The 53,292-nt window shown below is 57.2% G+C and carries 43 protein-coding genes and 2 tRNA genes (1 of these 45 cut by a window edge); 17 read left to right on the forward strand and 28 right to left on the reverse strand.

The window, feature by feature from the left end; all coding sequences use genetic code 11:
* Window positions 1–26 carry the 5' portion of a BLUF domain-containing protein gene (locus ACJ5NV_RS10170; protein WP_411643566.1) on the reverse strand. It extends 301 nt beyond the left edge of the window, so the window shows 26 of its 327 coding nt (coding positions 1–26); the start codon lies at window positions 24–26; its stop codon lies off the left edge, out of view.
* A 156-nt stretch (window positions 27–182) separates the two neighbouring features.
* On the opposite strand from ACJ5NV_RS10170, the gene ACJ5NV_RS10175 reads away from it, so the two are divergent.
* The 3 genes from ACJ5NV_RS10175 (at window position 183) to ACJ5NV_RS10185 (ending at window position 1,830) form a co-directional block, all read left to right on the forward strand.
* Entirely contained in the window at window positions 183–404 is a 222-nt protein-coding gene (locus ACJ5NV_RS10175; RefSeq protein ID WP_411643567.1) for a hypothetical protein, read from the forward strand.
* Between the two features lie 81 nt (window positions 405–485).
* Complete coding sequence (gene gap, locus ACJ5NV_RS10180) at window positions 486–1,487, forward strand: type I glyceraldehyde-3-phosphate dehydrogenase (RefSeq protein WP_411643568.1); 1,002 nt, start codon at window positions 486–488, stop codon at window positions 1,485–1,487.
* A gap of 184 nt (window positions 1,488–1,671) precedes the next feature.
* Window positions 1,672–1,830, forward strand: coding sequence for a hypothetical protein (locus ACJ5NV_RS10185; protein WP_411643569.1), 159 nt, complete (start codon window positions 1,672–1,674; stop codon window positions 1,828–1,830).
* Between the two features lie 54 nt (window positions 1,831–1,884).
* On the opposite strand, the gene coaD is transcribed toward ACJ5NV_RS10185, so the two are convergent.
* The 3 genes from coaD to ACJ5NV_RS10200 form a co-directional block, all read right to left on the reverse strand.
* Window positions 1,885–2,379, reverse strand: a complete 495-nt coding sequence (gene coaD, locus ACJ5NV_RS10190; protein ID WP_411643570.1) for a pantetheine-phosphate adenylyltransferase — start codon at window positions 2,377–2,379, stop codon at window positions 1,885–1,887.
* A 63-nt stretch (window positions 2,380–2,442) separates the two neighbouring features.
* A complete protein-coding gene (locus ACJ5NV_RS10195; protein WP_411643611.1) occupies window positions 2,443–2,877 on the reverse strand; it encodes a CBS domain-containing protein in 435 nt (144 codons plus the stop codon).
* Between the two features lie 39 nt (window positions 2,878–2,916).
* Complete coding sequence (locus ACJ5NV_RS10200) at window positions 2,917–3,819, reverse strand: LysR family transcriptional regulator (RefSeq protein WP_411643571.1); 903 nt, start codon at window positions 3,817–3,819, stop codon at window positions 2,917–2,919.
* A gap of 95 nt (window positions 3,820–3,914) precedes the next feature.
* On the opposite strand from ACJ5NV_RS10200, the gene ACJ5NV_RS10205 reads away from it, so the two are divergent.
* Entirely contained in the window at window positions 3,915–5,414 is a 1,500-nt protein-coding gene (locus ACJ5NV_RS10205; protein WP_411643572.1) for a CoA-acylating methylmalonate-semialdehyde dehydrogenase, read from the forward strand.
* A gap of 126 nt (window positions 5,415–5,540) precedes the next feature.
* Here ACJ5NV_RS10205 and ACJ5NV_RS10210 read toward each other — a convergent pair whose 3' ends face one another.
* Window positions 5,541–6,410, reverse strand: a complete 870-nt coding sequence (locus tag ACJ5NV_RS10210) for a hypothetical protein (protein ID WP_411643573.1) — start codon at window positions 6,408–6,410, stop codon at window positions 5,541–5,543.
* Window positions 6,411–6,472: 62 nt separating this feature from the next.
* Window positions 6,473–7,459: a glycosyltransferase family 2 protein gene (locus tag ACJ5NV_RS10215; RefSeq protein ID WP_411643574.1), complete on the reverse strand. Its 987-nt coding sequence runs from the start codon at window positions 7,457–7,459 to the stop codon at window positions 6,473–6,475.
* Window positions 7,460–7,553: 94 nt separating this feature from the next.
* On the opposite strand from ACJ5NV_RS10215, the gene ACJ5NV_RS10220 reads away from it, so the two are divergent.
* From ACJ5NV_RS10220 to ACJ5NV_RS10235, 4 genes are all read left to right on the forward strand, one after another.
* Window positions 7,554–8,690: an acyl-CoA dehydrogenase family protein gene (locus ACJ5NV_RS10220; protein WP_411643575.1), complete on the forward strand. Its 1,137-nt coding sequence runs from the start codon at window positions 7,554–7,556 to the stop codon at window positions 8,688–8,690.
* Between the two features lie 49 nt (window positions 8,691–8,739).
* A complete protein-coding gene (locus ACJ5NV_RS10225) occupies window positions 8,740–9,783 on the forward strand; it encodes an enoyl-CoA hydratase/isomerase family protein (RefSeq protein WP_411643576.1) in 1,044 nt (347 codons plus the stop codon).
* Window positions 9,780–10,658, forward strand: coding sequence for a 3-hydroxyisobutyrate dehydrogenase (gene mmsB / locus ACJ5NV_RS10230; protein ID WP_411643577.1), 879 nt, complete (start codon window positions 9,780–9,782; stop codon window positions 10,656–10,658). Before ACJ5NV_RS10225 ends, mmsB begins: the two co-directional genes overlap by 4 nt.
* 97 nt (window positions 10,659–10,755) lie before the next feature.
* Window positions 10,756–11,508: a GGDEF domain-containing protein gene (locus ACJ5NV_RS10235; protein WP_411643578.1), complete on the forward strand. Its 753-nt coding sequence runs from the start codon at window positions 10,756–10,758 to the stop codon at window positions 11,506–11,508.
* A 6-nt stretch (window positions 11,509–11,514) separates the two neighbouring features.
* On the opposite strand, the gene uvrA is transcribed toward ACJ5NV_RS10235, so the two are convergent.
* The 9 genes from uvrA to ACJ5NV_RS10280 form a co-directional block, all read right to left on the reverse strand.
* Window positions 11,515–14,373: an excinuclease ABC subunit UvrA gene (uvrA, locus tag ACJ5NV_RS10240; protein WP_411643579.1), complete on the reverse strand. Its 2,859-nt coding sequence runs from the start codon at window positions 14,371–14,373 to the stop codon at window positions 11,515–11,517.
* A gap of 197 nt (window positions 14,374–14,570) precedes the next feature.
* The gene (locus ACJ5NV_RS10245; protein WP_411643580.1) at window positions 14,571–15,623 is read right to left on the reverse strand and encodes a LysM peptidoglycan-binding domain-containing protein; all 1,053 of its coding nucleotides are present in this window, start codon (window positions 15,621–15,623) and stop codon (window positions 14,571–14,573) included.
* A 220-nt stretch (window positions 15,624–15,843) separates the two neighbouring features.
* Window positions 15,844–17,238, reverse strand: coding sequence for a dihydrolipoyl dehydrogenase (gene lpdA, locus ACJ5NV_RS10250; RefSeq protein ID WP_411643581.1), 1,395 nt, complete (start codon window positions 17,236–17,238; stop codon window positions 15,844–15,846).
* 82 nt (window positions 17,239–17,320) lie between these two features.
* On the reverse strand, window positions 17,321–18,850 hold the full coding sequence (locus ACJ5NV_RS10255) for a sensor domain-containing diguanylate cyclase (protein ID WP_411643582.1): 1,530 nt from the start codon (window positions 18,848–18,850) through the stop codon (window positions 17,321–17,323).
* Between the two features lie 52 nt (window positions 18,851–18,902).
* Window positions 18,903–19,508, reverse strand: a complete 606-nt coding sequence (locus ACJ5NV_RS10260) for a DUF924 family protein (RefSeq protein WP_411643583.1) — start codon at window positions 19,506–19,508, stop codon at window positions 18,903–18,905.
* A 133-nt stretch (window positions 19,509–19,641) separates the two neighbouring features.
* Window positions 19,642–20,904, reverse strand: a complete 1,263-nt coding sequence (locus ACJ5NV_RS10265) for an MFS transporter (RefSeq protein WP_411643584.1) — start codon at window positions 20,902–20,904, stop codon at window positions 19,642–19,644.
* A gap of 206 nt (window positions 20,905–21,110) precedes the next feature.
* Window positions 21,111–23,900: an OmpA family protein gene (locus ACJ5NV_RS10270; RefSeq protein WP_411643585.1), complete on the reverse strand. Its 2,790-nt coding sequence runs from the start codon at window positions 23,898–23,900 to the stop codon at window positions 21,111–21,113.
* Window positions 23,901–24,047: 147 nt separating this feature from the next.
* Entirely contained in the window at window positions 24,048–25,109 is a 1,062-nt protein-coding gene (gene queA, locus ACJ5NV_RS10275; RefSeq protein ID WP_411643586.1) for a tRNA preQ1(34) S-adenosylmethionine ribosyltransferase-isomerase QueA, read from the reverse strand.
* Window positions 25,106–28,402, reverse strand: coding sequence for a DUF3971 domain-containing protein (locus tag ACJ5NV_RS10280; protein ID WP_411643587.1), 3,297 nt, complete (start codon window positions 28,400–28,402; stop codon window positions 25,106–25,108). The genes queA and ACJ5NV_RS10280 overlap by 4 nt, the downstream gene beginning before the upstream one ends.
* Window positions 28,403–28,491: 89 nt before the next feature.
* Between ACJ5NV_RS10280 and bcp the strand changes: the two genes are divergently transcribed.
* The 4 genes from bcp (at window position 28,492) to ACJ5NV_RS10300 (ending at window position 31,774) form a co-directional block, all read left to right on the forward strand.
* Window positions 28,492–28,959 (forward strand): thioredoxin-dependent thiol peroxidase, encoded by a 468-nt coding sequence (gene bcp / locus ACJ5NV_RS10285; RefSeq protein WP_411643588.1) that lies wholly within the window; start codon window positions 28,492–28,494, stop codon window positions 28,957–28,959.
* 11 nt (window positions 28,960–28,970) lie between these two features.
* On the forward strand, window positions 28,971–29,768 hold the full coding sequence (locus ACJ5NV_RS10290; RefSeq protein ID WP_411643612.1) for a ferritin-like domain-containing protein: 798 nt from the start codon (window positions 28,971–28,973) through the stop codon (window positions 29,766–29,768).
* Between the two features lie 172 nt (window positions 29,769–29,940).
* Window positions 29,941–31,248: a DUF5930 domain-containing protein gene (locus tag ACJ5NV_RS10295; protein WP_411643589.1), complete on the forward strand. Its 1,308-nt coding sequence runs from the start codon at window positions 29,941–29,943 to the stop codon at window positions 31,246–31,248.
* Window positions 31,238–31,774: a bactofilin family protein gene (locus ACJ5NV_RS10300; protein WP_411643590.1), complete on the forward strand. Its 537-nt coding sequence runs from the start codon at window positions 31,238–31,240 to the stop codon at window positions 31,772–31,774. Before ACJ5NV_RS10295 ends, ACJ5NV_RS10300 begins: the two co-directional genes overlap by 11 nt.
* A gap of 49 nt (window positions 31,775–31,823) precedes the next feature.
* On the opposite strand, the gene ACJ5NV_RS10305 is transcribed toward ACJ5NV_RS10300, so the two are convergent.
* From ACJ5NV_RS10305 to ACJ5NV_RS10320, 4 genes are all read right to left on the reverse strand, one after another.
* Entirely contained in the window at window positions 31,824–32,570 is a 747-nt protein-coding gene (locus ACJ5NV_RS10305; protein WP_411643613.1) for a DUF2189 domain-containing protein, read from the reverse strand.
* A gap of 174 nt (window positions 32,571–32,744) precedes the next feature.
* Window positions 32,745–33,611 carry an aminoglycoside phosphotransferase family protein gene (locus ACJ5NV_RS10310; RefSeq protein WP_411643591.1) on the reverse strand — a complete coding sequence of 289 codons (867 nt, stop codon included), beginning with the start codon at window positions 33,609–33,611 and terminating at the stop codon, window positions 32,745–32,747.
* Between the two features lie 80 nt (window positions 33,612–33,691).
* Entirely contained in the window at window positions 33,692–34,804 is a 1,113-nt protein-coding gene (gene prfB / locus ACJ5NV_RS10315) for a peptide chain release factor 2 (protein ID WP_411643592.1), read from the reverse strand.
* A 74-nt stretch (window positions 34,805–34,878) separates the two neighbouring features.
* Window positions 34,879–37,395 (reverse strand): penicillin-binding protein 1A, encoded by a 2,517-nt coding sequence (locus tag ACJ5NV_RS10320; protein WP_411643593.1) that lies wholly within the window; start codon window positions 37,393–37,395, stop codon window positions 34,879–34,881.
* A gap of 145 nt (window positions 37,396–37,540) precedes the next feature.
* Here ACJ5NV_RS10320 and ACJ5NV_RS10325 point away from each other — a divergent pair, with 145 nt between their 5' ends.
* Complete coding sequence (locus tag ACJ5NV_RS10325; protein WP_411643594.1) at window positions 37,541–38,164, forward strand: class I SAM-dependent methyltransferase; 624 nt, start codon at window positions 37,541–37,543, stop codon at window positions 38,162–38,164.
* A 242-nt stretch (window positions 38,165–38,406) separates the two neighbouring features.
* Here ACJ5NV_RS10325 and ACJ5NV_RS10330 read toward each other — a convergent pair whose 3' ends face one another.
* Window positions 38,407–39,561, reverse strand: coding sequence for an N-acetylmuramoyl-L-alanine amidase (locus tag ACJ5NV_RS10330; RefSeq protein ID WP_411643595.1), 1,155 nt, complete (start codon window positions 39,559–39,561; stop codon window positions 38,407–38,409).
* Window positions 39,558–40,703, reverse strand: coding sequence for a pyridoxal phosphate-dependent aminotransferase (locus ACJ5NV_RS10335; RefSeq protein WP_411643596.1), 1,146 nt, complete (start codon window positions 40,701–40,703; stop codon window positions 39,558–39,560). Before ACJ5NV_RS10335 ends, ACJ5NV_RS10330 begins: the two co-directional genes overlap by 4 nt.
* Before the next feature lie 119 nt (window positions 40,704–40,822).
* Between ACJ5NV_RS10335 and ACJ5NV_RS10340 the strand changes: the two genes are divergently transcribed.
* Window positions 40,823–41,566: a DsbA family protein gene (locus tag ACJ5NV_RS10340; RefSeq protein ID WP_411643597.1), complete on the forward strand. Its 744-nt coding sequence runs from the start codon at window positions 40,823–40,825 to the stop codon at window positions 41,564–41,566.
* An 81-nt stretch (window positions 41,567–41,647) separates the two neighbouring features.
* Here the strand turns inward: ACJ5NV_RS10340 and ispG are convergent, their stop codons facing one another.
* The 3 genes from ispG to hemA all read right to left on the reverse strand — a co-directional run bounded on the left by ispG (window position 41,648) and on the right by hemA (window position 45,391).
* Entirely contained in the window at window positions 41,648–42,772 is a 1,125-nt protein-coding gene (gene ispG, locus ACJ5NV_RS10345; RefSeq protein WP_411643598.1) for a flavodoxin-dependent (E)-4-hydroxy-3-methylbut-2-enyl-diphosphate synthase, read from the reverse strand.
* A gap of 79 nt (window positions 42,773–42,851) precedes the next feature.
* Entirely contained in the window at window positions 42,852–44,051 is a 1,200-nt protein-coding gene (locus ACJ5NV_RS10350; RefSeq protein WP_411643599.1) for a helix-turn-helix domain-containing protein, read from the reverse strand.
* 116 nt (window positions 44,052–44,167) lie between these two features.
* On the reverse strand, window positions 44,168–45,391 hold the full coding sequence (hemA, locus tag ACJ5NV_RS10355) for a 5-aminolevulinate synthase (protein WP_411643600.1): 1,224 nt from the start codon (window positions 45,389–45,391) through the stop codon (window positions 44,168–44,170).
* A gap of 409 nt (window positions 45,392–45,800) precedes the next feature.
* Here hemA and ACJ5NV_RS10360 point away from each other — a divergent pair, with 409 nt between their 5' ends.
* Together ACJ5NV_RS10360 and ACJ5NV_RS10365 are read left to right on the forward strand one after the other, a co-directional pair.
* Window positions 45,801–47,174 carry a M20/M25/M40 family metallo-hydrolase gene (locus tag ACJ5NV_RS10360; RefSeq protein WP_411643601.1) on the forward strand — a complete coding sequence of 458 codons (1,374 nt, stop codon included), beginning with the start codon at window positions 45,801–45,803 and terminating at the stop codon, window positions 47,172–47,174.
* Window positions 47,175–47,354: 180 nt separating this feature from the next.
* Complete coding sequence (locus tag ACJ5NV_RS10365; RefSeq protein WP_411643602.1) at window positions 47,355–50,006, forward strand: S8 family peptidase; 2,652 nt, start codon at window positions 47,355–47,357, stop codon at window positions 50,004–50,006.
* Window positions 50,007–50,066: 60 nt separating this feature from the next.
* Here the strand turns inward: ACJ5NV_RS10365 and ACJ5NV_RS10370 are convergent, their stop codons facing one another.
* The 3 genes from ACJ5NV_RS10370 to ACJ5NV_RS10380 form a co-directional block, all read right to left on the reverse strand.
* On the reverse strand, window positions 50,067–50,876 hold the full coding sequence (locus ACJ5NV_RS10370) for a MauE/DoxX family redox-associated membrane protein (protein ID WP_411643603.1): 810 nt from the start codon (window positions 50,874–50,876) through the stop codon (window positions 50,067–50,069).
* A gap of 226 nt (window positions 50,877–51,102) precedes the next feature.
* Window positions 51,103–51,179, reverse strand: a tRNA-Asp gene (locus tag ACJ5NV_RS10375).
* 230 nt (window positions 51,180–51,409) lie between these two features.
* Window positions 51,410–51,486 (reverse strand) — tRNA-Asp (locus tag ACJ5NV_RS10380).
* A gap of 312 nt (window positions 51,487–51,798) precedes the next feature.
* On the opposite strand from ACJ5NV_RS10380, the gene ACJ5NV_RS10385 reads away from it, so the two are divergent.
* Entirely contained in the window at window positions 51,799–52,602 is an 804-nt protein-coding gene (locus tag ACJ5NV_RS10385) for a LytTR family DNA-binding domain-containing protein (RefSeq protein WP_411643604.1), read from the forward strand.
* 350 nt (window positions 52,603–52,952) lie between these two features.
* Here ACJ5NV_RS10385 and ACJ5NV_RS10390 read toward each other — a convergent pair.
* A partial coding sequence (locus ACJ5NV_RS10390) for an IS3 family transposase (protein WP_411643605.1) occupies window positions 52,953–53,292 on the reverse strand: 340 nt, incomplete at its 5' end.

Genomic DNA, 53,292 nt, shown 5'->3' on the forward strand with positions numbered 1-53,292 from the left:
GTACTGAAATAGAGAACTCTGATCATAATCCAATCCTGTTACAAACCCACAGGTCTGACGTCGGCTGTAACCGTAAACTCATAACCAGATACCCTGGCCACACTATGTCAAATGACATCAACAAACCTTTTTCATCAACCCTTACGCATCGTCAATAGGCCCACTACAACGACGCATTTGACATGCGCCAGCCCCAACGGGCCGCAAATAATAGCGCAATGTCTTTTGCCAATCCGCCGTACCCGCGCTACACCCACGAAATGACCAACACGCTCGCCATCATACTCGGTATTTTTATCATCGGCTTCATCGCGCTCGACATTTTCGTGATCGAAGCGGATGTGCTATTGTTTCTGGCGCGTAAGTTCGTTGCACTCACCGAATATCTCGCATTCTGGCGCTGACGCTGCTAAGTGAACAGGAGTTGACCTTTTGCGATAAATCGCAATGTTGGCGCTAACATTGATCCCATCAGGAGGACGAACATGGCCGTCAAAGTCGCCATCAACGGATTTGGCCGAATTGGCCGCAACGTGTTGCGGGCTATCATCGAAAGCGGGCGCACCGATATCGAAGTGGTCGCCATCAACGATCTGGGTCCGGTTGAAACCAACGCGCATCTGCTGCGCTTCGATTCAGTGCATGGCCGCTTTCCCGCGACCGTCACCACCACTGAAACCACCATTGATGTCGGTCGCGGCCCGATTGAGGTAACCGCAATCCGCAACCCCGCCGACCTGCCTTGGGGGCATGTTGACGTTGTGCTGGAATGCACCGGCATCTTTACCAGCAAAGAAGCCTGCCAAGCGCACCTCGATAACGGCGCATCGCGGGTTCTGATCTCTGCCCCCGGCAAAGATGCTGACAAAACAATCGTCTATGGCGTAAACCACGAAACGCTGACAAGTGACGATACCATCGTTTCCAACGCCTCCTGCACGACCAACTGCCTGTCGCCGGTCGCCAAGGTTCTGAACGACGCCATTGGGATCACCAAAGGCTTCATGACGACAATCCACAGCTACACCGGCGATCAGCCGACGCTGGACACGATGCACAAGGATCTCTACCGGGCGCGCGCTGCGGCCCTGTCAATGATCCCCACATCCACCGGTGCCGCCAAGGCCGTGGGTCTGGTGCTGCCCGAACTCAACGGCAAACTGGACGGCGTCGCGATCCGCGTCCCCACTCCAAATGTCTCCGTCGTGGACCTTACTTTCGAAGCATCGAAAGCCACGACAGTGGAAGAGGTCAACGCAGCAATCATCGCAGCGGCCGACGGCCCGCTCAAAGGCATTCTCGGCTACACAGACCTGCCGCTTGTCAGCTCTGACTTTAACCACGACCCGCATTCGTCGGTCTTTCACCTTGATCAGACAAAGGTGCTGGACGGCAACATGGTCCGCATCCTGACATGGTACGACAACGAATGGGGCTTCTCCAACCGGATGAGCGACACCGCCGTCGCCATGGGCAAGCTGATCTGACCAACATTAAATGCGCAAGAATCAAGCCGACCCCTCGCGGGTCGGCTTTTTTGTGAACAAAATATGTATTTCGCCATGCTGTCTACGCATGCCGGCTTCACGGGTATCGCAGTTGTGCTGCAGCGCAGCATCCCTATCTTCGATATTCAAGACAAGACGCGACGACCTACGAAGGATATATAGAATGACTGCATTCAACACCGTTCGCACCGCCATCCAAAAACGCATGGCTTACCACCGGCTCAAGGGTGAACTGCAAAATATGCCCGCTGATATCGCCATTGATCTGGGAATGTTCCGCGAAGACGCTGCCGAAGTGGCATCAAAAGCGATCTACGGCTAACGGATGCACATCGTGCGGATGCGGCGAACAAGTGGCTGCAAAGCAGCCGCTACATCAGCCTGTGAACTTTTTCTGCAGCGCGTCATTGACCAATGGCGTGACGAATTTCGACACATTGCCATTCAGCCGGGCGATTTCCTTGACCAGTTTTGATGCAATCGCCTGATTCTTCGCATCAGCCATCAGGAATACGGTCTCAATCGAGTTATCCATCGACCTGTTCATCCCCACCATCTGGAACTCATATTCAAAATCAGCCACCGCGCGCAGACCGCGAATAATGACCCCTGCCCCTACATCACGGGCACAGTTAATCAACAGATTCTCGAACGGATGTACGACAACATCACAGCCGCTCGCGGCCCCCAGCGGAACACATTCTGACTGGACCATCGCCACCCGTTCTTCCAATGAAAACAACGGCTTTTTGTCGCGGTTGATCGCAACCCCAATAACCAAGCGATCAACCAAAGAACAGGCGCGACGAATAATGTCGATATGGCCATGCGTCACCGGATCAAAGGTGCCGGGGTAAAGTCCTACGCGCATGGTGCACCTCGTGTCTTGCTTCGCGCCCAAGCAACAATATTACGCTGGAAATTGCAAGCAGGGCTAATGGCCCATAATCATGCCTTCCAGCGCATCCTTTTCCATCGACAGCTCAGACAAACGCGCCTTGACCACATCACCGATTGAAATCAAACCAATCATCGCGCCATCCTGCATCACCGGCAGGTGACGAAAACGGCCATTGGTCATCATTTCCAACACGTTCAGCGCATTGTCAGATGGGCTACATGTCACCAGTTTCGTTGTCATGATGCTGCTAACAGGCTCATCAATACAGGCTGTCCCGCGCTTGCCCATCTCGCGGACAATGTCACGCTCCGACAGGATACCATCCAGCGTATCACCATTAGCAGACACCACCACTGTCCCGATCCGATTGTCGGAAAGCAGCTTGATCGCATCACGTGTATAATCTGTCGGCTTGACAGAAATCACACCGATATCGGCCTTTGACTTAAGGATTTGAGAAACGATCATCATCCGGCTCCTTCAAATTGCGCCATGAATTTCAGCGTCTCAAATCAAGGCACCGCCTGTCAAGCGTGCTATTCGCTCCAGTCGCACAACCTCTGCCTGTAACCCACTGGTCAACGCATCGGCAAAACGGCTCAACCGGTCCGATTGACGGTCAGATGCATGGCGAACCAAATAGAAAGATCGCGTCAGCGAAATCTGATCGGTTAACACCCGGCGCAGCTCCGGCGCGAACGGCAAGGCAAAGTCATGCACAATCCCGACCCCCGCCCGCCGGATCATCTGCAACTGCACGGCAACAGAATTCGACGCCAGATGCACACCTTGCTTCCCCAGCGCGCCCAGATAGTCCAATTCCTTGTCAAAAATCATGTCCGGAATATAGCCGACAATGGCGCGCCCACGCAGATCAGCCAGTGTTTCAATCGCTGGTTCATCAGCACGTGTCGCCAAGTGCAAATGATAATCGGTGATCTTATCGACGCTCAACCGCCCCGCCGCAGGCGGGCTGACCGTAATCGCCATATCCGCCTCGCGCCGCGATAGGTTAACGACACGGGGCAGCGCCAGCACCTGCACCTCAAGCTCCCGATTGTCCGCCTGTATCGCCGCACAGACCTGCGGCAGCAGAAAATTGGCCACGCCATCCGGTGCGCCAATCCTGATCTGCCCGCTCAGCGCCGCCGACGCGCCCTGCCCTTCATCAAAGGCCAGCGACAAATGCGACTCTGCCTCTGCGGCCCGGTCGCGCATCCGCTCACCCAAATCGGTCAGCGCATACCCCTGCGGACTTTTGACAAACAGCACCGCCCCCAAAGCATGTTCCAGCCGGGCGATCCTGCGGCTTAGCGTGGCCGGATCCATCTGTAGAACCGGCGCAGCACCCGTCAGGCTCTCTGCGCGTGCCACAGCCAGAAACACCCGCATGTCGTCCCAATTGTTCATCACATACCTGCATTTTTGCAAAACTGGTTTGGGGAAATTCTTCTTTTCCACCAAAAAACGCAAGCCTATAGTCACCACAACCAATGGAGGACCCGATGCAAGAACTGACCCACTACATCAACGGCGCACATGTCAAAGGCACATCCGGGCGCTTTGCAGATGTGATGAACCCCGCCACAGGAGAGGTGCAGGCAAAGGTCCCGCTGGCCAATGCCGCCGAACTGGCACAGGCTGTTGACATCGCACAAGCAGCGCAGCCCGCATGGGGCGCCGTGAACCCGCAACGCCGGGCGCGGGTCATGATGGCCTTTGTCGGCCTGCTGAACCGCGATATGGACAAACTGGCAGAGGCGCTCAGCCGCGAACACGGCAAGACCCTCCCCGATGCCAAGGGCGACGTGCAGCGCGGGCTGGAAGTCGTAGAATACTGCATTGGTGCGCCGCAACTGCTCAAAGGTGAATTTACCGACAGCGCCGGCCCCGGCATCGACATGTATTCGATGAAGCAGCCACTCGGCGTCACTGCGGGCATCACCCCCTTCAACTTCCCCGCCATGATTCCAATGTGGATGTTCGCGCCCGCCATAGCCTGCGGCAATGCATTCATCCTCAAACCGTCCGAACGCGATCCCTCCGTCCCACTGATGCTGGCCGAATTGCTGGAAGAAGCAGGCCTGCCCAAAGGCATCATCCAGGTCGTCAATGGCGACAAGGAATCCGTCGATGCGATCTTAGATCATGACGTGATCCAGTCCATCGGCTTTGTCGGGTCAACCCCCATCGCCGAATACATCTATGGGCGCGGCTGTTCCAACGGCAAACGGGTGCAGTGTTTCGGCGGCGCCAAAAACCACATGATCATCATGCCCGACGCCGACATGGACCAAGCCGCCGACGCGCTGATCGGGGCCGGATATGGTGCCGCAGGCGAACGTTGCATGGCGATTTCTGTCGCTGTACCCGTAGGCGATGAAACTGCCGACCGCCTAATTGAAAAGCTGGTGCCACGGATCGAAAAACTGAAAGTCGGTCCATATACATCAGGCAATGACGTCGACTACGGCCCCGTTGTCACCGCCGCCGCCAAGGCGAACATCCTTAAATTGATCGAAAGCGGCGTGGCCCAAGGGGCTGACCTTGTCGTGGATGGGCGCGATTTCAAGCTGCAAGGCTACGAAGACGGCTTCTTTGTCGGGCCGCATCTGTTCGACCGGGTCACCAAGGACATGGATATCTACAAACAGGAAATCTTTGGCCCGGTCCTGTCCTGCGTGCGGGCGCAAAGCTATGACGAGGCGCTCAGCCTCGCGATGGACCATGAATATGGCAACGGCACCGCAATCTTTACCCGCGACGGCGACGCCGCGCGCGATTTTGCCAACCGGATCAATATCGGCATGGTCGGCATCAACGTCCCGATCCCGGTGCCACTGGCCTATCACACCTTTGGCGGCTGGAAGAAATCGGTCTTCGGCGACCTGAACCAGCACGGTCCAGACGCGTTTAAATTCTATACGCGGACCAAGACGGTCACGTCACGCTGGCCCTCAGGCATCAAAGAAGGCGGCGAATTTTCCATCCCCGTGATGGAATAACGGCAAAGACGGGGTGGGAAACTGCCCCGTCACCTGCAAATATTCTTCACTGCCTTCCACTGTGCATCAGAAGTCGGCATGTGGCTTCCAACATCGGCCTCCAACGATACCGCCGCAAGGAATCGTTCATCTATCGGGCGATCCATCCATCATCTTGTTAATGTAATGTACAACGGGCGCAATCAATTCAGCATCATCCCAATACGACCCATGCGACAACGGATCCCAGCCTTGCGCAACCGGGCGACCCAGATGGATCGGAACATCCCGCAAGGCGCGCTCTGACACCATCTGGCTATAGCACGGGGCCACAGGCCCCATCGGGTAGGCCAGAATATCCTGCTTGTCATAGAAATTCTGCCACCATGTCATGATCTGCGCGTCTTCTGGCAAATCCGCACCCGGATAGGCAATGGGCATGATTTCTTCCTGCCGGTGAGCAAACAAAAACACCGGTATATTGCAGCCAAAGGTCATCAGCCCCGCCACAGTACGCATGTCCTGCAATGGAGACCCGAAACGACCGGACCCCGTCCGTCCCATAAATCGCTGCAAATCGTAGATATAGTTCGAAACAATATGCGCGCCCAAAGAATGGGCCAGTATCAACACCGGTCCATCGCGGCCGATATCGGCTTCCATATCGCGCATCGTCATTTCAACACGCACATGAATCTGCTCATAAACAGCCGCCGCACCATCGGCCGTCTTACGATATGCAGCCGCATCAGACATAGCCGACATGACAAAGGCGCGCGCAGCGTCGGTGCTTGTCTTATCCCGAATATCCGCAAAAAAAGCCTGCTGACGTTTTTGCAAAATATCCGACCAGACGACCTCTCGCCAAGCAAGATTCGCGGCCTTCGCCCCCAGTTTACGCCGCACGCGACGGGCCATATCACTGGAAAATGTCAGTTCAGAACTGTTTGTCGGGCGCTTCTGGCCCTTAAGCCCCACACCATGAATGACAATCACACCAATTTTTTGCTGCGCCACGAAACAACCCCTTGCTGTTCCGATGGTTATGCACCGATAAAAATAACCAATTCATAAAAAGATCAGCCATTTTTATCCGGGTGGTATAAATCACTATTCCGACCATAGGCCGCTTTGACCCGGCCGACACCCTTGCCCATTGCACGCGCTGCAACAGCACCGGAACGCAGGCGCGTGAATGGTGCCAGTATTGTAAAGACCAACGCGCGCAAGATTCCGTATCCAAGCATGACCAGCGCCGCGATCTTGGATTTCTCCTTCGCTGTCCTGATCCGCCGCGCAGTTTCCTGATCGCGACACCGCCGAAAATAGTACTTAAATGTCAGACGGTGCAGCGGCCAAACCTCGCGCACCCGTGCGTCTGGGGCCCACCCGGTCCGCCCGCCAGCGGCGGAAAAATCAGCATAAAACTTCGTGTCAGAGCCACCCGAATAACGAAGCGCTTCGTCGAACCGAACGCCCAACCGGGTGCAAGCGGCAATGCGTACCATCCAGTTATTCGTATAAATCCCAAATTCCGCCTCGCGCGGATTTCCGATTTCCGCCTCGCGTAGCGCATACGCCTTTGCCGCCCGCCGCCGGAGCTCGTAAAGCACAGCAGCCTGCTGCCACGTCAGATCAATGCCCGCAGGTGGATCATAGATGATTGGCCCACCCACAAGATCAAGTTCCCGTTTCGACATTGCAGTATAAAGGTTGACCAGCCAATCTGGTAAAACTGTCTCATCATCATCGACGAAAGTCAGGAAATCGCAGTCATTTTCGATCGCCATATCCAACACGCAATTGCGCGCAAATGGAATGCCGCGCTCCGTTTCCAAGCGATATTTCACCTCGAAAGGAAGGGTCTCAGCCAGCTCAGAAATAAGCGGTTCAATCGAAAGCGCATCATCATTTTCCGCGATTAATATTTGACATTCCGCATCGTCAGGCAGAGCCATGTCGGCAAGACTCAGCAAAAGGGCTCGTAACATATCGGCCCGCCGGTGCGTGATAACCCCGATGCCGAATTTTGTTTTCTCACGTGCCAATTGCTTTGCCTCCGTCAATCATAGCATCCACTGATGACCTATCCCCTTGCCAAACACAACAAACACCTCAACAATATGAACAAGCGTTCAATTCATGCGTGAGGGAGGCATCATGGATTTTTCTCTGACCGAGGAACAATCAGCAATCTTCGATATGGCGCAGGCCTTCGGGGCCGAGCAAATCGCGCCCTATGCTCGCCAATGGGAAAGGGACGGCACTATCCCCAAAACGCTCTGGCCCAAGCTGGCAGAGCTGGGTTTCGGCGGGCTCTATGTCAGCGAAGATATGGGCGGCGCCAATCTCACCCGCCTCGATGCGACACTGGTTTTCGAAGCGCTATCACAATCCTGCGCCTCAGTCGCGGCCTTCTTGTCGATCCACAACATGTGCGCCAAGATGATCGACGCTTATGGAAGCGACAGCATGAAATCGCGTATTCTGCCCAAGGCGCTCAGCATGGACAGCCTTCTAAGCTATTGCCTGACTGAACCCGGCTCCGGCTCGGACGCGGCTGCGCTCAAAACCAAGGCAATCCACAGCAATGCGGGCTACGCGCTCACCGGAACCAAAGCCTTCATCTCCGGCGGTGGCTACTCCGACGCCTATATCGTCATGGCGCGAACAGGCGCGGACGGGGCAAAAGGGATCAGCGCAATCCTGATTGAAGACGGCGCGCCCGGGCTTAGCTTCGGCGGGCTAGAGGATAAGATGGGCTGGCGGTCCCAGCCCACGCGGCAAGTACAAATGGATGACTGCCAGACCCCTGCGGACAACCTGCTGGGCACCGAAGGTCAGGGCTTTAAATACGCGATGGCCGGGCTTGACGGCGGACGGCTCAACATTGCCGCTTGTTCGCTCGGTGCAGCACAATCCGCACTCGACCAGACGCTGGCCTACATGAAAGACCGCAAAGCTTTCGGCAAACCCATCGACCAGTTTCAGGGGCTCCAGTTCCGGCTGGCCGATATGGAAATAGAACTGCAATCCTCCCGGACGTTCCTACGCCAAGCCGCGTGGAAACTGGATACAGGCGCACCGGACGCAACAAAATTTTGTGCCATGGCCAAAAAACTGGTGACAGAGGTCGGTTGTCGGGTCGCCGACCAATGCCTGCAACTGCATGGGGGCTACGGCTACCTTGCCGATTATGGGATCGAAAAGATCGTGCGCGATCTGCGGGTGCACCAAATCCTCGAAGGGACCAATGAAATCATGCGATTGATCACCGCGCGACATATGATCCATTGACCGTCGCAGTCCCGGACCACGATCCGGGACCTCCACCTCCGGGGGCACCATGAACGATATCATTATCCGTAAAACCGGCAAAGCCGGGCATATCACCCTCAATCGGCCTGCTGCGCTCAATGCGCTGACATGGGACATGTGTCTAGCAATCGAAGCGGCGATTGACGAATGGCGCAGCGATTCCGCGATACAGCTGATCATCATCGACGGGGCTGGCGACAAAGCCTTCTGCGCCGGGGGCGACATTGCCGAAATGTATGCCAGCTCACAGCGTCAGGAATACGACTACGGCCAGCGGTTCTGGCGCGATGAATACCGGCTGAACGCGAAACTGGCCCGCTACCCCAAGCCGATTGTCAGCTTTCTGCACGGGTTCACCATGGGCGGCGGGGTCGGTGTCGGCTGCCATGCCAGCCACCGGATCGTATGTGACAGCAGCCGGATCGCGATGCCGGAATGCTCTATCGGGCTGGTGCCGGATGTGGGCGGTTCCCTTATCCTTGCCAACGCGCCCGGTAGGTTGGGTGAATACTTGGGAACAACGGGCGCCCGAATGGGCCCGGCGGATGCGATATACGCTGGATTCGCCGACTGTTTCATTCCGGAAAGGGAATGGGACACAGTGAAGAATGATCTTATCAACACCGGCGAACTTACGGCAATCGGCGCATTCGATGAGCATCCGGGGGATGGCGCAATATTTGCTAATCAGGTTGAGCTGAACCAACACTTCTCGCGATCATCGATGATCGAAATCGGAGAATCTCTGGCAAACTCAGATTTCGAATTCGCCAAGCAGGCACTTGCCGCACTCAAGCGGAACGCGCCGCTCGCAATGACAGTCACTCTGGACATCATCCGCGCGGTCCGGGAACAGCCGGATATCCGCACCGCACTCGACCATGAATTTCGCTACACCTATCGCTGCGCGGAACAGGGTGATTTCATCGAAGGCATTCGGGCCGCGATCATCGACCGGGATCGGAACCCACGCTGGCGGCATCAAAGCTGGCAAGAGGTGCCTGCTTCGGAAATCGCGGCCATGACCGCGCCGCTGGGGGACGCGGCACTGCAATGGGAGGATGAGACATGAAAATCGGTTTTATCGGGCTTGGGAACATGGGCGCGCCCATGGCGACGAATCTTGCGAAGACTCACGACGTGACCGGCTATGACACGGTTGCGAAACCGGACGGCATCACCATGACAGACAGCGCTGCGGCGGCTGCAAAATATGCGGACGTGGTCATAACCATGCTGCCGAACGGAGACATCCTGCGCAGCGTCGTGGCAGAGATCCACGCGGTGATGAAACCCGGCGCGGTGCATCTCGACTGCTCCACGGTCGATGTGGAAAGCGCACGCGCCGTCGCGGCGCAGGCCGATAGCCACGGGCTGCAAGCCATCGACGCCCCGGTCTCTGGCGGGATCGGCGGGGCGCAGGCGGGCACGCTGACCTTCATGGCAGGCGGGTCGGAGGAGGCCTTTGCCGCCGTCAAACCGCTCTTCGACATCATGGGGCAGAAGGCGGTGCATTGCGGTCCCGCAGGCAATGGTCAGGCCGCCAAGATCTGCAACAACATGATCCTTGGGGTCACCATGATCGCCACCTGCGAGGCTTTCGTGCTGGCCGACAAGCTCGGGCTGGGTCGGCAGGCAATGTTCGACGTGGTCAGCACGTCATCGGGTTCAAGTTGGTCGATGAATGCCTACTGCCCCGCTCCGGGCATCGGGCCGAATTCGCCAGCAGACAACGATTACAAACCCGGCTTTGCGGCAGAATTGATGCTTAAAGATCTGAACCTCAGCCAGATGGCAGCGGAAGCCGTAGATTCAGACACACCAATGGGACAGGCAGCGCGCGATCTCTACGCGCAATTCGTCGAAAAAGAGGATGGCAAGGGCCGCGACTTTTCCGCCATGCTTCCGCGATTCCAAACACGCGGACGGACCGCGAACAAGGGCTGACCGGGCCGCGCCCGCATAGAGACAAACCCAACGCAAGTGTTCGTTAAACTGTTCGGGCTACCCTTGCGACGAGATACTATGCGTAGGGCCCGATCAGATGTTGAAACGACTACCGTACGTCGCGACATATCTGCTCAACCCCTCTTCCGTACTCGATGCACTGTGGAAGCTCCTTTTTCTCAGCATCCTAACAACGCTTTTGACCATGGCAGTCGAATATCTGCTGCTCCTGCAAAACCGGCGCTCGGCAGCAGAGTATTTTGTTGTTGTCACACTCGTCGCATCGCCGCTGTTTGGTTTTGGGATGTATTTGACCAAGCGGATGGTGCATCTGCAACGCCAGCTAAGCCGCTTGGCCCGCACCGATTTACTCACAGGTTTAGCCAACAGGCGGGGTTTCTTTGATCTTGTCAACGCCGAGGATCCCGGACATCTGGCCTTACTCGACATTGATCACTTCAAAAAAATCAACGATTCCTATGGCCACGCGGTCGGTGATCAGGTGCTGGCAAGCGTTGCAAAAGAAATCGCAGCCCGAGTTGGGGAACACGGGCTGGTTGCGCGTATAGGGGGTGAAGAATTCGCCCTTCACGCACCAACTACAAACGAAGAAATCGCCGCGGCGTTGATCAATGGGCTAACCAGCAATTTTATCGTCAAGACGGAGGATACGCCGATCCACGTTACACTCTCCGCCGGTTGGGTGCGCACGCAATCCTGCCTCGATATGACAGAAATCCTACACCGCGCCGACGAAGCACTTTATATGGCCAAACAAAATGGTCGCGCACGCGCAGAGCAATGGAAAGCCGTCACAAACCCCACGCCGAAAATGATGCGGCACGGTTAAAACCGGCTACTCTGCCGCCACTTTACGCGGTGCCAGCATCTCTTTCAGATAACGACCGGTGTGGCTTTCTTCGACCTCTGCCACCTGTTCCGGCGTCCCTTTCGCAACGATGCGGCCCCCGCCATCGCCGCCTTCGGGACCGATATCGATCAGGTAGTCGGCGGTCTTGATCACATCGAGATTGTGCTCGATCACCACCACCGAATTCCCCTGATCTACCAACTCGTGCAGCACTTCCAGTAGCTTGCGCACATCCTCAAAATGCAGACCCGTCGTCGGTTCGTCGAGGATATAGAGCGTCCGGCCCGTGGACCGTTTCGCCAGTTCCTTCGACAGTTTCACCCGCTGCGCCTCGCCGCCTGACAGGGTCGTCGCCTGCTGTCCCACCTTGATATAGCCCAAACCCACGCGCATCAGCGCATCCATCTTTTCACGGATCGACGGCACGGCAGTAAAGAACTGCTGCGCATCTTCCACTGTCATATCAAGCACATCGGCGATGGACTTGCCCTTGAACTTGATCTCCAGCGTCTCGCGGTTATAGCGCGCACCCTTGCAGGTTTCGCAGGTCACATAGACATCCGGCAGAAAGTGCATCTCGATCTTGATGACACCATCGCCCTGACAAGCCTCACACCGGCCACCCTTAACGTTGAACGAAAACCGCCCCGGCTTATACCCGCGCGCCTTGGCCTCTGGCAGGCCGGCAAACCAATCGCGGATCGGGGTAAAGGCACCGGTATAGGTCGCAGGATTCGACCGCGGCGTGCGGCCAATCGGGCGCTGGTCGATATCAATCACCTTGTCCAGATGCTCAAACCCCTTGATCGTCTCACAAGGGGCGGGCGTCTGGCGCGCACCATTCAGCTTTTGCGAAGCGTTCTTGAACAGCGTCTCAATCGTCAGCGTGGATTTCCCGCCGCCCGATACGCCAGTGACACAAGTGAACACACCCAGCGGAAAATCTGCGGTGACATTCTGCAAATTATTGCCCGTGGCCTTCACCACCGTCAGCTTTTTCTTGGTTTTCTTGCGGCGCGTCGCAGGCACGGCGATTTCGCGCGAGCCCACCAGATATTGCCCCGTCACCGACGCCTCATTCGCCATGATCTCTTGCGGGGTGCCCTTGGCCACAACCTGACCACCGTGCACGCCAGCCCCCGGACCAATATCAAAGACATAATCCGCCTCGCGGATCGCCTCTTCATCATGTTCCACCACGATCACCGTATTGCCCTGATCGCGCAGGTTTTTCAGCGTGGTCAGCAAGCGATCATTGTCGCGCTGATGCAAACCAATGGATGGTTCATCCAGCACATAAAGCACACCTTGCAAGCCCGACCCAATCTGACTGGCCAACCGGATACGCTGGCTTTCGCCACCCGACAAAGTGCCGGAATTGCGCGACAGCGTCAGGTAATCCAAACCCACATTATTCAAAAACCCCAGCCGCTCGCGAATTTCCTTCAGAATCGCGCGAGCGATCTCGTTCTTCTGGGCGGTCAGGCTTTCAGGCACCGATTGGCACCACTCATAGGCTTCCCGGATCGACATCTGTACGACCTGCCCCACATGCAGCCCGCCGATCTTGACGGCCAGTGCCTCAGCCCGCAGGCGATACCCGCCGCAGGTGCCGCAGTGACGATTGTTCTGATAGTTCTCAAACTCCTCGCGGATCCAATTGCTGTCCGTCTCGCGATAGCGGCGCTCCATATTCGGGATCACGCCTTCGAACACACGCTCCACCTGATACACGCGACCGCCTTCATCATAGCGGAACTTGATTTCTTCCTTGCCAGAGCCGCGCAAAAACACCTGCTGCACCTTCGGGTCCAGATCTTTCCAGCGGGCGTTCTTGTTAAAGCCATAGTGCTTCGCAATCGCCTCAATCGTCTGCAAGAAATAAGGCGATTTGCCTTTGCGCCAAGGCGCCAATGCACCATCCGCAATCTTCAGCGTCACATCAGGGACAACGAGCTGTTCGTCAAAAAACAGTTCCACCCCCAACCCATCACACGATGGACAGGCCCCAAAAGGCGCGTTGAACGAAAACAAGCGCGGCTCAATCTCGGGGATGGTGAAGCCACTGACGGGACAGGCGAAATTTTCGGAAAAAGTGATCCGCTCCGGATCGCCCTCCTTTGGGGCAGTTTCCAGCACCGCAATCCCATCGGCCAAATCCAGTGCAGTTCGAAAACTATCGGCCAAACGCGTTTCAAGCCCATCGCGAACAATGATCCGGTCCACCACCACATCAATATCGTGACGGAACTTCTTATCCAGCGTCGGCGGCTCATCCAGCTCGTAGAATTCACCGTCAACTTTCACCCGCTGGAACCCCTGCTTGCGCAGCTCCAGAAACTCCTTGCGATACTCGCCCTTGCGGTCACGGATGATCGGGGCGAGCAGATAGCCACGGGTTCCCTCCTCCATCCCCATGACGCGATCCACCATATCCTGCACCTGCTGCGCCTCAATCGGCAGACCGGTGGCCGGGCTGAACGGCGTGCCCGCGCGGGCGAAAAGCAACCGCAGATAGTCGTAAATCTCAGTAATGGTCCCCACCGTCGACCGGGGGTTTTTCGATGTCGTCTTCTGCTCAATAGAAATCGCCGGGGACAGACCGCTGATATGGTCCACATCCGGCTTTTCCATCATATCAAGAAACTGGCGGGCATAGGCTGACAGCGATTCCACATAGCGGCGCTGCCCTTCAGCATAGATCGTATCGAAGGCGAGCGATGATTTGCCCGATCCGGACAATCCGGTAATCACGACAAGCTGATCACGGGGAATATCCACATCGATATTCTTCAGATTATGCTCGCGCGCGCCACGCACTTCGATGTTCTTCAATTCTGACATCAGCCATCCTCACTACGGTTGCCATGCATTTAAGACGCGTCGCCGAAAGTTCCAATGGCAGAATGGAACATTAACAGAACATACACAAGGATTCGCCATTCAAATGCGATTACCGCAAGAAAAATGCCCGGTCGCATCCAAGCAACCGGGCATCTTGTCTTCATACCGCAGGCACAACAGCTGCGCCCAAGCAGCGATTAGTTATTGTAGTAGGCCGAAAAGCCGGCCTGAATGGTGCTGAACCACGACCCGTCATTACGGATATTGGCCATGCCCTGGTTCAAGGTCGCAACAATCTCTTCTGCCTGTGGATTGTCCTTGCGTACAATGATGGTCAACACACTGACAGATGAAATCTGATCATTCACTGTCACGCTGTCTTCCATGTTCAGCTTTCCAAGAATGTCAGAAGCCTGCGACAGTTCCAACTCGACACCATCCACATTGCCCGCTGCCAGTTCGACAAAGCAATCGGCCGGGTCAACCGGGCTCACATAGTTGACGTCTTCATCAGTCAGACCACCGGGGGGCAGCAGAACCGCGCTGTAGCCTTCAGGCAGACAGATATTCTTGCCGCGAAATGCTTCATAGTCGCTGGTTGTGCCCAGCGGGTCGCCAACATTGGTGATAACGCCAGTAACGACTTCATATAGCGGATCTACAAACAGAAAGGTTTCGCAACGTTCTTGGAAAGCTTCTGATAGATTTGCGGAATCGCAATCCGGTGCCACCCAGGGGAACGTGCCGTCAAATGCGCCAGAGGGCAAAAGAACATCCTGATGCGACCCCCAGTCATTCACAAAAGTGACATTGGTCGAGACACTTGGATCAAGCGTGTCCAGTGCAGACTGCACGACTTGCGTCAAGACACCGCCGCCTTCCATACCTTCATCCGTGAACGGGGCATAGTCGCTGCCAGTCACCAGACGAATGCTCAGGGGCTCGTTGCTGACGACAGGTGCTGCAGGACGCACCACGCTCGCGGTCGCTGCGCTACCACTTGCAAGACGTCCGTCCGCACATGGCAGTTCCAGACGCATCCCGACAGAGATCGCATTTGGATTTCCGCCAATCACGTTCCGGTTTGCATTCCAGATCGGCTGGTAATCAATGCTACCATATGCAGTCCGAGCAATTCCGCTCAGTGAGTCACCGCCGCGCACCGTATACGTCGAACAGGCTTCTTGTGCCTGCGCACCAGTTGCAGCTGCGACAAGAATTGCCGCCGCAGAAATTTGAAGTGATTTCATCAGTCTTCCTTATTCATTTTATTGCCATCGTTATAAATGATGACTCATCACACACACAGAGATCTGATGTATTTGGTGAAACACATCAGATCGGCTTCCTCCACAGAGAAGTATAGCGGCAAACATGACCTTAATGCGACTAAATACAGTCGCATTAAGGTCGATTTCGATTGCTGTATTACAAAGGCTCTATGGCCTGATCACTTAACTGTCAGTCGCCTTAAAAGTGGATCGCGCGACCATAGGCATCCAGCACACTTTCATGCATCATTTCTGACAACGTGGGATGCGGGAAGACCGTGTTCATCAGGTCTTCTTCGGTGGTTTCTAACTGACGACCGACAACGTAGCCTTGGATCAGCTCAGTCACTTCTGCCCCGACCATATGGGCGCCCAGCAGTTCCCCGGTTTTGGCATCGAACACGGTTTTGACCATGCCTTCCGGCTCGCCCAAAGCGATGGCCTTGCCATTCCCGATAAAGGGAAAACGGCCAACCTTGATGTCATAGCCCAGCTCTTTCGCCTTGGCCTCAGTATAGCCAACAGACGCGACCTGCGGATGGCAATAGGTACAGCCAGCTATGCTTTCCGGCTTCACCGGATGGGCATGTTTGCCCGTGATCAGTTCCGCCACCATCACACCCTCATGGGAGGCTTTATGCGCCAGCCAGGGGGCACCGGCGATATCGCCAATCGCATAAAGCCCATCGACGCCAGTGCGACAGAATTCATCCGTCACCACATGGGTGCGGTCCACCTTGACGCCAAGCTTATCCAGCCCCAGCCCCTCGACATTGCCGACAATGCCCACGGCACTGATCACCGTGTCAAATTCCATCTTTTCGGTCTTGCCGCCTGTTTCGATATGAGCGGTCACCTTGCCCTTGGCGCGGTCCAGTTTCTTGACCATGGCTTTTTCCATGATCTTCATACCCTGTTTGACGAACTGCTTTTTGGCAAAGGCCGAAATCTCGGCATCCTCGACCGGCAGCACGCGGTCCATCACCTCGACCACTGTCGTGTCAGCGCCCAGCGTGTTGTAAAAGCTGGCAAATTCGATGCCAATCGCGCCAGATCCGATCACCAGCAGTTTTTTGGGCATATGCGGCGGTTGCAGCGCATGCTTATAGGTCCAGACCAAATCACCATCGGCCTCCAAGCCCGGCAATTCGCGCGCCCGCGCGCCTGTTGCCAGAACGATATTTTTCGCACTCAGCTCTTCGGTGCCCTTGTCGGTCTTGACGCTCACCTTGCCCTTGGCAGGAATCGTCGCCGCGCCCATCAGGACAGTGACCTTGTTTTTTTTCAGCAAATGGCCCACGCCACCGGCTAGCTGTCCCGCTACCTTACGGGACCGCTTCACCACCGCGTCCAGATCGTAATCAATGCCTTCGGCCTTCAGACCAAATTCCTTGGCACGATGCATCAGGTGAAAGACTTCGGAGGTGCGCAGCAGCGCCTTAGTGGGGATACAGCCCCAGTTCAGGCAGATACCGCCCAGATGTTCCCGCTCTACCACGGCCACTTTCAAACCCAGTTGGGCACCACGAATGGCGGCCACATATCCGCCGGGTCCCGCACCGATCACAACCAAGTCAAAGCTTTGCGCTGCCATTTATCCGCCCTCCAGAAAGAATTTGTTGAACGTTAAACTAGTTTGGCAGCAAGAACCAGTGATCCACGGTCATAGCGGCTATTCAAAACATGATATTGCTATGGGAATCGGCGACGCGCCAGCAATTGCGGCCAGCGTCCTTCGCCTCATAAAGTGCCACATCCGCCGCCTTTATCAGACCCTGCGGATCGGTGCCGTGGGTTGGGTAGATCGACACACCAGCAGAAATTGTGACCTTGGGCAGCGGTCCGCCAATATATTTGACACGCATATCCTCAACCACCTGCCGTAATTCCTCGATCACCGCCCCGGCGCGTGTGCGATCCGCATTCGGCACAATCAGCGAAAACTCCTCGCCCCCGACACGGCAGGCCGTCAACCCTCCAGCGTCCAGCGCCAGCATCTTTTCTGCAAGCGCCTCCAACACCGCATCACCTGCATCGTGGCCATGATCGTCATTGAAACTTTTGAAACGATCAGCATCCAGCGTAATCAGGGCGAAATTCCCCTGCCGTGACGCCGTTTGGCTCAACTCTTTGCGCAGCTCATCAAGGAAGTAGCGGCGGTTATAAAGCCCTGTCAGCGGATCGCGTGTCGACTGATCCTGCAACTCGTCGCGCAGCTTCACATTAGCAATCGCCATCGAAATATGCTCAGCGCAGCGGGCGGTGAACGCACTGGAATCAATCACTTCCGGGTTGTCACCCTCGGATCGAAACTCGATATGCATCAACCCCACCGTATCGCCATGGGCCATGATCGGCACGCAGGTATAGGTATCGGGGGTGACATCATCGCTCATAACCTCTTGCACATGGTCGCAAACAAAGCTCAGCTCATCAGGATGATAGGTGTAAGAACGGCCGCGCCGCAGCGCCCAACAACTATCAGGGGTGACACGCGTTTCGGACAAGGCCGAATTCCAGGCACACACTTGCTCCAACACATCCCGACCATGAGTATAGATGAACAGCTGCCCTTGGGTGCCGGGCAGCACCTTATACATGAACGCCGTCACGACGCGGTAAAGCTCTTCAAGTGATTTGCACGACTGCAGCCACTCATCCAGCTGCGCCAGCAGTGATGCCTCCCTCTGGCGCGCGCGCTCATGCTGCAGGACCTCCGCCGCGCGGCGCTGCGCCTCTTCCGCATCCGCCTTGGCGGTCGCAAGGGACCGCGAGACGGTCCGCTCTGCCGTGACATCAGTATAAGCAACCACATGCCCCCCGTCGCGTACAGGCCGCACACTTGCCGAAACGGTGCGGCCCGACGGCAGGGTCGCGTCATAACAAAACGTTTTCTGGGCCGCATAAAGCGACAAGTGGGTTTTCATTTGCTCCGGCGTAAACTCACCACGCTCAGCCCCGGCTGTCAGAAATTGAACTAAGGTGGAACCACGCTGCAGGGCATGCTTTTCAAGTTCAAGCACATCAAAGACGGCATCATTGTTCAGGCTGCACCGCCCCCCGTCCGACCAAAAGATGATGCCCTGTTCCAACGCATCCAGAACCTGAACAAGCATTTTACGACCAGTTCGGTCATCCGATGCGCGGGCATCGGAATCACCGAGCTGTATCGTAGTCTCGGGCTTGATCGATTTATCCTGCAACATGCCTGGCCACCAAAACTTTGTGGCAACATGCTGCTTCTGGGCAAAGAAAGTCTTAAGAGGAGGCCGCTAAATCGTGAGAATCCGCCGCACCTTGGACGGCCTGGATCGCCGCACGATATCCGCCCGCATCCAAAAACGCCTGTTCCGGTGGCGTCGTCCGACGACCCAATGCCGCGTTGCGATACGGAAATCGTCCAAAATCGCGGATTACCGCGCGATGGGCGCAGGCGTGGTCCTGATTATGCGCGCCTGTCGCAGGCATACGCGAATGAATCAAGCGCACGGCACGGTCCTGATCGCACAGGTTCTCTGAATGCATCAGCGGCAGATAAAAGAACTGGCGCGCCGGCTCGTCGATCTTCATGTCCCAATCACGGTCAATCGCCATCTTCGCAGCTGCCAGCGCCACTTGGTCTGTGGCAAAGGCCTGGCCCGTGTCGCGGAACATATTACGCGGAAACTGATCGGTCAGAATGATATAGGCCAGCGTGCCGGACGGATAAGTCAGCCACAGGCCTAAAGCCCCCTCATGCGCCAAGCGCCACGCATCAGCAAAGCGGTCAGTAATCATCGCATCAAAATCTGGATCAGACTTATACCAGTCTGCCGGTTGGCACTCATCCAGCCAGAATGAAAGTACGTCATCTGGGGTTACCATGGCTTACTCCTTAATGGACCACCCGTATAACACCAGCGAAACAGGTTAATCCTGACCTGACAAGGGGTTGCAGCCATACAATCTTCACATGATCTTTCGATGTGACACAGTGGGTGACAAAAACCCGGCAAAGTTATGCCGCAGGCGCCTCTTCCTCCTCACCTGCCTCGATATAAACCTCTTGGGCGACCTCAGCAGCCACCGGGGTCGAAGACGCCATAACCGGCGAATAATGCACGGTTTCCATATCCAAATCGTCACGGCTTCGCTGCGTCGAACGATAAAGACCGAACAAGCCGATCCCCAGCATCAGCATGGCGGTGAACAGCCAGAAGCCATTATTGCCGATGATTTCCATCATTGAGCCAACGACAATCGGTCCCATGATCGCGCCGACCCCATTGATAAACAACAACCCGCCCGATGCGGCAGCCATGTCTTCGCGTTCCAGATAGTCATTGGTATAGGCAATCAGCAGGGCATAAAGCGGGTTGGACATACCGCCCACCACGGCACCGCTGAACAGGATCAGGGCAAAATTCCCCGGTAGCAGAAAGGCGACCAGCGACCCGAACCCGCCGATGAGCGAAATCCAGATGATCAGTACGCGGCGGTCCACGCGGTCCGACAGCCATCCGATTGGATATTGCAGCACCAGCGCCGCCACATAAATGGATGACACAAAGAACGAAATCTCGCCCACGGTCAGCCCGACCCGATTGCCATAGACCGCCGACATGCCGAACTGCGCGGCAAAGACACCGCCCAGCATGAACATCCCGAAACAGGCCAAGGGCGAGGTGCTGATCAGCTCGCGTATCTTCATCGGCTTGGTCTGCTCAAAGGCCGGCATCGGCTTGACCGACAACAGGATTGGCGTGAATGCCAGCGAAACAAGGATCGACGGGATGATAAACAGCACATAGCCAGAAACATCACCGCGGCTGACGATGAACTGAGCAAAGACAATCCCCGCCATTTGCACAATCATATAAAGCGACAGGGATTTGCCCCGCGTTTCATTCGTCGAAGCGTCGTTCAGCCAGCTTTCTGCCGTGATATAGACACCGCAGAAACAAAACCCGATCAAAACGCGCCCAACGGTCCAGGCCCAAGGTTCCACCAGCACTGGATACAGGATCAGCACAGCCGAAATCATCGACCCCATCGCAGCAAAGACGCGCACGTGGCCCACCCGCTGGATCAGTTTCGGCGTGTAGAAAGAGCTGAACAAAAAGCCAAGGAAATAGGCGGACATAACAATCGACAAAGCGAAGGTGCTAAACCCTTCCTGATCGCCACGCAGGCCCAGCAGGGTACCCTGCAAACCATTGCCAACCATAAGCATGAACATCCCGAGGAACAGTGCCCACGAGGCGGAAAAAACCTGAAACATAGCATGACCTTCTGCGCCGAACTTGCCCGCCTATCTCATGATTCTATGTGCAGGTCATCATCCGAAACCACATAATGTCGCCTGTTTGCGACCTCGGTGCGCGCGCATCAAGCGTCATCCATAATTTCGCAGCAACACGCGATGCAACACCCGGCCCTGTTTGAAGAGGGCACCAGCAGCGCCCTCTTTCCATTTCATCGCTAGACCTACCAGGCGAAGGTCACGGTTTGCCCGGCCTGAAGCGCACCGGTATCCGTTGCACTGACGGTTGACCGGGTCACGCCACGATTGTCAAAGATGCGGCGCGACCGCGCGGCCCTGACCGAGGCAGACTGACGATCATCGACAGCCTCATAGTCAACACCAAAGCGCCACTGGGCACCATGCGTATCGGCATGCGTTTCATAGGCAAACGCCGCGCCAAAGCCGCAAGGCTCTGCATCCACATCATCATCGGTTTCGCAGAACGCCCGTGGGGCAAAGTCCAGCACGCCGTTCCGTGTGTCTTGCGACAGACCTAATTCAACAAACGCACGCGCGTATGTTGCCGGGTCGATGCTCAGCTCCACGTTAGCCACCGAAATCTCCGAGCCGATCGCCTCTGCGTAAGCGACATCAACACCGACACGCGGTTTGACTGACAGGGTGCCCCAATCGCTCTCACCGCCAACCGATCCACCGGCAAAGACACCTGCATAGGTGTAGTTACCGTCGACATCCGCGCCCACGTCCAGCTCGAAACTATGCTGACCGACAGCGGCACTGCCATAGTAGCTCAGGATCAAACCACCCGCAGTACCGCGCGAAGCATAAAGGCCACCATGGATGCCGAACCCGGTGATGGTACCCGTCGCATTATCGGTTTCCACGTCATTTTTGGAAAGATAGCCCTCGATGAAACGACCGCGCAAGATGCCGTTGGCTTGCCTGTCACGGGACATACCAAAGCTCGCCACGCCCAGCGTTCCGCGATCGGCGTCATGGGTGATATCCAGATCGCCCCATGTTTCCGTATGCGTTCCGGTCGCGCAGCTATCGGCCTGCGATGCAAAGTTACCTGTCAGGCGCGCACCTTGATTGGTGCCGCCGCCTTCCAGATATCCGCGCGGTGCCCCCCCTGCATCACAGCTTTGCGCGACCGGCGCGTCAGAGCCATCAAGCAAGACGAACGCGACGCGGCGGTTCAGCGCTTTGCCTTGTTCCGTGGCGTTCGTCGCAATCGGCCGGCGTTCACCATACCCGCGCGTCTGCAAACGCTGATCTGCGATACCTCTGCGGATCAACGCAGCCCGCACCTGATTAACACGGTTCTGGCTCAGGGTCAGGTTGTAGCTATCGCTCGCGTCAGAGTCCGTGTGTCCCTCAATCAAAAAACGAGAGCTGTCACATTCGTTTAGGATCTGCGTAATACGGTCCAGCAGCGCATCGTTGCGGGCATCAATGAAATAACTGTCCGTGGCAAATTGCACCGGGCGCGCGCGCAGCAATTCATTGATCTCATTGCCGCAGACCTGACCACTGTTCACCCGCAAGCGATCCGCCGCACGGCGCGATATGGTTGACACATGCCCCGACAATATCATCGTGGTCTGGGTCAAATCATCCGTCAGAATGTCCTCGATCACGTCGATATCCACACCAGAGACGGCAATATCATAAGGGCTTTCATCCGCATCATTGCTGGCGACATCAATATCAAAGCCGAATTGTCCCTCTGCCAGCGTCGTGAAAGTGACTGTAAACGTGGTTGTCTGACCGGGCGTTAAGCTCAGTGAACCGGGCGCGGATACAATAACCGGACCATCAATGTTGGTCTCACCAGAGATCGTCGGCGTGCCGCCTATCGTCAATGTATCCTCACCTGTGTTGGAAATCGTATAGGTGATCGTCTGCGGCGTTCCCGGAGTTTGCGACCCCTGCACATCCGTACCACCGTCTGCAATCACAACATCCCCGTTCGATGTTTCAATCTCAATTTCGGGCGATGCGTCAACAATGGTATACGTCGATGTGCTCTGCGCGGGGCCGGCACATTGAATATCACCGACTTTCAGCCGTGTGCTCGGTGCACCGGCACTTGTGATACTCTGAATGCTCACATCAATTGTTTCGTCACCCTCGACCACAGCGTCATTGATGATCGTGATCGGGATCGCAAAACGAGAGGCAGCACTCGACCCATCATAGGTGCCCGGCGGCACCGTGATCGTCGTGTTATCAATCGTGAAGTCAACGCCAGCCGTCGCTGTGTTGCCGGTGATAACAAGCGTAATTGTTGATGTTTCACCCACCACACCCGAAATCAATATCTCTGGCAGGTTTGCCCCGGTAAGCTCAGACCCTTGGCTTGTTGCGGCAGCGAATTCAGCAAGTGGCGCAGGAACAAAGCTGATGTTGTCCAGAAAATTCCCACGGTTGGAACCGGTTAAGGATTCAAATCCCACATCGTAAATGCCAGTGGGTGCGTTAAAAACCGTGCTCCCTGAACGCTGCGCCCAGGTACCATCCTCATTGGTGCGGGGTTCTGGCAGCGATGATGTATCAAAAACCTGCCTATCGGACCCGACAAGTGCCTGCGCATCAAACCTGACCTGCTGCGGCGCGCCGTCAGCACCCGCGCGTGCACGGTGGGAATAGGCCCACGTCAAATCCTCTCCCTCAATCAAACACACTTCCTGAGCAAGCCTGACAGCCGATTCCCCATTAAGTTCGACGAAGTAGTCTCCATCATCACTTGGAACATCGATATTGTCATTGCGCCATAACTCGATAAAGCCGCCTGTCGTACCGACTGGACCAGGTCCGGTTGAATTCCAACCAACGATGTTCTCGTCAGAGGTAAACTCAAAATTCGCTGGCGGGGTATAACCCGGGGCAAATTGCTCAAAACTTGGGTTGATAATTGCGCGCTGTTGCGCATTCACTTGTTCAGAACCAACAAATACTGAAAGTGCACCCAGCAAAGCGACGCCAAGGTTTTGTTGTGAAAACCGCATTATTTCTTCCTGCCTTCATATATATTGCAGGTGAAATATTTGGGAATTTGTTCAGAATTTGGGCTAAAATAAGATTACCAAAGTATTAATAGCCGCCGGGTTGGGTGATCTTAAGTTAGGATTCGAATGCAACGCAGCAAGCCGCATTCAGTCTGGCGCACCCTGTGGCAAAAGCAGTGATGCATCACCGTAAGAGAAAAACCGATACTCTTCGGCAATGGCGTGGTCATAAATCGACTTAATTCGCTCCACGCCCATCAGCGCCGACACCAGCATCATCAGCGTCGATTTCGGCAGATGGAAATTGGTCATCAATCCATCTACAATCTGAAAGTTGAAACCGGGGGTGATGAAAATATCTGTGGGTCCGGTCCAAGGTTCCAGCCGCCCATCCACCGCAGCACTCTCGATCAGACGCAGGGCGGTGGTGCCCACCGGGATCACCCGACCACCCGCAGATTTGGTCGCGTTGACCTCTGCCGCTGCCTCCGGCGTGACTTCGCCCCATTCACTATGCATCTTATGGGCGCTGATATCGTCAACCTTGACCGGCAGGAATGTCCCCGCGCCCACATGCAGGGTCACATGGGTGAATGCCACGCCCCGCGCGCGCAACGCCGCCAAAAGCGGGCCATCGAAATGAAGCGACGCCGTCGGTGCCGCCACAGCCCCCGCCTGACGCGCCCAGTAGGTCTGATAGTCGCTTTTATCCGCCTCATCCGCCGGGCGCTTGGCGGCAATATACGGCGGCAACGGCATCGCGCCCACATCCGCCAGCGCCGCGTCAAAATCATCGCCCGTCAGATTGAACGACAGCAGCGCTTGCCCATCCGCGCGGGATACCACCGTCGCCGACAGCGCATCGGAAAACGCGATCACCTCGCCATCACGCACTTTCTTCAGCGGCTTGACCAGCGCGGACCATCCACCATCCGGGCGGGGCTCCAGCAATGTGACCTCGATCCGGGCCGCCGTATCACCAGCATCACCGGACCTGTGGCGCAAACCGGACAAACGCGCCGGGATCACCTTTGTATCATTCAGGACCAAACGATCACCGGGGCGCAGGATATCCGGCAAATCCGACACACTACGGTCGGCCATCGCATCGGCCTCTGCCAGCAGCAAACGGGCCGACGAACGCGGGCGGGCGGGACGCACGGCGATCAACCGTTCAGGCAGATCAAAGTCAAATGCGCTCAGCTTCATTGGGTCACATCCGGCGGCGGGCGGCGAAAGATTTCGCGGAACATGCCCGGCGTCAGGGCCGAAAGCGGGTTCACACTTACTTGCGGCGCGGACGATGTGCCGAGAATATTAAAGTTGAACCCAATCAGCCCCTCACCCCGGCGGGTCAAAAAGGCACCGATGCCATTCAACAGATAAAAAGGTGACACCACGCCCTGAAACTCCATTTTCTTGCTGGCGAGCGTGTAGACACCATCCAGTGAAATGCCAAGCCCCGGCCCCACGGCGCTGGACTGGGTCACAACCACCCGATCAGGGCTCAGCCGGAACCGCGCATCAACCTCGTCAAAGGCGAGCCCCTGCCCGTCCAACTGCTGCAACAACCCCACGACACTGATCGCATCCAGCAAGGCGGCCATCGCAGGCGCATCACGCACCCGCAGCTGTCGAATGCTTAGGAAACCATCAAACGTCCCGGCCTCTGCGGCGGGCAGCAATGTCAGGTCAAGTGTGCCATCCACCGCATTGCGCATGAACGCCGCAGCACGCAGCACACCGCCCGCATCATCACTGACCAGCCGCACGGCAGAGCGTCCATTACGTGGCGCCACCGTGCCCTGCACAACACTCGCCCCATTCAGCCGCGCCTGAAACTGGCCGGAAAATCCGCCTGCACTGCTGAACGCACCACCAAAGGACGTCAGCGCAATCCCTTCGGTCACCTGCAACCGGTCCAAGCGGATCTGCATCGGCCCGCCTTCGCTACCACCCCCGCCAAATGTGGCGCGGCGCAAATCCAGGGTGCCGCCGTCAATCTCGACGGCAACCGGTTGCCCCGGACCACGCCCGCGCAGTGTGATTGGCACATCCAGCCAGTTCCCCACGCGAAAGCGATCAAACCGGGCCGCCTCCAACCGTTTTTCGTCATTCAGGGTCACCCGGCCCTGCGCAGACAGACCGCCGCCGCTGATCTCGAGATTAGTGACCTCCGGCACATCGCCCAGTGTCCCCTCCACCAGCAACGCACCTTCGGTCGCAGGCGATTTGGACCAGCCCACCGGCGGGATGGCCACGCGCACACCCAACAAATCCGACGTCAGCGAAAAGGCCGGTGGCGCGCCCCGGACCAGGTCAATCGTCAACTGGCCTTGGCCACGGCCCGTGACCCATCCGGCTGGCAAGGCGATCCCGAATTCTTCCAAAAATGCGGGCGACAGTTCCACCTCTGCGGTGACCTGACTGCGGCCCTTGAACGCCGGGCCGATACGCTGTTCCCACTGACCATCCACCAGCACATCGCCCACACGCAGCGGACCACCCACGCGCAACCCGGTGTTATCAACCGAAACACCAATCCGCGCCGCCGCCATACGACGATCAGGGATCAACACATCACTGCGGACAGCACGGACATCGCCCGCGATCTCATATGTCACCTCGTCTGGCGTGATCCCCGGCTTCAGCAGGAACCCGATACGCCCCGTCGCAGCAACGCGACCATCAGCAATCGTCACCGGCAGGTTCGCCTTGTCCATAAAGGTAAAGGGCGGCTGGTTGAGCACGGATAATACGGCAGTGACAGAGCTGTCCGTCGACAGATTGACTTCGGCAGGACCACGGCGAATGCGGGTATCGGGCACCACAAATGATGTCCCTGCCAGCGCAATCGGGCCACCCTCCGGGGCCAACACGCCCCCTTCTTCCAGACTGACAACAAACCGGTGATCGCTGACAGCGGCGACGCCGACACCGCCGGTGATATGCGGCATATGACGCATGAAACGAACCTCTGCCTCTGAAAACGCGAAATTCGCTGCCAGTTCCGGGCGCGCGCCGGGAACAAGCCGAAACCCGGCGTGCAGATCGTGCAACCGGGCGGCAAAGACATTTTCAGCAACCCATTTGCGCGAACCGGGCTTCAGACCCTCCGGCCAGAACCGCAGCAGCTTCTCCGGCGAAAGCGTGTTGATATCCGCATCCAGCGACACCTGCCAACCATCCTCGGTCGCCGCAACAAAGCCATCGGCACGCAGGCGCATATCTTCGTCCGCGACAACCATCTCCCCCAGATCAATGCGGAACGGATCAAAGCGCAAACGCAGGTCAACCCGCGCCTGCGGCACCTCAACAGGGGACGGATACACCTCGGCCGGGTTCAGTGTCAGATCATCAAACCGAAACTGAGCCAGCAGCGACCGGGGCAAACCATCCTGAATGTCACGCAGATAGGCATCAGCCCCGGCGCGCAAACTGCCCCATTCGGTCTCAACCGAGATCTGATCGAACCTTATATGATCGCGGATCGGCTCATAGGTTAGATAGGCCTTTGCCTCTTGAAAATTCACCGGCTCCGTCGCGGCATTCGGGCGCAATGCGCCGTGCCCGATTTCCAGCGCCGCGCTCAACGGCCCCAGCGCGCCGTCCTCATCAAGCGAGGTGCGCAAAGATGCTGAAATCGGCGCATCCACATCGCGCAACCACGTCAGCGCCGGGGATTGCGACGCCACATCGCTGGCCTCTGCATTCTCAATCGTCAGGCCCAATTCGGCGGCACGGCTGCCTCGCGGGCTACGGTAGGACAGATTGACGCTGGTCACCTCTGCACGGCCCGACAACAGCGACACATCGCCCCGCAGCGCAGTCTGATCGCCGCGCACATCCAGCAACATCTGGCCGCCATCAACGATCCAGCTACGGCCCGCGCGGGCATCATCATAATTCACCACCAAACCGTCGATGCGAACCGTTTCCAGCGCCTCCAGCGCGGGGCGCTCAAACAAGTGATCCGCCTCATCAAGGAATTCATCCATGCTCCGGTCCGCCGCCCCGGCAGCGGCCACGCTTTGGCCAAGATCAACCGCCAGCGTGCCATCCGCCGCCCGGCGCAGGTTGATCTGCGCGCCGCTCAGGCGAATATCCTGCATCAGAACCTCTTGGCGAAACAGCAAGCCACGCGGGGAAATCTGACCTTCGACCAGCGGAATGCGGGTGATGGTCAGACCGCTTTCATCATAAAGCTGTGTGTCGATCAGGCGCACAGTCGGATGCAGGTCCTTGCTGATCCGCAGCGATATCTCACCAAAGCGCAGCGTACCGCCATTCAGCACCTCTGCCGCGCGCTCTTCAATACTGGACACAATCCAACTGGGGGCGGCAATATCATGCTCGACAACCAGAACCGCAGCCGCGATGACAAAAAAGACCGGCAGCATGCAGATCAGAAACAGCGCGCGCAGACAGAACACCCAACGGGGCATCCCCCGCTTGCGCGGCCTGACAGGCAGTTCGAATGGGTCCTCTTGGGTGTCGGTCAAGATATCCTCTGGTGACAAGACGCCTTTATCTTTGCCCGCACAGCATTAAAACAAAACCACATATATGGACCACAGCAAAAGGACGCCCAATGCCCAGCCCAGCCGTCGGTGACACAGCCCCCGCAATCAGCCTGCCCCGCGATGGGGGCGACATCATTAGCCTGTCAGACTTTTCAGGCAAGAATGTGGTGCTCTATTTCTATCCGCGCGACGACACGCCGGGCTGCACAAAAGAGGCGATTGGCTTTACCGAAAACCTCGCCGCCTTCGATGCACAAGATACGGTCATTCTTGGGGTCTCAAAGGATCCGGTCAAAAAACACGACAAGTTTATCGCCAAACATGACCTCAAGATCGCGCTGCTTTCGGATGAAACAGGCGATGTCTGCGAACGCTACGGCGTCTGGGTGGAAAAAAACATGTACGGCAAAAAATCCATGGGCATCGAGCGGGCAACCTTTCTGATCGGCAAGGATGGCAAGATCGCCCAGATCTGGCGCAAGGTCCGCGTGCCCGGCCATGTGGACGCCGTGCTTGAAGCGGTCAGCGCACTGTGAAGCTCGCGGAAATGGCCGTCGCGGTGCTGACCACCGCAAATGGACGGGAAAAGGCAACGCTGTCACGTCAATACGCCGCCCAGTGGCAAGCCGCGCGCAAGGAAGGGCAAACGCCTGCCATCGGCAGCGCGACCCCGCCCTTGCGGCCGTCACGCCCTGAAAAGCCCGAACTGCTGGACCCGCGCGATGTCCCGCACCGCAAACCGGGATCAGAGGCAGGGCGGATCGCGCTGCTGCACGCCGTGGCGCATATCGAATTGAACGCCGTGGACCTGCACTGGGACATCATCGCGCGGTTCACCGATACCAAGCTGCCGATGGGGTTTTACGACGACTGGGTTAAAGCTGCGGATGAAGAATCCAAGCATTTCAACCTGATGTGCGACTGCCTTGAATCGCTGGGCAGCCACTATGGCGCGCTGCCCGCCCATGCCGGCATGTGGCGCGCGGCCGAAGATACGGTTGATGACCTGATGGGACGGCTCGCCGTCGTGCCCATGGTGCTCGAAGCACGCGGGCTCGACGTGACCCCCGGCATGATCAAAATCTTCAAACAGGCAAAGCTGAGCCAGGTCATAGAGGCGCTGGAAACAATCTACGCCGAAGAGGTGCACCATGTCGCATATGGCAGCAAATGGTTCCATTTTCTCTGCGGACGACACGATCTTGACCCCACCGGCGTCTTTCACGATCTGGTGCGCAAATACTTCCACGGACAGCTGAAACCACCCTTCAACGAAGAAAAGCGGGCCGAGGCAGGCATCCCCCCGGATTTCTACTGGCCGCTGGCCGCAGAAGCCAAAGTTTAGCCACATCTCCGCCATGAGGATGGGCGAAACGCCGCCCAACTTCCCAAGTGAACCGGCACAATCCCCCGGCCCGCGCGCAAAAATCTTGCAGCCAATGGCTACGCTGTCTAACAGTATGACTGCACGCCGGATCGGGGACCGGCACGACAAATGACACGGGACACCCAAAAACGTGCGATCACGAATAACACACCGCATCCATTTTCTGCTCGAGCGGCTCTTTCCAGAAAAACGACTTTTTCTGCGCTCTGATACCGAAACACGCTTCATCCGCCTGAAACCTGAAACCCAACTCGTGGCGTGGACAGGCAGCGCTGTTGTTGTGGCATGGACGATCATCGCCACGGCCATCCTGCTGATGGACAGTATCGGGGCCGGGAATTTTCGGGCGCAGGCGCAACGCGATCAGATGACCTATGAACAGCGGCTGAACGCCCTGTCATCGGAACGCGATGCACGGGCGATGGAAGCGGTCGCCGCGCAAGAGCGGTTTAACTCCGCACTCGCGCAAATTTCCATCATGCAGTCCGAACTGCTCGCCACCGAAGAAAAACGGCGCGAACTTGAAACCGGGATGGAGGTCGTGCAAGCCACCCTGCGCAACACAATGCGTGCCCGTGAAGAGGCACGCGAACAGCTTGCAGAACTCTCTGCCGAAACCGAATCCCCCACCGTCGGCACGCTCAGCGAAGACGCGGTTGGCACGGTCGACCTGCTGGCAAACGCACTGGCCGAAACCGCGGCAGAGCGGGACATGATCGCCGCCGATGCCGAATTCGCCGTCGACCATGCGCGGGAAATGGAACTGGAGTTGCGGCTCTTGCAGGAACGCAACGACCAGATCTTCCGGCAGCTGGAAGAGGCGATGCTGGTCTCCGTCGAACCGCTTGACGAAATGTTCCGGGCGGCTGGGATGAATCCGCAAAACCTGATCAATCAGGTGCGGCGCGGCTATACCGGCACCGGCGGGCCGCTGACTCCGCTGCAATTCTCGACACGGGGCGGCACACCCGACCCTGACGCCCTGCGCGCCAACAGCATTCTGAATTCGATGGACCGGATCAATCTCTACCGGATTGCGGCCGAAAAAGCCCCCTTCTCGATCCCTGTCACTTCCAGCTTCCGCTACACCTCAGGCTTCGGGCCACGCTGGGGGCGGATGCACAAAGGCGCCGATTTCGCCGCGCCGATTGGCACTCCCATTTACACGACCGCTGATGGTGTAGTAACACATGCAGGATGGTCTTCGGGATATGGGCGGCTGATCAAGATCAGACATGACTTCGGAATCGAAACACGATATGCCCACCTGAACTCTATGGATGTCACGGTCGGTCAAAGAGTCTCGCGTGGCGAGCGAATTGGTGCTATGGGAAATTCTGGTCGCTCGACTGGCCCACACCTTCACTACGAGGTTCGCGTCAATGGTGAACCCGTCAATCCCATGATCTATATAAGAGCTGGACAAGATGTTTTCTAAATCAAAAATCAACGAGCCCGGGCCAAAGACGGCCGAAAATGAAAACGCGAAAAGTTCGGACACCAGCGCACCTGCTGCTGGCACAGGTTCGGATTACAAGGCGTCCGCGCCCAAGGCGAAACCGCCCGCGTCAACCCTGTCAGCTGACCTGCTGATCACCGGGAACCTCAAGACAACCGGCGACATTCAGGTCGAAGGTCAAGTCGAAGGCGACATTCGCGCGCATCTGCTGACTGTCGGCGAAGGCGCCACCGTCAAAGGCGAAGTGGTCGCCGATGACGTGGTCATCAATGGCCGCATCATTGGCCGTGTACGCGGTCTGAAAGTGCGCCTGACGTCCTCCGCACGGGTCGAAGGCGACATCATCCACAAGACCATCGCGATAGAGTCCGGTGCCCATTTCGAAGGCTCCGTACAGCGTCAGGATGATCCGCTGGCCACCGGCGCCAAGAAAATGCCAACAACCGCAGCCCCGGCCGCAACACCTGCGGCAAGCACAGCGGCTCCGGCAAAATCCAAAAGCTGATCAAAGCTTTATCTGGTGAAGGGCGCCCCTCGTGGGCGCTCTTTGCGTTTCAGACCAGCGCACAGCGATACAGATGCCATGTGGCATGGCCCAATACCGGTAAGACCACCAGCAGCCCCAGAAACCACGGCAGCAGCGCCGCAAAGGTCAGCGTGGCAACCAGCAGCGCCCAGCCCAGCATCAGCACCAAGTTCGTGCGCACCGCCCGGAGGCTGACCATCATCGCCGTCACAAAATCAAGCTCGCGGTCCAGCACCAGCGGCAGGCTGACCACCGTCAAGGCAAACAGCAAAAACGCCAGCCCTGCCCCGATCACCAGTTCGGTCGCCAGCATCGCCAGCCCGTTCGGCGTCAAAAACACCTCCCAGCTACCCGACACATTCGTCATCACCGACAGCCCCATGAAAAGCGCAAAGATCATATGGGCCAGAAAGGTCCAGAACAAAAAGTAAAAGACGATAATCGCACCAAGCCACGGCAACTGCCGGGTGCGCTCGGCCCAGACAATCCCCAGCACCGCGCGCCACTCCAACGGCTGACCCCGCTCCATCCGGCGGCTCACCTCATAAAGCCCCGCAGCGGCAAAAGGGGCGAGTAGCGGAAAGCCTAGCGACGTGGCCAAAATCCACGTGAAATGCCCGGCCCCCAGCCAGAGCATGACAAAGCCACCGACCACATAAACCGCGCTAAAGAACAGACCAAACTGCGGGGCACGGCGAAAATCACCCCCCCCCGCGCGCAAGGCAGCCACAATATCAGCCCCGGTCAACCGCCGCACCTCAGGCGGGCCACACATTTTCACCATCCTATTCTCCCGGTTTCCTTTACTAAAGCATCCAGGATGATACTTCCTTGTTCTGGATCAATAGAAATCAGAGGGCAGGACATTGAATGGCGGCTGTGAGGCAAGATTGCGTGATGCTGCGCGGGTTCACGCGTATGCCAGAGCGACAATATCGGTGTTGGTATTTTAGGTTTGTGCGATCACGCCCCGGATCGTATCAACTTCGCGCAAGCGTTTTTCGCGAAATGCGTGATCATTCTCGTCCCTCTTGATGGTCCGCCACAACCACGTAAACAACGCATATTGCATCAGAAGGTCGCGGTCATAGCCTAAGTATTCGGTGATCACCTTGACTTGATCTGAAAACACTTCCCCAAGAACAGGCGGGTCTACATCCGTCGCAGTGTCGAAAAACAAGGATGAGCAATTCGTAATTGGATGTGCATTCACACCGCGCGGGTCAATCGCGCGCGCGCCATGCGTCGTCTGAATTATATTATCGTAATGCAGGTCACCGTGAATAACCCTCTCGGAGCTTCTAAGCATTAAAAATCGCTCTAATATTCCCATTGCTTCGACCACGAGTGCCCTTTGCTCAGAGCTCTGGCTACGCTTGAGTTCCCCCTGCAAAGAACGGTACCTATTGACGGTTTTGCGGCGGTAGGCAAAAGGAAAACTTACTCTGCTACTCTCCGTCAAGCCGTGTATCACTTCGCAAGCCAGTCGCGTTGCCTTTTCATAATCACCTTTTCGCCACGTCTCACTCACCGGCGGACCTTCAACCCATTCGCTCAAGACTGCAGCGCGATAAAAGTCACTCTGATAAATCTGTGCAATGAATTTGCTGTCGACCCCTTTCGTATAAGAGATCGCCGGTCGTTCACCCCGGTATCCGATTTGTGTGTAGATTTTCAGTTTTGCAGGCCCTTGCGGGCTTTCAACAAAATAGACGGTAGAGCGATAGTTTTTCTTAATCTGTTTGGGATTTTGCAAACCCCATCGCTTTGTAACCACCTCATAGGCGTTAGCAGGTGGAGAAATATCAAGACGCACAGATGATTATCCTTATCGGCAAGTTTCGTCGCTTGCGCAACTCTACCATATCTTAGACTTTACCAAGGAGCGATCAGCCCCTACTCCGCGCGCCCCTTACCTGACATATCCAGCGCCAGCGTGGCGCCCATCAGCCCGTCCAGATCACCGTCCAGCACGCCCTTGGTGTCTGATGTCTCGTACTGCGTGCGCAGGTCTTTGACCATCTGATAAGGCTGCAGCACATAAGACCGGATCTGGTTGCCCCAGCCCGCATCGCCCGCATTCTCATGCGCCTCGTTCACAAGGGCGGACCGCTTATCCAACTCAATCTGATAAAGACGCGATTTCAGCGCCTTCATGGCAATATCACGGTTCTGGTGCTGCGACTTTTCGGAACTTGTCACCACGATCCCGGTCGGATGGTGGGTGATCCGCACGGCCGAATCTGTCGTGTTCACGTGCTGCCCCCCCGCACCCGACGACCGGTAGGTATCAATGCGGATATCAGCGGGGTTCACCTCAATCTCGATATTGTCGTCCACCACCGGATACACTTTGACCGATGTAAAAGACGTGTGGCGCTTGGCGGCGCTGTCAAACGGCGAAATCCGGACCAAACGATGCACACCGCTTTCCGATTTCAGCCAGCCATAAGCATTGTGACCACTGATCTTATACGCGGCGGATTTGATGCCCGCCTCATCGCCGGATTGCTCGGCCTGCAACTCGACCTTGTAACCCTTCTTTTCGGCCCAGCGGACATACATGCGGGCCAGCATATTGGCCCAGTCGCAGCTTTCCGTACCACCTGCGCCAGCATTGATCTCAAGAAACGTATCATTGGCATCAGCCTCGCCATCCAGCAGGGCCTCCAGCTCTTTCTGCGCGGCCTTGATCTGCAAGGCAGTCAGCGCGGCTTCCGCCTCACTCACCACCTCGGCGTCATCTTCCATCTCGCCCAATTCGATCAGCTCGATATTGTCGGACAGCTCCTGCTGGATGCTATCGTAATTCTGCATCGCATCGACCAACATCTGACGGTCACGCATCAGCTTCTGGGCCGCATCAGGATCATCCCACAAACCCGGATCCTCAACACGGGCGTTGAATTCCTCCAGCCGGTGCGGTGCAGTCTCGCGGTCCATCCGCTGGGCAAGCAGGTTCAGCGACTTTTCAATCGCGTCCACGTGGCTTTGGATTTCTGCGCGCATCAGGGCACCTATCGGGATCAGATCAATATGTCAGGGGGTCTTAGACTGCGGGGCGGGCCGCGACAAGCGGATGGTCAATAAAGACCACCCGATGACAATGTGCCAAAGCTGGCGCGCGGACCAACCGTCGCCGTTTCACCGGTCGATGTGGTGACCTGACGGCTGGATCGGGGGACCTCATCCACCAAGGGCAGATCGCTTGCCATGGCAAAGCCACCATCAAAGGTGATCCCAAACAGCGGCTCTTCGCCGGGGCGGAAACACTCGGCCACGACATTATCGCCAAAGGCATCATTGGACAGGCGGGCGCCGGTAAAGCGATCAATATTGATGAACTGACAGGCACCGGGCACCGCAAATGGAGCCGCACCATAACGGTCAATCGCATCACCTAGGAACCGGTTCACCACCGGGCCACAGATCCCACCGCCCGATGCGCCACGGCCCAGCGTGCGCGGCGTATCATAACCAATATAACAGCCAGCCACGATGCCAGAGGTAAAGCCGATGAACCACACGTCCTTGGCGTCATTGGTCGTACCGGTCTTACCGGCAATCGGGGCATCCAGCGTGATCGCCCGCGCGGCTGTCCCGCGCTGCACAACGCCGCGCATCATGGATGTCAGCTGATAGGCGGTGATTTCATTCATCACCCGGTCGCGGTTGGAATAGATACGCGGGGCCAGCCCCTCTTGCAGCATCGGATCGGTACAATCGACACATTCGCGCTGGTCATGGCGATAGACCGTATTACCATAGCGATCCTGCACGCGGTCAACCAATGTCGGCTCCACCCGCTCGCCACCATTGGCAAACATGGAATAGGCAGCCACCATCTTGAACAATGTCGTCTCGTCAGACCCAAGAGAGGCCGCAAGCCCCTGATCCATCCGCTGATAGACACCAAAACGCTCTGCATAATTGGCGACCGTATCCATGCCGATTTCCTGCGCCAAACGAATGGTCATCAGGTTCCGGGACCGCTCGATCCCGGTGCGCAGGGGCGTCGGGCCGTAATATTGGTTCGAAGCGTTCTTGGGGCGCCATGTGCCCTGTGGGGTGTTAATCTCAATCGGGGCATCCACCACGATGGTCGCAGGGGAATAACCACTATCCAAAGCCGCGGCATAAACAAACGGCTTGAAAGAAGAGCCCGGCTGACGCTGCGCCTGCGTGGCGCGGTTGAACACTGAATGCTGATAGCTGAAACCACCCTGCATCGCGATCACACGGCCGGTATTGACGTCCATCGCCATAAAGGCGCCTTGGACCTCGGGCACCTGACGCAACGACCAGCGCAGGAAACCGCCATCATCGCCCACCAAGCGGCGCACATGCACCACATCACCGGGGGTGAAATTATCGAAGAAATCACCTTGCAGCCAGCGGATGTCTTCACGGGGCACAACAAAGGGTTCGGCCTCTGTCTCGGTCACATCCTCAACACCGATGCGCAGGGTATTCTCGGCCACCTCTAGGATAACGGCCGGATACCACGGGGCCACCAATGCAACATCGCGGGGCACATTGGTGCGGCGCAGTTCTGCGCGCCATTGCTCTTCGCTGGCCAGCGCCTCTTCGGGCATGGTTTTGCCTGTGCCGCGCCATTCGCCCAAGGTGCGGTCAAATTCTTCCAAGGCCTGCTGCAACGATTGGGCAGCAGAGATCTGCAATTCGCGGTCCACAGTCGCGCGGATCGACAGACCACCGGAAAAGAATTCCTCTTCGCCAAAGTTCTGGCTCAGTTGGCGGCGGATTTCATCAGTAAAGTAATCACGATCCGGCAATTCATCGCGGAAATCCTCGTAGTCGCCCGCCTGCACGGATAGCAGCGGCGCTTCACGCTCTGCATCATAGGCAGCACGGTCGATATAGCCGTTTTCAAACATCTCGCGCAGCGTGTTGTTGCGCCAAAAGACAGCAATCTCGCGGTCGCGGACCGGGTGGCGGTCGCTGGGGGCTTTGGGCAGGGACGCCAGATAGGCCGCCTCCCCCGGTGATAAATCCGACAGGGGTTTGTTGAAATAGGTCAAGGCCGCCGCTGTGATCCCATAGCTGTTCTGGCCCAGAAAAATCTCGTTCAGGTACAGCTCAAGAATGCGCTCCTTCGGCATCGCCTGTTCGATACGGGCCGCCAGAATGATCTCCCGGATTTTACGTTCAAAGGTACGTGACCCATCCAACAGGAAGTTCTTCATCACCTGTTGGGTAATGGTCGATGCACCGCGCACATTGCGCCCGCCCGACTGCACCGCATCAACAAATGCGGACACCATGCCCATCGGGTCATACCCCGCATGTTCATAGAAATTCTTGTCTTCAGCCGAAATAAACGCCTGCTTCACAATATCCGGGATTTCCTCGGCAGGTGTGAACAGGCGGCGCTCTTCGGCGAATTCGTCAATGATACGGCCCTCACCCGAATAAATCCGGCTGATTGTCTTGGGGGTGTATTGCGACAATGTCTCGTAACTGGGCAGATCACGGCCGTACAAATAAAGCACGCCACCAATGCCCACAGCGGCCATCAGCGCGCCCAGCGTCAAAAAGGTGAATATCCCACCCACAAATGAAAAGATGAAACGCAGCACAGCCAGTGGGTATCCTTATTGGTTCGCCTGCGCTTATACGCGCCCGCCCCGGATTGGTCAAAAGCACAAATGAAATGTTCAGCCAGAAGGTGCCCGGAATTGATCACAATCGAATGACCTGTTGCATCCCGCCGCATTGCGGCCCATGTCATCCATTATGAATGCAGAAGACGTGATCCCCACCTATGAACGCGCCGGGCCGGACTGGGCAAAGCTGCGCAACAATGCCCTGATGGAAAAAGCATGGCTCGACCGCATGCTGGCCGCTGCACCGCGCCAGACCGGGCGGGTCCGGGTGCTTGATCTGGGCTGCGGCAGCGGTAAACCCATCGGCACCTATCTGGCAGAGCGTGGGGCGACATTGACGGGCGTTGATGCCACCACATCGCTGACCGATCTCTACGCAACCAACCTGCCACGGGCAGAGGCGATCAAAGCCGACATGCGCGATCTGAACCTTGACCGGCAGTTCGATGCGATCCTCGCGTGGGACAGTTTCTTTCACCTCTCTGCCGATGATCAACGGGGCATGTTCGCGACATTCGCGGCTCATGCCGCCCCCCGCGCGACACTGATGTTCACCTCTGGCCATATCGCTGGCGAAGCCATCGGCGACATCGCAGGGCATCCGGTCTATCACGCCTCGCTCGCGACCGATGACTATCAGACGCTGCTGGCCGACCACGGGTTCAAGCTGCTGCGGCACATACAAGAAGACCCCGATTGCACCGGCCACACAATCTGGCTCGCGCAATTTAAAACCGATTAAGCACGCAACCCGCACCGTTTTTTAACCCGCGCTGGCCAAACTCTGTGAATAAATCATTGACGACCCGCCCCACGCGGTCCGACGTTTGTCCGACGCAAATCCGACCGGTTTCCGACGCCGGGAAAACGTGAATTTTCCTTCTAGATCATTATGTTACCTGAAGTTCTTCCTGAAGCGGACAAAAGCCCCGCAGATAACGCGCACGGTGCATCAAGATCGCATTAAGCAGTCACTCTGTACCGTCAGGGCGCATCCTGCGCCGCAAGCGCCCTGATCGCCCCCGCCACAGCCGCCACAAGCGGACCACGCCCTTGGGGCGTAGATAATGTCGCGCGGTCCTGTGCATTCGACAAAAAACCAGCTTCGATCAGCACAGCCGGAAAATCCGCTGCCCCCAGCACAACAAAACGCCCCTGTCGCAAAGGACGCGCGTTTAAACGCACGCCACGATCACGCATCTGTTGCACCAGATCACTGGCAAAGCGCTGCCCCGCCGGTCCGGTCTTCGCCCGCGCCATATCCAACAACACATTGGCGACCCGGTCTTCGGTCCCTTCCAGATCGACACCGGCCAACAAATCGCCCCGCTCATGCCGTTCCACCAAACGCCGCGCCGCACGATCCCCGCCATCACGCGCCAGCGTATAAACCGACGCGCCCTGCGCCAGATCCTTGTCCAGCGCGTCAGCGTGAAGCGAAATAAACAGATCAGCCCCTGCTGCCCGCGCAGTGGTTAACCGCGCGCTGAGCGGTACAAAATTATCGGTATCGCGGGTCAGCTCCACCCGGATGCCCGTCTGGGCCAAAGCGGCAGCAATCTCCTGCGCCAGATCCAGCATGATCTCGGCCTCTTGCACGCCGTCACGGTTTGCGCCGGGATCAATGCCGCCATGGCCGGGATCAAGCACCACGACAAAGGTATCATCCGCAGGTGCGATATCTGGCACCTGACTGACCAACCCCGCCCCACCCGCATCCGGTGGCGGCCCGGCCTTGGCCGCAAATTCCGCGGCAGAGACCCTTTCCAGCACGACAGTCAGATCAGCGCCCGCATCGCTGCTGAACATCCCCGCCTGCGTGACCGCCAGCGGCGCGTCCAGATCAACCACCATGCGCGACCATCCCGGACGCAGCGCGCCGAAACGCAAGCCCGTGGCACGGCCCGGCTCCAACATCTGATCCGGGGCGATATTTGCCCAATCCAACCCTTCAAAATCTAGCACCAACCGGCGCGGCTGATCCAATGTAAAAACGCGATAAGGAACAATATCGCTCAACCCCAGTTCCACCCGCAACGACCACCAGCCATCACGAATAACACTGCGCGCAGGATCAACACGCACCTCGGCCCAGACACCAGAGGCGGCCAATACAAATGCAAGAACCAAACGGATCACGCCCGGCGCGCCTGCATGAAGCGGGCCAGACGGTCCAGCCCCTCGCGGATATCTGACGTGGCGCGGGCATAGGAAAACCGCAGCCAATGTCGCCCGCGCGCCGCATCAAAATCCAGCCCCGGCGTGACCGCAACACCCGCCTCGGCCAATATCTCATCAGCAAAGGCAAGGCTGTCATCGGTGAAGTCAGACACATCCACATAAACGTAAAACGCGCCATCAGGCGGGGCAAAACGGGTCAGCCCCGCCGCGCGCAGCCCATCGATCATCAGCGCACGATTGGCGGCGTAAACCGCTTTGTTCGCCTCCAGCTCTTCGGTGCAGCCCATTGCGTGCAGGGCAAGCAATTGCGACGCATGCGGTGCACAGATGAACATATTCTGGGCCAACCGTTCCACCCGGCGGACATGATCCTGCGGCACCACCATCCAGCCAACACGCCAGCCTGTCATCGAAAAATACTTGGAAAAGGAATTGACCACATAAACGTCATCCGTGACCTGTAAGGCCGATACCGGCTGCGTATCGTAGTCAATGCCGTGATAGATTTCATCCGAAACGAAGGCCGCATCTTTGGCCGCGCAGGCCTGCGCCAACGCGCCTAATGCATCAGCATCCAGCATTGTCCCCGTGGGGTTGGCGGGCGAGGCCACAATCAGCCCGTCCAGATCATGACCCGCGACATCGGCGGGACGCGGTTGAAAGCGATGCGCCAGCGTTGTTGGAACATCCACCGGGTTCAGGCCGACCGCCTTCAGGATTTGGCGATACGATGGGTAGCACGGTGTCCCCAGCCCGACCCGTTCGCCATTGTCGAATAGCGCAGAAAACGCCAACAGAAACGCCCCAGACGCGCCGCTGGTCACAACCACGCGCGCGGGATCGAGATCGACATTATACCATGCACCATAATGCTGTGCGATCTTGGCGCGCAGCGTCGGCAGGCCTAAACCGACGGTATAGCCCAGAGGGTCGGCCAGCGTTTCTGCCAGTTTCGCGCGGGCGGCAGCAGGTGCACCAGTGCCCGGCTGCCCCACTTCCATATGAATGATATGACGACCCGCAGCCTCGGCCTTACGGGCGGCCTCCATCACATCCATCACGATAAACGGGTCGACATCACCCCGGTCTGATTGTCGCATCTGCTGCCTCGTTTCTTGTTGCGCCCTGTTTGCCCCTCACCGGGCTGTGACGTCAATGCACCTTGGCAAGACTGCGCGGATATGGTCTGAGAGAGCGCGTAGCTGATAGGAGCCCGCTCATGACCCTCCGCCACGTTTTACCCGCTGTGATCGCATTGGGAACACCGGCCGCCGCGCTTGACCTCGACGCCATGACAGAGGCTGAACGCACCGCTTTCGGGGCAGAGGTGCGGGCCTATATCCTTGAAAACCCCACCATCATCCGCGAGGCAATTGGCGTTTTACAGGCACGAGAGCAGGCAGAACAGGCCGCCGCTGACACAGCCATGGCGCAGGCCGCGACTGACGCGCTGTTCAATGACGGTTATTCTTTTGTCGGCGGCAATCCGGATGGCGATATCACCATCGTCGAATTTCTGGATTACAGTTGTGGATATTGCAAACGCGCCTTCCCCGAGGTTGAAAGCCTGGTGTCGCAGGACGGTAATATCCGCTTCATCGTCAAGGAGCTTCCGATCCTGGGCGAGCAATCGGTGATTGCTGCACAATTTGCTGTCGCCACCCAAATCGTGATGGGTGATGAAACCTATAAACAAGTGCATGACACGCTGATGGAATTCCGGGGTGACATCAATACACAAAGCCTGACACGGCTGAGCGACACATTGGGTCTGGAGACGCAGGCGATCTTTGCAAAAATGGGCGATGAGGCTGTCACAGATGTGATCAATGCCAACCGCGCATTAGCGCAACAGCTTCAGATCAGTGGCACGCCAACCTTCATCATCGACGACCAGATGTTGCGCGGCTATGTCCCGCTTGCGGATATGGAACAGATCGTCGCGTCACTGCGCGACGATTGATCGCAGGTGGGTTAAAACCCACCTTACGGAAGTTCAATGTTGGGAACAGATGCCGCACCGTAAGGTGGATCTTGATCCACCCTACTCCGCAGCAACATCCGTCTGCGCGTCCAGTGCTGCCGCTTTCTTTTCAACCTCTTCGACGATATGCTCAATCATCCGGGCATTATCCATCTTGTGGCTTTGCTTACCCGCCAGATAGACCATACCTGACCCGGCCCCGCCCCCGGTGAAACCCACATCTGTCATCAGCGCCTCACCCGGACCATTCACCACACAGCCGATGATCGACAGGGACATGGGCGTCTTGATATGCTCCAGCCGTTTCTCCAGAATTTCCACTGTCTTGATCACGTCAAACCCCTGCCGGGCACAGGAGGGGCAGGAAATGATATTCACCCCGCGATGACGTAAGCCCAGTGATTTCAGGATTTCATAGCCGACCTTCACCTCTTCGACCGGATCGGCGGACAGGCTGACACGGATCGTGTCGCCAATCCCCATCCAAAGCAGGTTGCCAAGCCCAATGGCCGATTTGATCGTGCCAGAGGTCAGCCCCCCCGCCTCGGTGATGCCCAGATGGATCGGCGCGTCTGTGATCTCGGCCAGTTGCTGATAGGCGGCAGCCGCCATGAACACATCAGAGGCTTTGCAACTGATCTTGAACTCGTGGAAATCATTGTCCTGCAGGATTTTGATATGATCCATCCCGCTTTCAACCATCGCGTCAGGTGTCGGCTCGCCGTATTTGTCCAGCAAATGCCGCTCCAAAGAACCAGCATTCACCCCGATCCGGATTGAACATTGATGATCACGCGCCGCTTTGATGACCTCGCGCACGCGCTTTTCATCGCCGATATTGCCGGGATTGATGCGCAAACAGGCCGCCCCAGCCTCGGCGGCTTCGATCCCGCGTTTATAGTGGAAATGAATATCCGCCACGATCGGCACCGACACCTCGGGCACGATCTCTTTCAGCGCACGGCTCGACGCCTCATCCGGGACAGAAATCCGGACGATATCCGCCCCAGCCTCGGTCGCCGCATTCACCTGCGCGATTGTCGCCTTCACATCCGTGGTCAGCGTGTTGGTCATCGTCTGCACGGAAATCGGGGCATCACCGCCGACAGGCACAGCGCCAACCATGATCTGGCGGGATTTCCGACGATAAATATTGCGCCATGGACGGATATGGTTGAGGGACATCGAGACCGCTTTCAGCTAGACAGGTATCGCCGCTAACCTAAGCAGCAATCCACCGGGCAGCAAGCACAGCGGAGTGCGATTATTCGTCCGCGACCACTTCGGCAACATTGACGATTTCAGCCAGATCCTGATCGGCGCTCAGATCAGCCAAGGCGTAGCTTTGTGTCAGGCTTTCGGGGGTCAGTTGCACATTTGATGTCACAATCCCGCGATTACCGACCGGGCCGTAATGGGTGCCATTGACCGCGAAATACATCGCGCCGCTTTCGCCGACTCGCAAGGTGGCGGGCTCTTCGGTGGCGGGGACGACAAAGTTTTGGCCCGGTTCCATCACGCCTTCATAGATCACCGTACCATCGGCAGAGCGGACGCGGACCCAAGCCGGGCGTACCGCCACAAGCTGCACTTCGGGCACTTCATCTTCGACAACCTGCACGGTGGCAGCAGTTGCTGCGGGTTCCGCAACCTCGTCGACGGCCACGCGGATCGGTGGCTCGAACTGCTCATCCGGGATGAGGGCGCCGATTGCATGTGGGTTCAGAGTCGAAATCGGCGCATCACGTGCGACCAGCACCGGCACGTCCAGCGCTTGCGGGCGATACAGCCGGTCCAATGCTTCGCGTGAGGGGGCATCGTATCCAGCAAGCGCATCGCTTGCCAATGTGTTGCTGCCAGCCCCGGCCAGCGGATCGACGTCGGTCACGACAACCGGGGTCTGCTCGACCGGTGCGAATTGCACGCGCTGTACTTCTTGCAACACGGTCCAGCCACCATAACCCAACCCGCCGATCAGCGCGACCAGCACCATCAGCGATCCGATGGCGCGCGGTTCGATCTGCGACAAAACCGCTTCTCCCGCCGGAATGAAGGGTGTGGCCGACGCGGAAAAAATATCCTTGCCCAGCGGTGTGGACAAAGGTTCTGCGGATTTGCCCTTGAGCGATGACGCCTCGGCCGACATTCCGTGGGCCGTCGCAAAGCCGCTTTCCGCACAGAAAGCATCAAACGCAACGTCAGGATCCATATTCAGGTAGCGGGCGTAAGAGCGCACGTAACCGGCGATAAAGCCGGGCGTCTCGAATGACGAAGGATCAGCGTTTTCGATTGCGGCGATGTAGGATGCTTTGATCTTGAGCTCGCGCTGCACGTCCAGCAGACTTTTACCCATGGTGGCACGCTCACCGCGCATCAGATCACCAAGTCGCAATTCGAAGTCGTCAAAGCCTTTAGCTTTAACGTCCTCCGCCGCGTGCTCGCGCTTGAAGGTCTTCCCGATCATCGACTGTCCCGTCGTCTACTGCCCCTAAGCCTCCGTGACACTTCGAATCAAAGATGCCTGAACGCCTTTGACTCCAATAACATATCCACAGGTGACATGCATATATTGAAAAACAGTTAACCGGCGAGTTCGGCACGATTTAGCGCACAATGTGACCAAAGACCGTCCAAAGCGCGCACCAACGCATCCATTTCGCGCGGGCCATGCACCGGCGACGGGGTAAAGCGCAGTCGTTCCGTGCCACGGGGCACGGTCGGGAAATTGATCGGCTGCACATAGATGCCAAATTCCGACAACAGCATATCGGACAGTTTCTTTGTGTGTTTGGGATCGCCCACGATCAGCGGCACAATATGGGTGCCGTGATCAATGATCGGCAGGCCCATGCCCTTGAGCCGCAGTTTCAGAATCTTGGCCTGCGTCTGATGCTGTTCGCGCAGCGTTTGATCTGTCTTCAAATGCGCGACACTGGCCGCAGCACCGGCCGCCACAGCAGGTGGAAGCGAAGTCGTAAAGATGAAACCCGGCGCATAAGACCTTATCGCATCACACATTTTTGCGGACGCCGCGATATAGCCGCCCATCACGCCATAAGCTTTGGCCAGCGTTCCATTGATAATGTCAATCCGGCCCATCAGCCCGTCGCGTTCAGCCACACCGCCGCCACGCGGACCATACATACCCACGGCATGTACCTCGTCGATATAGGTCAGCGCGCCGAATTCATCGGCCATATCACAGATCGCTGCGATCGGGGCGAAATCGCCATCCATCGAATAGATCGATTCAAATGCGATCAGCTTTGGAGCCGCCGGATCATCCGCCGCAAGCAGTTCGCGCAAGTGGTCCAGATCATTGTGGCGAAAGATGCGTTTTGCGCCACCGTTGCGGCGTACGCCTTCGATCATCGAGGCGTGATTTAGCGCGTCAGAATAGATGATCAGACCGGGAAAAAGTTTTGGCAATGTGCTGAGCGTCGCATCATTGGCGATATAAGCGCTGGTAAACAGCAGTGCTGATTCTTTGCGGTGTAGATCCGCAAGCTCTGCTTCCAGCTGCTTGTGATAGACCGTTGTCCCGGAAATATTACGTGTTCCACCCGACCCGGCGCCGGTTGCATCAATCGCTTCGTGCATGGCGGCCAGAACCACCGGATGCTGGCCCATACCAAGGTAGTCATTACCACACCAGACAGTGATTGGTTGCTCGGAACCGTCTTCCTGCGTCCATGTGGCGTGCGGATATTGACCGCGCTTCCGCTCGATATCGATAAAGGTTCGATAGCGACCTTCCTCATGCAGACGGTCAATCGCTGTGTCCAGTTGGGTGTCGTAATCCACTGATACATCCTTCTTATTCGCTACAAAGCGCCAGCAATAGCGGTCTTTGAATCGTTCTAAGCCTCATATAGGGCGTATCCTGCAGGAGCAATACGCTACAAACTGTCGCCCCGTCTTAGCGTAACCACATTGAAAAAAACTGATCTAAATCAAACAGTGCTCAAATTTCCGACAACTTACTTTGATTCATTATCCCTATCTCTGAAAATCGCGCAACCCTTGGCGTGTGTGCGGGGCCGCAATGGCGCACGGACCGTGTGTCTTTCACCTTTCGCCACTGCGCCGAAATCATCCGCGGCAGGCGCGAAGCAAGCATGCACGCCACGGCGCGGCGCGTGTCATGCCCCCATTGACCCTGCCGCCAATCCTGCCAGTTTGGCCCCAATCGACCAAACCAAAGGCACATTTCATGTCACTTGACCCCGTACTCGCCTGCATCGACGCTGACCTGCCGCAGGCCACCGACCGTCTGTTGGAGCTGCTGCGCATTCCGTCGATCTCGACCGATCCGGCCTATAAACCCGACTGTGATCGGGCCGCCGACTGGCTGGTGAAGGATTTGCAATCCATCGGCTTCACCGCGTCAAAACGCCCCACCCCGGGCCATCCAATGGTTGTCGCCCATACCGGCGGCGAAGGCCCGCATCTGATGTTTTACGGCCATTATGATGTGCAGCCGGTTGATCCGTTGGAGCTTTGGGATCGTGATCCGTTTGACCCGCAGATCGAGGACACCGCCAAGGGCAAGGTCATTCGCGGGCGCGGATCCTCTGATGACAAGGGCCAGTTGATGACCTTTGTTGAGGCTTGCCGCGCCTGGAAAGAGGTGCATGGCACCCTGCCCGGCAATATCTCGATCTTTTTTGAAGGCGAAGAGGAATCAGGTTCGCCCTCGCTGATCCCCTTCATGAAAGAGAACGCCGCAGAGCTGACCGCCGATATCGCCCTGATCTGCGATACCGGGCTTTATGGTGACAGCACCCCGGCCATCATCACCCAGCTGCGCGGGCTTCTGGGCGAAGAGCTGACCATCACCGGCCCCAGCAAAGACCTGCATTCGGGCATGTATGGCGGCCTGGCGATGAACCCTGCGCGGGTGTTGACCAGCATCATCGCATCCCTGCACGACGCGGATGGGCGGATCACCATTCCTGACTTCTATGATGGTGTGCCAGAGCTGTCGAATGAGCTTGCCGCCGCATGGGACGACCTGAAGTTCGACGAAAAGGCGTTTCTGGGAGAGGTCGGGCTGTCCGACCCCGCCGGTGAAAAAGGCCGCCGCCCGTTGGAAATGCTCTGGTCGCGCCCCACCTGCGAGGTCAACGGGATCTGGTCAGGCTATACCGGCGAGGGCTTCAAGACAGTCCTGCCGTCAGAGGCTCATGCCAAGATCAGTTTCCGTCTTGTCGGTCAGCAGGACCCGCTGAAAATCCGCGAAAATTTTCGTAAGCTGGTGCAGGACATGCTGCCGCCCGATTGCACGGTGGCATTCAAAGATCACGGCGCAGGTCCCGCCGGACAGATGGCAACGACCGATCCCGCCTTTGATCAGGCGCGGCAGGCCCTGTCAGATGAATGGCCCAATGCGGCCGCCTATGTTGGTTGCGGCGGGTCGATCCCGATTGCAGGCTATTTCAAGGACATCTTGGGGATGGATGCCATGCTGATCGGCTTTGGCAAGGATGATGACCAGATCCATTCGCCCAATGAAAAATATGACCTTGAGAGCTTTCACAAAGGCACCCGAAGCTGGGCACGCATTCTGGCGGCGCTGACGTCATAAAGACCGGGCAGTCGGATTTTTCCAGAAGACAGCTAACCGTGACTCAAATTTTGGCGTGATTCGTGTTATGATTGGATTGCGCTAATACACGACAATTTGGGTAACGGATATTTGCAGGCCACGCTCGCCCGGGCGTGGACGGCGCAGCTTTTTTGTCTTTGATTGAAAAGGAAAAATCTCATGGCCAAGTCCCCACACTCCTCTTCCGATAAGCCCGAAGATCTTCAATCGCCGCGTGAACTGATTGTCATGATGGACACCGCCCCGCGCGGTGCACGGTCACTAGCGGAAGAGCCGACGAGCCCGATCGCTGATCTTCTGGCAAGTGCGGGTGCGACGATGGAGCCGCTTTTCGATGCAGATACACGCAGCACAGAAGGCGGTGCTGCGCTTTCTGATGAAAGCGACACAACCTATTACCACGTCACCGCCGCGGACAAGCAGCTTGATAAACTCCGCGATCAGCTAGAACAGCAACCCGGCGTGCAGGCGGCTTATGTAAAACCTCCCGCAGAGGTCCCCGCCCTGGCCGAGGCCGAAGCAAAGGCTGAACCAGATCTTGCCCCACTCAACGACATGTCTCCGGATGCAAGCGATGCGCCCGCCGTTACGCCAAATTATCAGGCGCGGCAAATCTACCTCAATCCCGCACCAGCAGGCGTCGATGCCTATTACGCTTGGAAATTCCCCGGCGGGCGCGGCAACGGGATCAACGTGATTGACCTTGAATGGGGCTGGCAGTTTACCCATGAAGATCTGACCGCCAAGCTAATCGCGGGTACCAACAGCAGCAGCACCAATCACGGCACCGCCGTGCTGGGCGAAATCCGTGGCGATGCGAACGGTTTTGGCGTTACAGGGATTGCACCGAATTGCCGCACAGGTGCAGTGGCGTTTTCAATGCCGACCGCAACCGCGATCCGCAAGGCCGCTGACAACCTCAAGGCTGGCGATATCATGCTACTGGAAATTCACCGCGCCGGCCCGCGTCACAAATTCAAGGGACGCAGTGACCAGAAAGGCTATATCGCGGTTGAATGGTGGCCGGATGATTTTGCCGCGATCCGCTATGCGACAAATAAAGGGATCGTGGTGGTTGAAGCCGCCGGGAACGGTGCCGAGAATTTCGATGATGCGCTTTATGACATCCCCGGTCCTGGCTTTCCGGCCAGTTGGCGCAACCCGTTTAACCCGGCGAACCAAAGCTCACGCGCTGTTGTGGTGGGCGCTGGCGCGCCACCTCCGGGGACCCATGGGCGCAACCATGGTCCGGACCGGTCGCGGCTTGGTTTTTCCAACTACGGTGCCCGTCTCGACTGCCAAGGCTGGGGACGCGAGGTGACGACAACCGGCTATGGCGACCTGCAGGGCGGCAACCAAAACCGCTGGTACACGGATAAATTCAGCGGCACATCCAGTGCATCGCCGATCATAACGGGTGCATTGGCCTGCGTGAACGGCGCGCTGCGGTCAAATGGCCAGCCGATGCTCAGCCCGCTCAGCGCGATCAGCCTGCTGCGCAGCACCGGCACCCCGCAAACTGACGCGCCGGGCCGTCCCAGATCGCAGCGGATTGGACGCCGTCCAGACCTTAAGCAGATGCTGAACCGCGTCATCAAACCGCGCGACCGTTACACAGGCGTCTGGCGGGCCGGGAACGACAAACATTATCTGTGGGTCAATGCATCTTGGTCTAACTTTCTTGCCAAGTGGAAACAGCTCGCGCCGAAGGGGCTGCGGCTAACAGATTTTGAAATCTCCAAGCGAGGGTCAGGCTATGTCTATTCCGGTGTCTGGCGGCAGGGCAACGATCCCTACTACCTTTGGGTCAACGCCACATGGTCCAGTTTTGTCGGCAAATGGCAGCAGCTGGCGCAGCAAGGTTTGCGGCTGATTGACATCGAAATCAAAGAGATCGGCGGCCAGCAACGGTATTCCGGTGTCTGGCGTGGTGGACGTGACCCGTATTACCTCTGGGTCAATGCCAGCTGGTCCAGCTTTGTCAGCAAGTGGCAGCAATTGTCGGCGCTGAATATGCGACTGGTCGATATCGAAATCCGCAAAATCGGCAATGACTATCGTTATACTGGTGTTTGGCGGCAAGGTACCGGTGCGCATTATCTTTGGGTCAACGCAACTTGGTCGAGTTTTATCACCAAATGGCAGCAGCTTGCCCGCCAGAACCTGCGCCTTACCAAGATTGTGCGTACGAATATCAATGGCGTATGGCGGTACTCGGGCATCTGGCGTCCGGGCAATGATAGCTATTACCTGTGGGTGAACGCATCATGGCCCAGCTTTGTGGAGAAGTGGCAAGAACTGTCGCGCAAAGGTTTGCGGCTGGTTGATTTCGAGCTTGCGCTTGAAGGTGATTCCGCGCCCGTCGCACCACCGGCAAGCGGGGACGCTTTGGCGATGATCCTGGACAGTGACACGGATGATGACGGCTTCGGCGGCGGCGATTTTGCTGCGGAAACATTGTCAGTCGCAGGTGTCGATATCCCGGCACCAAGATCGCCCGGCCAAGGTGGTGGTGACTACGGGCAAGGGTTCCAAGTTGCTTCGGCGCAACCTGCCGCTCAAACTACTGGCGCGGCAGAGACCACAGATGGCGAAGGCTATGGCGGCGGTGTGCTCCCGAGTGAGCAGACCGAAGATACCGACACGGCGTCTTCGCGCGGCACGACAGCGCTTGATGCGGCCGAGTCCGATGATGGATCGGGCTATGGTGGTGGTGGCAGCGGCGGCTCAGAAGACGAAGAAGAAACGCGGTCGGACCCCTTGGCGGCGAATGAAGACGGCCAAGGATTTGGTGGCGGTTCTTTCGCTTAATTCTACATGACCGTAACCAGACCGGGCCCGCGCGGGCCCGGTTTTTTTGGGGCCGCAGCTTTATCCCGTCAGGAACGCGCCAAGCATCCAAAGTGCCATGCCAACCATGACGAGGTTTTCTGTCAGCGACACAAATCCCAACGGCACCTGTGACCCGCCGCCGACACAGGCGCAGGTCAATGCGCGCTTCTCGATATAGACAGCCTTGATTACGCTGATCGCGCCGATGGCCCCGATCATAAGCGCCACAGGGGCGACAAGCCAGATCAGCGCACTGCCCTGCCCGATCAGAGCCAGCATGCCCACACCTGCGTAAAGCTCTAGAAACGGGTAGGCATAGCCGTAGGGCACCCAGCGGCGCGCCAACAGGTCGTAGCCCAGAAAGCTGTTCACAAAGCCGTCCACATCGCGCAGTTTTTGCACGGCCAGCAGAACCATCGACATGGCAAACATGATTTTCAGACCCGCAAACAGCCCGTGGCTAGCCGCAAAATTCACCAACACCGCCAAGGCAATCAGCGCCGCGGCGGCGTAGATCGCAATAACCGGCTGGTAGCTGGTCTCGCCCTCCTGTCGCACAGTATAACCAAAATGCGTTTTCAACGCTTCAAAACCGCCGATGCGCTTGCCGTTAATGAAGGTCTGCGGCGTCGTCTTTACGTCGTGCTTTGCCACAAACGCATCGACCTCTTCACGAGAGGTCAGCAAGTTATCATCAATTTCATAGCCTTTCAGGCGCAATAAGGCGCGTGATTTCAGACCGAATGGGCACAGATGCCCCGGCATATCCATACGGTAAAGCGATGCTGTCTTGCCCGCAGCTGTGCTGTGCGCGGCGGCGGTCTCTGGGTTGTCAGTGGCTATTGTCATGACTGTTACCTTTCGGGTGTCGCATTGCATGCGACCTGCAAAGGCACAACAAGACTGGCGGGCGACCGTTCCACATCAGGCGGTCGCGCCGACGATGCCGGTCTGGCATCCACAGCGGGCCATTCTATCCCAATGGTCAGCAGCAGCGCGACATCTGAAAAACAGCAAACCGCTTGTTTGCTATCAGGCGCAAACAGTGCAGCATCATTTATATAAGAAAGGTAAGTGGCGCGGTTGACGGGGCTCGAACCCGCGACCCCCGGCGTGACAGGCCGGTACTCTAACCAGCTGAGCTACAACCGCGCGTGTTGGGCGGGATAGTCCGGGTTTGCACCCTCGTCAACGGCTAATCGTGCCCGCGCCGCATCTTTCTTGGGCACCTCTATCCCAAAGCGCAGAGTTCGATAGAAAATGCAGTACAAAAAGCGCCCTGCCCGTCCGTATAGCCGGGACGTACCCCTAAGGAATCCCGAACACACCAAGCCGCAGCACAGCTGTGAAAAACATATTCTTTAACTTTCAGAAAAATACAGTGGCGCGGTTGACGGGGCTCGAACCCGCGACCCCCGGCGTGACAGGCCGGTACTCTAACCAGCTGAGCTACAACCGCGCATCTGCATGTTCCTTGCGGAACTTCGGCGCTTTTAAGAGCGGATACCGTCGGGGTCAAGCCACCAATTTGCATCGGCTGAAAAAGAAAAAGCGCTTGCAACATCTTGCAAGCGCTTTGATTGTGTCGGGCAAGGAAATACTTGCTAAAAGGAAACCAACACTGCTTCCTCACCCGTGACTTATACAGCCGATTTTTCACCGTCACCAGACTATGCGATGCTTCCCGGCCACGCATAATCGAAACTCTTAACTAGGTCAGTTCTTGACACGAACAACGTACATTCCAAAAGCCCTATGTCACGAAGTGCCCATGTATGACATGTTTGGCATGAAGTTTACGTTGGGTATTTCACGATACGTGAAAATGCTAACCACCCCACAGGGCTTGGTTTTTCTCGTGCTGGGCGTGTTTCTACTTTTCATAACGGACCCAAACTATCTGCGCGACACACTTGGCCCGGTGGCCGGCATGACGGTGTGGGCCGCATCTGCGTTATGCTATCTCACCGCGATATTTCTAAGTCTCTGCTTGCATTCATTCCTGATGACCAAGTTTGGACCTTACCCAATCTACGCACCACTGAATTCCGCGGTGGTTCTTTTGCTGGTTTACATAATCATGCAGACTGTGATTGACCACTTTACGGGTGGAGCCTACCACAATGGTATTTACCCGCTATTCTTCAATATTCTTGCGGCGATCCTGATCATCGAAGCGATGTTTTTGCGTTTCGTCATGTTCGTGATCGCGCCAGTCCCGGGCGAGGAAGAGCCTGTCGCGACCGGTCTATCAGGCATCGTGACCATCGGTGACCGGCGCTTTCCAGTCGCGAAAATCCAGCATATTCTGTCACAGGAACATTATCTGCAGGTCACGTTAAGCAACGATACACTCGTGCTGCGCGCCCGACTAAGCGATGCCATAGAACAGACGGTTGAGTCTGACGGGGTCCAGCCTCACCGATCATGGTGGGTCAGCGCCGTCGCTGAGCCCCGCCTTTCAAAATCCGACGGGCGGCAGGTGCTCAGGCTTAGCGATGGAACCGAGGTACCCATCGCCAAAGCACGTCTCTCAGCCGTACAGCAATGGCTGGACCTGTACAGTCATTGGTAACTGGCCGCTATGGGGGTAAGTGTGGACCACACCCAACATCGTGTGCGCTATGGACCCCTTTTCCCACTCTGAACAATGGGCTCGCCCCGACCTGCGGATAGGCAGATCAGTACAATGATACGGTAGGTGTATGCCTATAATCAGCAAGGCGTTGCCGCATAGTGTCAAAATCGGCGGAGCCCCCGCTGTTTAGATGACGGCGATGCTTTTCTTTCAGACAATACTGATCGCGTGCTTTCTTTATACAGATTGTCCGTCGTCAGAGGTTTTGGGTCCAATGTCGGCTTAGACTAAGAGAGAATTTGGTTCATCTGGACCTGTCACGCTTTAGTGCCGCCCCAGATGCTCGTTTAAGCCACCTTTCGTTCGAAGGCGACAGGGCTTTTCCAGCCCAGAGCTGAGTGGCGACGGCGCGGATTGTAGAAGCCGTTTATGTATTCGAAGATCGCCATCTCAGCTTGCCGCCGTGTTTCCCATGATCGCCGCCAGATTAGCTCGGCCTTGATGGTTTTGAAGAAGGTCTCGACTGCTGCATTGTCATAACAATTGCCCTTCCCAGACATCGACACCTTAAACCTATGTTGGCGCAGGATCTTCTGATAGTCGTGAGAACAGTATTGGCTGCCGCGATCCGTGTGGTGAATGCAGCCCTTGGGCGGTGTCCTGAATGCGATGGCCATGTTCAGCGCC

Source organism: Loktanella agnita (assembly GCF_046640325.1).
Classification (GTDB): Bacteria; Pseudomonadota; Alphaproteobacteria; order Rhodobacterales; family Rhodobacteraceae; genus Yoonia; species Yoonia agnita.

Coding starts and splice junctions, on each gene's coding strand:
- prfB (WP_411643592.1), bottom strand. CDS start 34,804: ATGCGCGCAGAAATCCAAAGCCACGTGGACGCGATTGAAAAGTCGCTG.
- ACJ5NV_RS10340 (WP_411643597.1), top strand. CDS start 40,823: ATGACCCTCCGCCACGTTTTACCCGCTGTGATCGCATTGGGAACACCG.
- ACJ5NV_RS10220 (WP_411643575.1), top strand. CDS start 7,554: ATGGATTTTTCTCTGACCGAGGAACAATCAGCAATCTTCGATATGGCG.
- ACJ5NV_RS10255 (WP_411643582.1), bottom strand. CDS start 18,850: ATGTTGCAGGATAAATCGATCAAGCCCGAGACTACGATACAGCTCGGT.
- gap (WP_411643568.1), top strand. CDS start 486: ATGGCCGTCAAAGTCGCCATCAACGGATTTGGCCGAATTGGCCGCAAC.
- ACJ5NV_RS10195 (WP_411643611.1), bottom strand. CDS start 2,877: ATGATCGTTTCTCAAATCCTTAAGTCAAAGGCCGATATCGGTGTGATT.
- ACJ5NV_RS10200 (WP_411643571.1), bottom strand. CDS start 3,819: ATGAACAATTGGGACGACATGCGGGTGTTTCTGGCTGTGGCACGCGCA.
- ACJ5NV_RS10205 (WP_411643572.1), top strand. CDS start 3,915: ATGCAAGAACTGACCCACTACATCAACGGCGCACATGTCAAAGGCACA.
- queA (WP_411643586.1), bottom strand. CDS start 25,109: ATGAAGCTGAGCGCATTTGACTTTGATCTGCCTGAACGGTTGATCGCC.
- ACJ5NV_RS10235 (WP_411643578.1), top strand. CDS start 10,756: ATGTTGAAACGACTACCGTACGTCGCGACATATCTGCTCAACCCCTCT.
- ACJ5NV_RS10305 (WP_411643613.1), bottom strand. CDS start 32,570: ATGTGTGGCCCGCCTGAGGTGCGGCGGTTGACCGGGGCTGATATTGTG.
- ACJ5NV_RS10185 (WP_411643569.1), top strand. CDS start 1,672: ATGACTGCATTCAACACCGTTCGCACCGCCATCCAAAAACGCATGGCT.
- ACJ5NV_RS10290 (WP_411643612.1), top strand. CDS start 28,971: ATGGCCGTCGCGGTGCTGACCACCGCAAATGGACGGGAAAAGGCAACG.
- ACJ5NV_RS10335 (WP_411643596.1), bottom strand. CDS start 40,703: ATGCGACAATCAGACCGGGGTGATGTCGACCCGTTTATCGTGATGGAT.
- ACJ5NV_RS10385 (WP_411643604.1), top strand. CDS start 51,799: ATGTATGACATGTTTGGCATGAAGTTTACGTTGGGTATTTCACGATAC.
- ACJ5NV_RS10270 (WP_411643585.1), bottom strand. CDS start 23,900: ATGCGGTTTTCACAACAAAACCTTGGCGTCGCTTTGCTGGGTGCACTT.
- ACJ5NV_RS10350 (WP_411643599.1), bottom strand. CDS start 44,051: ATGATCGGGAAGACCTTCAAGCGCGAGCACGCGGCGGAGGACGTTAAA.
- ispG (WP_411643598.1), bottom strand. CDS start 42,772: ATGTCCCTCAACCATATCCGTCCATGGCGCAATATTTATCGTCGGAAA.
- ACJ5NV_RS10370 (WP_411643603.1), bottom strand. CDS start 50,876: ATGACAATAGCCACTGACAACCCAGAGACCGCCGCCGCGCACAGCACA.
- ACJ5NV_RS10225 (WP_411643576.1), top strand. CDS start 8,740: ATGAACGATATCATTATCCGTAAAACCGGCAAAGCCGGGCATATCACC.
- mmsB (WP_411643577.1), top strand. CDS start 9,780: ATGAAAATCGGTTTTATCGGGCTTGGGAACATGGGCGCGCCCATGGCG.
- ACJ5NV_RS10175 (WP_411643567.1), top strand. CDS start 183: ATGCGCCAGCCCCAACGGGCCGCAAATAATAGCGCAATGTCTTTTGCC.
- lpdA (WP_411643581.1), bottom strand. CDS start 17,238: ATGGCAGCGCAAAGCTTTGACTTGGTTGTGATCGGTGCGGGACCCGGC.
- ACJ5NV_RS10325 (WP_411643594.1), top strand. CDS start 37,541: ATGTCATCCATTATGAATGCAGAAGACGTGATCCCCACCTATGAACGC.
- ACJ5NV_RS10245 (WP_411643580.1), bottom strand. CDS start 15,623: ATGAAATCACTTCAAATTTCTGCGGCGGCAATTCTTGTCGCAGCTGCA.
- bcp (WP_411643588.1), top strand. CDS start 28,492: ATGCCCAGCCCAGCCGTCGGTGACACAGCCCCCGCAATCAGCCTGCCC.
- uvrA (WP_411643579.1), bottom strand. CDS start 14,373: ATGTCAGAATTGAAGAACATCGAAGTGCGTGGCGCGCGCGAGCATAAT.
- coaD (WP_411643570.1), bottom strand. CDS start 2,379: ATGCGCGTAGGACTTTACCCCGGCACCTTTGATCCGGTGACGCATGGC.
- ACJ5NV_RS10260 (WP_411643583.1), bottom strand. CDS start 19,508: ATGGTAACCCCAGATGACGTACTTTCATTCTGGCTGGATGAGTGCCAA.
- ACJ5NV_RS10360 (WP_411643601.1), top strand. CDS start 45,801: ATGTCACTTGACCCCGTACTCGCCTGCATCGACGCTGACCTGCCGCAG.
- ACJ5NV_RS10365 (WP_411643602.1), top strand. CDS start 47,355: ATGGCCAAGTCCCCACACTCCTCTTCCGATAAGCCCGAAGATCTTCAA.
- ACJ5NV_RS10265 (WP_411643584.1), bottom strand. CDS start 20,904: ATGTTTCAGGTTTTTTCCGCCTCGTGGGCACTGTTCCTCGGGATGTTC.
- ACJ5NV_RS10300 (WP_411643590.1), top strand. CDS start 31,238: ATGTTTTCTAAATCAAAAATCAACGAGCCCGGGCCAAAGACGGCCGAA.